The organism is Shewanella hanedai, assembly GCF_007197645.1.
Taxonomy (GTDB): Bacteria; Pseudomonadota; Gammaproteobacteria; order Enterobacterales; family Shewanellaceae; genus Shewanella; species Shewanella hanedai.
Window position 1 is genome coordinate 57,672 of record NZ_VKGK01000021.1, and the last position, 53,361, is coordinate 111,032.

Annotated in this window: 55 protein-coding genes (1 of these 55 cut by a window edge); 22 read left to right on the forward strand and 33 right to left on the reverse strand. The window is 42.7% G+C overall.

The features are described from left to right. The 4 genes from FN961_RS16475 to FN961_RS16490 all read left to right on the forward strand — a co-directional run. A protein-coding gene (locus FN961_RS16475) for a MipA/OmpV family protein (protein ID WP_144041274.1) crosses the window boundary here: on the forward strand, positions 1-239 show its 3' end. 640 nt of this gene lie to the left of the window's left edge; 239 of the gene's 879 nt are visible here — the last part of the coding sequence; the start codon falls outside the window, past its left edge; it ends in the stop codon at positions 237-239. A 5-nt stretch (positions 240-244) separates the two neighbouring features. Continuing rightward, a complete protein-coding gene (locus tag FN961_RS16480; protein WP_144041275.1) occupies positions 245-664 on the forward strand; it encodes a DUF3019 domain-containing protein in 420 nt (139 codons plus the stop codon). Beyond that, positions 664-1,377 carry a response regulator gene (locus tag FN961_RS16485; RefSeq protein WP_144041276.1) on the forward strand — a complete coding sequence of 238 codons (714 nt, stop codon included), beginning with the start codon at positions 664-666 and terminating at the stop codon, positions 1,375-1,377. Before FN961_RS16480 ends, FN961_RS16485 begins: the two co-directional genes overlap by 1 nt. Positions 1,378-1,451: 74 nt before the next feature. Next, positions 1,452-2,714, forward strand: coding sequence for an ATP-binding protein (locus FN961_RS16490; protein ID WP_144041277.1), 1,263 nt, complete (start codon positions 1,452-1,454; stop codon positions 2,712-2,714). A 2-nt stretch (positions 2,715-2,716) separates the two neighbouring features. Here the strand turns inward: FN961_RS16490 and FN961_RS16495 are convergent, their stop codons facing one another. Further along, positions 2,717-3,028, reverse strand: coding sequence for a DUF1289 domain-containing protein (locus FN961_RS16495; protein ID WP_144041278.1), 312 nt, complete (start codon positions 3,026-3,028; stop codon positions 2,717-2,719). Positions 3,029-3,208: 180 nt separating this feature from the next. Between FN961_RS16495 and FN961_RS16500 the strand changes: the two genes are divergently transcribed. Both FN961_RS16500 and FN961_RS16505 read left to right on the forward strand, forming a co-directional pair. Then, positions 3,209-3,745, forward strand: a complete 537-nt coding sequence (locus FN961_RS16500) for a DUF4136 domain-containing protein (RefSeq protein WP_144041279.1) — start codon at positions 3,209-3,211, stop codon at positions 3,743-3,745. Between the two features lie 193 nt (positions 3,746-3,938). Beyond that, positions 3,939-5,201, forward strand: coding sequence for a glycerophosphodiester phosphodiesterase family protein (locus FN961_RS16505; RefSeq protein WP_144041280.1), 1,263 nt, complete (start codon positions 3,939-3,941; stop codon positions 5,199-5,201). Positions 5,202-5,259: 58 nt separating this feature from the next. Here FN961_RS16505 and FN961_RS16510 read toward each other — a convergent pair whose 3' ends face one another. From FN961_RS16510 to FN961_RS16520, 3 genes are read right to left on the reverse strand one after another with little or no spacing between them, the layout of a single operon-like run. Then, complete coding sequence (locus FN961_RS16510; protein WP_144041281.1) at positions 5,260-6,729, reverse strand: AAA family ATPase; 1,470 nt, start codon at positions 6,727-6,729, stop codon at positions 5,260-5,262. A gap of 8 nt (positions 6,730-6,737) precedes the next feature. Continuing rightward, on the reverse strand, positions 6,738-7,874 hold the full coding sequence (locus tag FN961_RS16515; protein ID WP_144041282.1) for an HlyD family secretion protein: 1,137 nt from the start codon (positions 7,872-7,874) through the stop codon (positions 6,738-6,740). Positions 7,875-7,876: 2 nt separating this feature from the next. Continuing rightward, a complete protein-coding gene (locus FN961_RS16520) occupies positions 7,877-8,281 on the reverse strand; it encodes a DUF3302 domain-containing protein (protein ID WP_229814714.1) in 405 nt (134 codons plus the stop codon). Positions 8,282-8,778: 497 nt separating this feature from the next. On the opposite strand from FN961_RS16520, the gene purT reads away from it, so the two are divergent. Further along, complete coding sequence (purT, locus tag FN961_RS16525) at positions 8,779-9,954, forward strand: formate-dependent phosphoribosylglycinamide formyltransferase (protein WP_144041283.1); 1,176 nt, start codon at positions 8,779-8,781, stop codon at positions 9,952-9,954. Between the two features lie 3 nt (positions 9,955-9,957). Here the strand turns inward: purT and FN961_RS16530 are convergent, their stop codons facing one another. The 5 genes from FN961_RS16530 to FN961_RS16550 all read right to left on the reverse strand — a co-directional run bounded on the left by FN961_RS16530 (position 9,958) and on the right by FN961_RS16550 (position 14,301). Further along, entirely contained in the window at positions 9,958-10,920 is a 963-nt protein-coding gene (locus FN961_RS16530) for a D-2-hydroxyacid dehydrogenase (protein ID WP_144041284.1), read from the reverse strand. Between the two features lie 16 nt (positions 10,921-10,936). Further along, positions 10,937-11,587, reverse strand: a complete 651-nt coding sequence (locus FN961_RS16535) for an outer membrane beta-barrel protein (RefSeq protein WP_144041285.1) — start codon at positions 11,585-11,587, stop codon at positions 10,937-10,939. 164 nt (positions 11,588-11,751) lie between these two features. Beyond that, the gene (djlA, locus tag FN961_RS16540) at positions 11,752-12,531 is read right to left on the reverse strand and encodes a co-chaperone DjlA (protein WP_144041286.1); all 780 of its coding nucleotides are present in this window, start codon (positions 12,529-12,531) and stop codon (positions 11,752-11,754) included. Between the two features lie 79 nt (positions 12,532-12,610). Then, positions 12,611-13,300 (reverse strand): N-acetylmuramate alpha-1-phosphate uridylyltransferase MurU, encoded by a 690-nt coding sequence (gene murU / locus FN961_RS16545; protein WP_144041287.1) that lies wholly within the window; start codon positions 13,298-13,300, stop codon positions 12,611-12,613. Next, positions 13,297-14,301 (reverse strand): aminoglycoside phosphotransferase family protein, encoded by a 1,005-nt coding sequence (locus FN961_RS16550; protein ID WP_144041288.1) that lies wholly within the window; start codon positions 14,299-14,301, stop codon positions 13,297-13,299. Before FN961_RS16550 ends, murU begins: the two co-directional genes overlap by 4 nt. Positions 14,302-14,456: 155 nt before the next feature. Between FN961_RS16550 and lptD the strand changes: the two genes are divergently transcribed. From lptD to FN961_RS16585, 7 genes are all read left to right on the forward strand, one after another. Then, on the forward strand, positions 14,457-16,781 hold the full coding sequence (lptD, locus tag FN961_RS16555) for an LPS assembly protein LptD (protein WP_144041289.1): 2,325 nt from the start codon (positions 14,457-14,459) through the stop codon (positions 16,779-16,781). A 176-nt stretch (positions 16,782-16,957) separates the two neighbouring features. Continuing rightward, positions 16,958-18,265: a peptidylprolyl isomerase SurA gene (surA, locus tag FN961_RS16560; RefSeq protein ID WP_144041290.1), complete on the forward strand. Its 1,308-nt coding sequence runs from the start codon at positions 16,958-16,960 to the stop codon at positions 18,263-18,265. Between the two features lie 76 nt (positions 18,266-18,341). After that, positions 18,342-19,328 (forward strand): 4-hydroxythreonine-4-phosphate dehydrogenase PdxA, encoded by a 987-nt coding sequence (pdxA, locus tag FN961_RS16565; RefSeq protein ID WP_144041291.1) that lies wholly within the window; start codon positions 18,342-18,344, stop codon positions 19,326-19,328. Between the two features lie 12 nt (positions 19,329-19,340). After that, positions 19,341-20,144 carry a 16S rRNA (adenine(1518)-N(6)/adenine(1519)-N(6))-dimethyltransferase RsmA gene (gene rsmA, locus FN961_RS16570; protein WP_144041292.1) on the forward strand — a complete coding sequence of 268 codons (804 nt, stop codon included), beginning with the start codon at positions 19,341-19,343 and terminating at the stop codon, positions 20,142-20,144. Between the two features lie 92 nt (positions 20,145-20,236). Beyond that, a complete protein-coding gene (apaG, locus tag FN961_RS16575; protein ID WP_144041293.1) occupies positions 20,237-20,617 on the forward strand; it encodes a Co2+/Mg2+ efflux protein ApaG in 381 nt (126 codons plus the stop codon). Positions 20,618-20,738: 121 nt separating this feature from the next. After that, positions 20,739-21,563, forward strand: a complete 825-nt coding sequence (locus FN961_RS16580; protein WP_144041294.1) for a symmetrical bis(5'-nucleosyl)-tetraphosphatase — start codon at positions 20,739-20,741, stop codon at positions 21,561-21,563. Positions 21,564-21,673: 110 nt separating this feature from the next. Then, positions 21,674-23,701, forward strand: coding sequence for a methyl-accepting chemotaxis protein (locus tag FN961_RS16585; protein ID WP_144041295.1), 2,028 nt, complete (start codon positions 21,674-21,676; stop codon positions 23,699-23,701). Positions 23,702-23,785: 84 nt separating this feature from the next. Here the strand turns inward: FN961_RS16585 and FN961_RS16590 are convergent, their stop codons facing one another. The 7 genes from FN961_RS16590 to rplU form a co-directional block, all read right to left on the reverse strand. Further along, complete coding sequence (locus tag FN961_RS16590) at positions 23,786-24,172, reverse strand: DUF3718 domain-containing protein (protein ID WP_144041327.1); 387 nt, start codon at positions 24,170-24,172, stop codon at positions 23,786-23,788. Positions 24,173-24,276: 104 nt separating this feature from the next. After that, positions 24,277-24,759 carry a type 3 dihydrofolate reductase gene (gene folA, locus FN961_RS16595; RefSeq protein WP_144041296.1) on the reverse strand — a complete coding sequence of 161 codons (483 nt, stop codon included), beginning with the start codon at positions 24,757-24,759 and terminating at the stop codon, positions 24,277-24,279. Between the two features lie 59 nt (positions 24,760-24,818). Then, on the reverse strand, positions 24,819-25,289 hold the full coding sequence (locus FN961_RS16600; protein WP_144041328.1) for a threonine/serine exporter family protein: 471 nt from the start codon (positions 25,287-25,289) through the stop codon (positions 24,819-24,821). After that, on the reverse strand, positions 25,286-26,047 hold the full coding sequence (locus FN961_RS16605) for a threonine/serine exporter family protein (RefSeq protein ID WP_144041297.1): 762 nt from the start codon (positions 26,045-26,047) through the stop codon (positions 25,286-25,288). The genes FN961_RS16600 and FN961_RS16605 overlap by 4 nt, the downstream gene beginning before the upstream one ends. Positions 26,048-26,096: 49 nt before the next feature. Beyond that, a complete protein-coding gene (cgtA, locus tag FN961_RS16610) occupies positions 26,097-27,263 on the reverse strand; it encodes an Obg family GTPase CgtA (protein WP_144041298.1) in 1,167 nt (388 codons plus the stop codon). A gap of 132 nt (positions 27,264-27,395) precedes the next feature. Further along, on the reverse strand, positions 27,396-27,650 hold the full coding sequence (rpmA, locus tag FN961_RS16615; RefSeq protein WP_144041299.1) for a 50S ribosomal protein L27: 255 nt from the start codon (positions 27,648-27,650) through the stop codon (positions 27,396-27,398). A 16-nt stretch (positions 27,651-27,666) separates the two neighbouring features. Beyond that, a complete protein-coding gene (gene rplU, locus FN961_RS16620; protein WP_144041300.1) occupies positions 27,667-27,978 on the reverse strand; it encodes a 50S ribosomal protein L21 in 312 nt (103 codons plus the stop codon). A gap of 273 nt (positions 27,979-28,251) precedes the next feature. Here rplU and ispB point away from each other — a divergent pair, with 273 nt between their 5' ends. Next, positions 28,252-29,223 carry an octaprenyl diphosphate synthase gene (ispB, locus tag FN961_RS16625; protein ID WP_144041301.1) on the forward strand — a complete coding sequence of 324 codons (972 nt, stop codon included), beginning with the start codon at positions 28,252-28,254 and terminating at the stop codon, positions 29,221-29,223. Positions 29,224-29,495: 272 nt separating this feature from the next. Here ispB and mdh read toward each other — a convergent pair whose 3' ends face one another. Continuing rightward, positions 29,496-30,431 carry a malate dehydrogenase gene (gene mdh / locus FN961_RS16630; protein ID WP_144041302.1) on the reverse strand — a complete coding sequence of 312 codons (936 nt, stop codon included), beginning with the start codon at positions 30,429-30,431 and terminating at the stop codon, positions 29,496-29,498. A gap of 334 nt (positions 30,432-30,765) precedes the next feature. Here mdh and argR point away from each other — a divergent pair, with 334 nt between their 5' ends. Further along, on the forward strand, positions 30,766-31,236 hold the full coding sequence (gene argR, locus FN961_RS16635) for a transcriptional regulator ArgR (protein ID WP_144041303.1): 471 nt from the start codon (positions 30,766-30,768) through the stop codon (positions 31,234-31,236). Positions 31,237-31,377: 141 nt separating this feature from the next. On the opposite strand, the gene FN961_RS16640 is transcribed toward argR, so the two are convergent. The 7 genes from FN961_RS16640 to FN961_RS16670 all read right to left on the reverse strand — a co-directional run bounded on the left by FN961_RS16640 (position 31,378) and on the right by FN961_RS16670 (position 38,691). After that, positions 31,378-32,313 (reverse strand): Dyp-type peroxidase, encoded by a 936-nt coding sequence (locus FN961_RS16640; protein ID WP_185972819.1) that lies wholly within the window; start codon positions 32,311-32,313, stop codon positions 31,378-31,380. A gap of 315 nt (positions 32,314-32,628) precedes the next feature. Beyond that, a complete protein-coding gene (locus tag FN961_RS16645; RefSeq protein WP_144041304.1) occupies positions 32,629-33,657 on the reverse strand; it encodes an ABC transporter ATP-binding protein in 1,029 nt (342 codons plus the stop codon). Between the two features lie 45 nt (positions 33,658-33,702). Further along, the gene (locus FN961_RS16650; RefSeq protein ID WP_144041305.1) at positions 33,703-35,334 is read right to left on the reverse strand and encodes an ABC transporter permease; all 1,632 of its coding nucleotides are present in this window, start codon (positions 35,332-35,334) and stop codon (positions 33,703-33,705) included. A 154-nt stretch (positions 35,335-35,488) separates the two neighbouring features. Continuing rightward, positions 35,489-36,496 (reverse strand): Fe(3+) ABC transporter substrate-binding protein, encoded by a 1,008-nt coding sequence (locus tag FN961_RS16655; protein WP_144041306.1) that lies wholly within the window; start codon positions 36,494-36,496, stop codon positions 35,489-35,491. A gap of 136 nt (positions 36,497-36,632) precedes the next feature. Then, positions 36,633-37,229: a glutathione S-transferase gene (locus tag FN961_RS16660; protein WP_144041307.1), complete on the reverse strand. Its 597-nt coding sequence runs from the start codon at positions 37,227-37,229 to the stop codon at positions 36,633-36,635. A gap of 36 nt (positions 37,230-37,265) precedes the next feature. After that, positions 37,266-38,006, reverse strand: coding sequence for a ferredoxin--NADP reductase (locus FN961_RS16665; protein WP_144041308.1), 741 nt, complete (start codon positions 38,004-38,006; stop codon positions 37,266-37,268). Between the two features lie 100 nt (positions 38,007-38,106). Further along, positions 38,107-38,691 (reverse strand): DUF5610 domain-containing protein, encoded by a 585-nt coding sequence (locus FN961_RS16670; RefSeq protein WP_144041309.1) that lies wholly within the window; start codon positions 38,689-38,691, stop codon positions 38,107-38,109. 157 nt (positions 38,692-38,848) lie between these two features. On the opposite strand from FN961_RS16670, the gene FN961_RS16675 reads away from it, so the two are divergent. Next, positions 38,849-39,388, forward strand: a complete 540-nt coding sequence (locus tag FN961_RS16675) for a phosphoglycerate mutase family protein (RefSeq protein WP_144041310.1) — start codon at positions 38,849-38,851, stop codon at positions 39,386-39,388. A gap of 417 nt (positions 39,389-39,805) precedes the next feature. Here the strand turns inward: FN961_RS16675 and FN961_RS16685 are convergent, their stop codons facing one another. Both FN961_RS16685 and FN961_RS16690 read right to left on the reverse strand, forming a co-directional pair. Beyond that, complete coding sequence (locus FN961_RS16685) at positions 39,806-40,069, reverse strand: hypothetical protein (RefSeq protein WP_144041312.1); 264 nt, start codon at positions 40,067-40,069, stop codon at positions 39,806-39,808. A gap of 76 nt (positions 40,070-40,145) precedes the next feature. Further along, entirely contained in the window at positions 40,146-41,921 is a 1,776-nt protein-coding gene (locus FN961_RS16690) for an ABCB family ABC transporter ATP-binding protein/permease (protein ID WP_144041313.1), read from the reverse strand. Between the two features lie 303 nt (positions 41,922-42,224). On the opposite strand from FN961_RS16690, the gene FN961_RS25855 reads away from it, so the two are divergent. Further along, positions 42,225-42,401: a hypothetical protein gene (locus FN961_RS25855; RefSeq protein WP_185972820.1), complete on the forward strand. Its 177-nt coding sequence runs from the start codon at positions 42,225-42,227 to the stop codon at positions 42,399-42,401. Between the two features lie 74 nt (positions 42,402-42,475). Here FN961_RS25855 and aroG read toward each other — a convergent pair whose 3' ends face one another. Beyond that, positions 42,476-43,528: a 3-deoxy-7-phosphoheptulonate synthase AroG gene (gene aroG / locus FN961_RS16695; RefSeq protein ID WP_144041314.1), complete on the reverse strand. Its 1,053-nt coding sequence runs from the start codon at positions 43,526-43,528 to the stop codon at positions 42,476-42,478. A 710-nt stretch (positions 43,529-44,238) separates the two neighbouring features. Here aroG and FN961_RS16700 point away from each other — a divergent pair. Beyond that, on the forward strand, positions 44,239-45,096 hold the full coding sequence (locus FN961_RS16700; RefSeq protein ID WP_144041315.1) for a lipase family protein: 858 nt from the start codon (positions 44,239-44,241) through the stop codon (positions 45,094-45,096). A 10-nt stretch (positions 45,097-45,106) separates the two neighbouring features. After that, entirely contained in the window at positions 45,107-46,402 is a 1,296-nt protein-coding gene (locus FN961_RS16705) for a DUF4785 domain-containing protein (protein ID WP_144041316.1), read from the forward strand. Positions 46,403-46,485: 83 nt separating this feature from the next. Here FN961_RS16705 and FN961_RS16710 read toward each other — a convergent pair whose 3' ends face one another. The 4 genes from FN961_RS16710 to FN961_RS16725 form a co-directional block, all read right to left on the reverse strand. Beyond that, positions 46,486-47,694 carry a tetratricopeptide repeat protein gene (locus tag FN961_RS16710; RefSeq protein ID WP_221936133.1) on the reverse strand — a complete coding sequence of 403 codons (1,209 nt, stop codon included), beginning with the start codon at positions 47,692-47,694 and terminating at the stop codon, positions 46,486-46,488. A gap of 104 nt (positions 47,695-47,798) precedes the next feature. Beyond that, positions 47,799-48,155: a hypothetical protein gene (locus FN961_RS16715; RefSeq protein WP_144041317.1), complete on the reverse strand. Its 357-nt coding sequence runs from the start codon at positions 48,153-48,155 to the stop codon at positions 47,799-47,801. Between the two features lie 211 nt (positions 48,156-48,366). Continuing rightward, positions 48,367-49,617 carry an ammonium transporter gene (locus tag FN961_RS16720; protein WP_144041318.1) on the reverse strand — a complete coding sequence of 417 codons (1,251 nt, stop codon included), beginning with the start codon at positions 49,615-49,617 and terminating at the stop codon, positions 48,367-48,369. 12 nt (positions 49,618-49,629) lie between these two features. Continuing rightward, positions 49,630-49,968, reverse strand: a complete 339-nt coding sequence (locus tag FN961_RS16725; protein WP_144041319.1) for a P-II family nitrogen regulator — start codon at positions 49,966-49,968, stop codon at positions 49,630-49,632. A 263-nt stretch (positions 49,969-50,231) separates the two neighbouring features. On the opposite strand from FN961_RS16725, the gene FN961_RS16730 reads away from it, so the two are divergent. Both FN961_RS16730 and FN961_RS16735 read left to right on the forward strand, forming a co-directional pair. Next, on the forward strand, positions 50,232-50,774 hold the full coding sequence (locus FN961_RS16730) for a hydrolase (RefSeq protein ID WP_144041320.1): 543 nt from the start codon (positions 50,232-50,234) through the stop codon (positions 50,772-50,774). Between the two features lie 8 nt (positions 50,775-50,782). Then, a complete protein-coding gene (locus tag FN961_RS16735) occupies positions 50,783-50,992 on the forward strand; it encodes a hypothetical protein (protein WP_144041321.1) in 210 nt (69 codons plus the stop codon). Positions 50,993-51,531: 539 nt separating this feature from the next. On the opposite strand, the gene FN961_RS16740 is transcribed toward FN961_RS16735, so the two are convergent. Together FN961_RS16740 and FN961_RS16745 are read right to left on the reverse strand one after the other, a co-directional pair. Next, entirely contained in the window at positions 51,532-52,200 is a 669-nt protein-coding gene (locus tag FN961_RS16740; RefSeq protein WP_144041322.1) for a hypothetical protein, read from the reverse strand. 95 nt (positions 52,201-52,295) lie between these two features. Continuing rightward, entirely contained in the window at positions 52,296-52,709 is a 414-nt protein-coding gene (locus tag FN961_RS16745; RefSeq protein ID WP_144041323.1) for a GNAT family N-acetyltransferase, read from the reverse strand. Positions 52,710-53,361: the final 652 nt, after the last annotated feature.

The window sequence follows — 53,361 nt, forward strand, 5'->3', positions numbered from 1 at the left end:
TTGTAGATTACTATTACGGGGTTAGGGAAAGCGAGAGTCCTTATTGGAATCAAGCCTTTAAGAGTAAGTCGGCATTAAATGCAGGAATAGAATTAACCAGTACTTATGTGATGACCCAACATTGGGATCTACTGTTCTTAGCACGATACACACGCATTGCCGATGCAATTGCAGAGAGTCCTCTATTGAACGAAGAATATACGAGTACCCTTTATATCGGTTCAAGTTATAGGTTTTAATACGGGTGCAAATTTCTCAAATAATAGCTAGCGGGTTTCTACTCCTTTCTTTCTCAGTATCGAGTAGTGAACAACTCATCGCTGATGAAACTGAAAAGTTCACCGCAGAGCTCTCTCTTGCTCCCGAATTTTGCATAACCTCAGATGAACAGCTTACTTGTGAGCTTACCGTAAAACTTGAATGGAAAAACCAGATCCCCAAGCCAATCTGTATTTTATCTGACTATGACAACATGGTCAGATGGTGTTCAGAGAGCGCAGAAGTTAATTCGTTTAGCTTAGATATAAGCACAACGGAAGATATTCAATTTGTAATGATAGATAAAGCAACACATGAAACTCTCGCTGGGGTAAAACTAAAAGTCACACCGACTGCAGGACCCAAAGTGAGAAGACGCTACCGTAACCCTTGGAGTTTATTCTAATGACAGCCACTCAATCAACCCATAGAGTCTTATTGGTCGAGGACGATATTCGTCTTGCCAACTTGATTGTGGATTATTTAAAGTCCCATGGAATGCACGTTGAAGTTGAGCGTCGCGGTGACACTGTACTTACCCGTCTGATCAACTATAAACCTGACATCATTTTACTAGACATAATGTTGCCAGGTATGGACGGATTAACGCTATGTGAAAAGTTACCCGACTATTTTGCAGGCCCTATCCTACTCATGAGCGCATTGGGCTCCAATGAAGATCAGATCAAGGGTTTAGAGTTGGGTGCCGATGATTATGTAGTGAAACCTGTTGATCCTGCGCTGCTTATTGCCAGAATCAATAACTTGCTACGTCGTAACGCTAAACCGCCAAAAGCTGAGTCACACTGTTTATCTTTTGGGAGGCTGAGTATCGATCCACACACTCAAGCCATTAGACTTGGCGATCTTGAAGTTGACCTAACCAGCCATGAATTTGAGCTACTTTGGTTACTTGCATCTCAAGCTGGTCAGGTATTGAGTCGTCAATATATCTATCAATACTTGCTCAATATCGATTTTGACGGTAAAGATAGAAAAATCGATGTCAGGATCTCAAGACTGAGAAAGAAATTGGGCGACAATATCGAGACACCGTTTAGAATTAAAACGGTTTGGGGACAGGGCTACTTATTTGCACCTGAAGCCTGGACTAACTAAACCCTATATACCCAAGCGATCTCAAAGTTTTTACATATTGATGTCGCTTGGATGTAGATTTACGGAATGAACGATTGAAACGACTTTTTATCAGCCTGTACCTACTCATCAGTTTAAGCATCTTAGGAATAGGTTGGACACTTGATAATATTTGGCAGAATAATGTCGATGATAATAGTGTCACAGATGCGCCACTTATCATGCTGGCACAGCTTCTCGCTAAGTTGCCAGAGCAAGATCGTATCAATTATTTAGCCCAAGTCGATCATGACCCTGACTACCCCATTGAGCTGGTAGATTCGAGTCAGATAGCCTTATCAGATAAAAGTAACTTAACTGACAATGCTGTGCTTACCACCACTTTGAGTGACCATTTTGAACTTCATTTTATAAAAGTAGATAAACAAATTCTGGTAGGTGGCCCAATCGTCATCGATCCAAGAGCTCGATTACGTAAACTTTTCACCCTCTTTTTCTACCTCTCTTTGGGCTTAATTGCACTTATTTGGGTATGGCCTTTGTCACGGGATCTAAAGACCCTCCGTAATGCGACTCAAGAGTTTGGGCGAGCAAAATGGGACACCCAAATACAACTATCACCGCGCTCACAAGTGATCCCCTTAGCCAATACCTTTAATGAAATGGCTAAGCAGATCCGTACACTAATAGAAAATCAGAAACACTTATCGAATGCGGTATCCCATGAAATTCGCACTCCGTTAGCAAGATTAAAGTTTGCCATGGCGTTGATGCCTCAGTACTGTCAGCCAGACTCAAGCGAGCAGCGTAGAGCAGAGTTTATTGAAGAGATGCAGCTTGATATCAAGGAGATAGAAAACTTGTTAGAGGAGCTGTTAACTTATGCTAGCCTTGAGTCTCAGCGCAAAGAAGTTCATTTGGAACATTGCGATTTAACAGTGCTCTCGCAGCAAACGATTAAACGACTATCATCACCAAGAACACTGCCAATTAAGTACGACCAAGACGCTCAGCCAGTCTTCCTCTTAGGCGACCCATCTTTGATTGAACGATCCATACAAAACCTTGTGACCAATGCACAAAGATTTGCTAATGAGTTAATTGAAGTCGAGATATTGCAGAGTGAAAAACAGATAAGTCTAAGTGTAACTAACGATGGGCCAGAGATCCCACCCGAAGATCAAGCAAAGATATTTGAACCATTCTACCGCAGTAAATCAGTGCAGAATGGTAATAAAGGGCACGGTTTGGGTCTCGCGATTATTAAACGGATCATGGAAAGGCATAATGGAACAGTTGGACTGAAGAGTCATAAAGGCAGAACCAGTTTTATTCTTAGCTGGCCTAAACCTGAATAGAATTATTCAAGAGTAAAATCATCTAACGATAAATCGGGTTCTTCGGGATCCGAAGAGTTGAAATCAAATGACGGGTTAAGCTCTGCCCGTTCTTGGAGCAATTGCGCCTTCCTCGCTTTCAAAATAGCCAACTGGCGACGACGCTTTCTTTGCTTACAAAGGCGAATAACATCATACTTTTTCGCATCTGAAAAATCTAACCAATTAAATCTCTCATCTCGATTACGCAAACACCCTTTGCAATAACCGCGAGCGTCGGTCTGACACACGCCGATACAGGGACTTTGAATTTCAAAAAACTCTAACTGCTCCATAAATCGCCCCCATACTTGTTACTTGTTACTTGTTACTTGTTACTTGTTACTTTAAACATAACTGATTTGCATTCAACTGGCTAAAATATATTCTTTTGCATCATATACCCTAAAATTGCTTGCATCTCTTTCTAGAACAGACCAAATTGGTAATTAAGATAATCAGTTCTGGATACGACAATGAAATCCTTCAACGTAATAAGCGTGCTCCTTTCATCGATGCTTCTAAGTGCCTGCACCAGTACGCCAAAGAGCGATTATGACGTCGATTACGACTTTACTCAGCTGCGCACTTTCCAGCAACAAGCTCCAGCCCAATCTAACGATCCTCTCAGTGCATCAAGGATTCAAATCGCCATAGCCAACACCCTTGAGGAGGAAGGGTTTACTCAAGATAAGAACACAGCAAACTTTCAAGTGACTTTTGGCTACAGAATTGACGACAAGCCTAAAGATTCAGGCCTCTCTATTGGATTAGGCACTGGCACATGGGGCAGTAGTGGCGGTGTGAGTGTCGGCACAAACGTGGGCGTACCCATCGGCAGCAGTACAGCTAAAATACAAACCATACAGATAGATATTATCGATCCCGTCACCAACCGTCTTATTTGGCGTGGTTCCGACAGTTTCAACTTTGATGCCGGTGGAGAACAAAAAGCCGCCGATACTCAAGCAACAGTCAGCAACATCTTATCCCAGTTCCCACCGAAGAAATAACGTAACACTGGCATCTGTATATTTAGTATTCACAAAAGAGGGGGAAACCCTTCTTTAACGTCAATGATATATTTTAGTCATGTTAACGTCACAATTTCTTAGCTAAACAGCCATCTTTTTCTGTTAGATTACTCCGCTAAATATGACCTCATTCAGGTCAACTAGCTGTAATGACTAAACGGAAACTTTGCACATGCACACTAAGCACATAAAACATTATGTCCATCTCACGGCTCTGATCACTGGTATCTTGCTCACAGGTTGTAACGATAGTAATGACAGCAATAACAATGAAATTAAGGTGTCAGCTAAAGTCGGCCCTCGCCCACTATTTTTAGTTAACCAAATGCAGGACAGTGAGCTTAAAACGACACTTGAGCAATGCAGCGATAAGCCCTCCTACCGTACCGATTTTTCTATTGGCCACCGTGGTGCCGCGATGCAGTTTCCTGAGCATACCAAAGAGTCTTATCAAGCAGCGATTGACTCAGGCGCAGGGATAATCGAATGTGACGTCACCTTCACCTCTGACAAAGCGTTAGTTTGTCGTCATTCTCAATGTGACTTGGCCACGACCACCAATATTTTATCCATCCCAGAACTTGCTGCACAATGCTCCGTGCCTTTTACCCCTGCAGATCCTATCAACGGCGTGCAAGCCAATGCTAAATGTTGCACAAGCGACATTACTCTTGCTCAATTTAAAACCCTTAAAGGCAAGATGGACGGCGCGAATTCTGATGCCACTACCGTTGAAGAGTATATGGCAGGAACGGCTAATTGGCGTACCGACCTGTATTCTGGTAATGGCACCTTAATGACTCACGCAGAGAGCATTGAGATGTTTAAAAAAGCGGGGATTAAGATGACTCCTGAGCTTAAATCAGCTGAAGTGCAGATGCCATTCGATGGTTTTAGTCAGCAAGATTATGCTCAAAAAATGATAAGTGAATACCAAGCTGCGGATGTCCCAACATCAGATGTTTTCCCGCAGTCCTTTGAACTTGAAGACATCAAATACTGGATAGCCAATACACCTGAATTTGCTAATCAGGCAGTATTTCTCGATGACAGATACGATGATGCTGGCTTTGACCCACAACATGCTGATACTTGGTCGCCAAGTATGGAAGAACTTAAAAACCAAGGGGTGGAATATATCGCGCCACCACTTTGGGTATTAGTGACCTTAGATGCTGAAAATAAGTTAATCCCTTCTGAATATGCCAAAGCTGCGAAAAGTGCACAATTGAACATTATCGCTTGGACATTGGAACGCTCTGGTTTACTGGTTAACGGAGGCGGCTGGTATTATCAAAGCATTACCGATGTCATTGATAATGAAGGTGATGCTTTCGAACTGTTGGATGTGCTAGCCAAAGATGTAGGCGTTAAAGGGGTTTTCTCTGATTGGCCCGCAACGGTGACCTACTACGCAAACTGCATGGATATTTAACAGTAAAGAACTAAACAGAAACACTAACGGCAAACGCTGTTAGTGTTTCTATAATCTATTATTTATGCGCGTTTACAGTACGGTCAGATGCCCATTCACGTAACGCGCTGAGTTTCTCCCGCATAACCACAGACAGAGGTCTGGTTTTCATCAACTCTGCAATTAACAGCACTTGATTTAGCTCTTGTTCTGACGCTCTAGCGGTATAGATAGCAGAGATGATCGCTTGCTCTATCTCGGCACCAGAGAATCCTTGGCTCGCGCCTGAGAGCTCGGCTAAATTAAACAAGCTAAGATCAAGTTCACGTCGTTTAGCATGGATTAGAAATATCGCCCTGCGGATCTCATCATCAGGCAAGTCCACAAAGAAAATTTCATCCATCCGACCTTTACGCATCAACTCCGGCGGTAGTGCAGAGATATCATTAGCCGTCGCCACCATGAATACCTCTGACTTTCGCTCTGCCATCCAGGTTAAAATAGTGCCTAAAATTCGGGTTGAAACACCATCATCACTGCTGCCACCACTTAAACCTTTCTCAATTTCATCAACCCAGAGCACACAAGGAGACATAAGATCGGCAAGCTCTAAGGCATGACGTAGGTTTTTCTCAGTCTCACCTATGTATTTATTGTACAGCCCCCCCATATCTAGCCTTAACAAAGGCCTTTGCCACATGCCAGCAACAGCTTTGGCCGCTAAGCTCTTACCGCTGCCTTGTACACCTAGGAGCAAGATACCTTTAGGTTGATCTTTAAGGTTTTTAGTACGGCCTGAAGGAGTTCTGTGTTTTAACCACTGTTTTAAATTATGTAAACCCGCCACCTGAGAAAAATCGCTGGTGTCATATTCAAACTGCAACACACCTTCCATGTCCAGCAGTTCAAACTTGCCCTTGTTGACCATGTCTACATCTGAATGTGTGATCGCCCCGTCATCGACAATTGCCTTATGTGCTAATCGGCGCGCATCATCAAAGGTCAACCCTCTCAAGTTTTCTGCCAGTTTGATGACCGCCGAGTCATCGACATCTAACATCACCCCTTCATTTCTGACTTTATCGACCTGCTCATAAATCAAATTTTGCAACTGAGCAGTATTGGGCAGGGATAATCTGAAGTGTGCGCAATAACGTTTGATTTCAGGTGGGATCTCAAATGCATGACTGACTAACACAATCGTATGTTTAAGGGATTCATATTCAAGTGCAATCTCTTTTAACAGACGCACATTCTTAGGCGCATCGGCCACAAAAGGATGAAAATCGCACAAGATGTAGATCCCCTGTTGTTCAGTGGATTTTATCTGTCCCAGAATATCAGCAGGTTCACTATTGAATTTCTGCGTGCCCATAAGCTTATCAACACGGGTTAACCCTTGGGTGATACTCCAGCTGAACAGAGGTTGATAAAGCACACTCGACACCCTCTTAAGGAGTTCGATAACGCGATGTTCTTCATAGGTTTCTATGACGACAATTGGGGTGTTTGATCTTAAAACAGATGTTAAATCTCTAATATCCTGCATTGATAATCCTAATGAAAAAGGTAGTTAAGCCAACCTTGCATTCTCAGCAACACTTTCCGCATGACAGCCACGTGGGAAAAATGATCGGTATAGATTGCAGCTTGTCCGGAAACACCTGCAGGAAAATGCTCCCGTATCGCATGGTCCTCTATCTCAATCAAGACGATTACTCGTCCTCGTTGCATCAAATTACGCGATGAGATCAAGGCGCCGGTAGACTGTATTTCGCCTTCGGCCATTGCTGGCAAGATTGTGGCCACTTTGCCTTTAAATACCTCCCCTGGCGCACCATCTAATATCACTTCTGCTTCATCTCCCTCTTTAAGTCTCAAAAGTGAGTTCTGCCAGAATGCACCAGCAAAATAGCGTTCTTCGTCAGGAATAAAACTCATCAAAGAACGAAGTGGCATTGGAACCGCAACAATACCAGGTCTGAGTGCCATCTGAGTAACCATGCCATCGGCAGGAGCCCTAACAACGGTCATTTCGAGATCAAACAACGCCTTTTCAAGCTGTCCTTGAATTCCAGCAACCTTAGTATTAACCCCGTCAACATTAGACTCAAACACCAACCTAACTCTCAATTCCTCAGCTTGCGCTACGGTCAATTGAGCTTCTGACGCCAAGTAGAGTTGACGTTTATTATCCATTTCAAGTTCAGTAAAAGGCGAGTTACTCCCCGCTTTTTTCTTCCCTTTAGCATAGCGATCATAGGCCGATTCTGCTCGGTCTCTATCCGCTGTCGCTCGCTCAACATTCGCTAATGAAGACTGCCAAGCCGCTTCAAGTTGAGGTACTTCTTGCTCAGCAGAAACAAGTGCCGCACGTTTTTGCTTTACCATAGCCTCAAACGGAGTCGGGTCTAACCTAAACAATACCTCTCCCTTCTTTACGGGCACATTAGGCTTCACTTCAACCGAAGTGACAACGCCGCGCACAGCTGGATTTATTGGGGTTGAAACAAAATACTCCTTAGCATAAGGCGTATAGGGATGGTTATAGTTCATTAACAGAATTAAGGTGCCGACAATAAATATGCCACCTAAAATCGCGGTTGGTACTGTCCACTTAGTTAACGGGATCTTAAACACTTTAAAAATAGCGATACAAATGGCCGTGTAAGTGAGAATAAGTAAAAGATCCATCGTTAACCCTCCGTCTTGTTAGTCTGGTTTCCAATGTCGTCATTCGGCACTATCTCTGGCTTCGCAGGATGTCCTCCCAACTCAATCGATTGTAATCTTAACTCCAGCTTCGACACCGTCTCATTAAGCTGCTTAACCTCATCTTCAAGGGCAAGCTCTCGCTCCACCACGGAGTTAAATCCCCAGCCACGATCTTCACGGTACAAGGTTGCCCAAATCCAGAGAAACGGCCAAATAGCATGCAGAGTAAACAGACTCACCCAACCAGCAACATGAAGTGCATCTTGCTGAGGGTGATTGCGCTTTTTAGCAATTTCATAGGGAATATCATGAATGACGATAACGCCATAGAAGAGAAAAATGGCCACGAAGAAAATAACGCCCAACGCAAAGTAATCTAGAAACACGGTTAGCTCCTTATGCTCTATTTACTCAGCTGATTAGTAAATAGATCCTTGTTTTTATTAGTTAAGACTTAATTACAGCGTGCAAACATTCTCGCAACAAAACCCGACTGATACCAGTAATAATTTATCTTGTGCCTAAAAAATATGAGTAAGATAAACACGTTAATCCAGTCCAAGCGCAAACATGACAGCCATTCACCCATCCAGATGATTCTGTCTTACCGGTAATTGCGAGCCCTTTGCATAAATATCACTCAGAATGAAAGCCGATGACTCTTGTCATTAAGAAAAATGGATAGTGGGAATACAGTTTATCAACATCAATATGAATACTAGTACCGAACAGTGATTGATGATTTTGAACTCTGTCACCTCTGGATATGCCCAATACTGCATTCCCAAGTAGCTTTGGTATAATAGCGAAAAAGAGCATCAATAAGCTCAACAGCCAGATAGTGTGAAACACTATTACCGACAAAAATAAAGGTACCCACAAAATGATAGGCACTCCACACTCCAATGGTGCATTACGCGCTATGTTGCTAGGTTGCGGTGAACTTGGAAAAGAGGTTGCGATAGAGCTTCAGCGCATGGGCGTTGAAGTGATTGGAGTAGATCGCTACCCCAATGCACCAGCCATGCAAGTCGCCCATCGCTTTCATGTTATCAATATGCTCGACGGTGACGCGCTAAAAGCGATTATCAAACAAGAGCAGCCACATCTGGTTATCCCAGAAATTGAAGCCATTGCGACTCAAACTCTGGTAGAGATGGAAGCTGAAGGCGTTAATATCATCCCCACCGCCAAAGCCACCCAGCTCACCATGGACAGAGAAGGCATAAGACGTTTTGCCGCTGAAACCTTAAATCTGCCCACTTCGCCTTATGTTTTCTGTGATACTCAAATCGAATTCGAACAGGCAATAGAAAAGATAGGCATACCTTGTGTGGTTAAACCTGTCATGAGCTCATCCGGTAAAGGACAAAGTGTTATTCGCGAAGCAAGCCAAGTATTAACTGCTTGGCAATATGCGCAAGAGGGCGGCCGAGCAGGTGGAGGACGTGTAATTGTCGAAGGGTTTGTGCCCTTTGATTATGAGATCACCCTGCTAACGATAAATTCAATCAACGGCATACACTTCTGCGATCCTATCGGTCATAGACAAGAAGATGGTGACTACCGAGAATCATGGCAGCCACAAGCCATGTCACCTTCAGTGCTAAAGAGGTCACAGGAGATTGGTCGTAAAGTTGTTGAAGCATTAGGGGGTTACGGTTTATTTGGCGTCGAGTTATTTATTAAAGGAGATGAAGTGTATTTCTCCGAAGTATCGCCCCGTCCTCACGACACAGGAATGGTGACCCTCATCAGTCAAGACTTATCTGAATTTGCGTTGCACGCGAGGGCTATTTTAGGCTTACCTATTGCTAACATAACGCAACATGGCCCCAGCGCATCAGCAGTCATACTCGGTGAAGGTCAGTCTGACAATATTCGTTTTGAAGGTATCAGTAAAGCACTCGAGCAAACGGATACCCAGCTTCGTTTGTTTGGCAAACCTGAAATAGACGGTCGTCGACGTTTAGGTGTTGCACTTGCTCGTGGAAGCTCGATTGACAATGCAATAGAGAAATCATTGCATTGTGCTAGTGTCGTTAAAGTGATTTTGTAGTCACTAGTTAACCCTATTCTTCGCTTTACCATTCAAGAAAGCGGCCACATTTTCAATCGCGATATTCAGTAAATTTTGCCTAGCTTCCCGTGTTGCCCACGAGTTATGTGGGCTAATACTGATATTGACCGCTGTCAGTAACGGATTATCTTTTTCTGGTGGCTCAGTTGACAGCACATCAACTCCAGCTGCGGCAATTTCACCATCAAGTAGCGCCTGACTCAAGGCTGCTTCATCGATCAATCCGCCACGAGCCGTATTAATCAAGATAGACGTTTTACGCATCAAGCTAAGTAACGCTCGGTTGATGATTTTATCCGTTTCCTGCGTTAACGGACAATGCAATGAAAGAATATCTACCTGCGGGAGCATCTCATCAAGCTTGCACCATTTCACCCCAACGGGGAGATCAAGCAGCGGCGTACGCGTATTGACTAATACAGTCATCCCAAACGCCAATGCGATATTCGCCACTTGCTGACCTATCGCGCCATATCCCATCAACCCGAGGGTTTTCCCCTTTAGAGATTGCAAAGGACTGAGAGTGAAACAAAAATCCTCACACTCAGTCCACGCCCCTGCAACAACGGCATGATGATGAACTGCGACCTGCTGTGTATGATGAAGAATATGAGAAAAGACCATCTGAGCGACAGCATCTGGGCCATAACCTGGCACATTGGTCACCACGACGCCATGTTGCTTTGCTGCGACCAAATCAACCACATTGGTGCCAGTTGCAAGTACACCAATGTATTTTAGCTTAGGGAGTTCAGCAAGTGTATTCGCCGAGATAACAGTCTTATTAGTAAAGAGTATTTCAGCATTTTTGGCGCGGCTCAGTAGTTCACTCTCAGCAGTTCGCTCAAAACTAGTAAACTCCCCAGCACTGGCAAAGTCGCTTAATCCACTCCAGTTTAAATCCCCAGGATTAAGTGTATAACCGTCGAGTATCACTATTTTCATGTTATGAATCTTCTCTCTAAAACCGTAGCTTTAAGCCTACGTTAACTTGCCCTTGCCACATAATGTCTGAGCTAATAAACCAGAGACACTCTCCGCCATCACAAAACAAAGTGCTATCACTACTGATGAAAGTGGCATAACCCCTTGCATCGGCGAACATCGAGAAAGATTCGGTCAGTTGATACTCAGCGCCGGCACCAAAGCCCATTGAAAACCGAGTCTCATTTGAGTAATCACCACCAGGTCGCATACTCGTTAAGCCAACACTGGCAGTCACATAGGGTTTTAAATTGCCATTTGGAAAATAAAGCGATCCCCCCAGATGCAGATAATCAAGATCAAGATCGAGATCCGTGATGGGAGTAGGACTAAAATTACCACCACTTCGCAACTCGGTGGCCTGATGACTATAGATGAGATAGATATCGCCGGGATCATTAGTAGTAAAACCCAGCATGACACCATAATGCGCCGACTCAGAGACGTTCAACTCTCCCTCTTCATCTTGGGCGAAGTTACTGAGTCCAGCACTTTTAATGTTGAACTCACTGGCGCCAAAACTGTAACCTCCAAATGGCGCAACAAACACCTCTGCAAACACAGGATTTGAAACCAAAGCGGAAGTAACAATCAATGCTGAAGCTGAAATATAAGCTGCTATCTTCATATCGGTCTCTTTCATGAATGATCAAACATGAGTTATCAAGATTGAGGCAAAATGAGCCTAAATACAGGATAGTAAAATGTATATTTATACTTTACATAATATACATTTTACAAAGAGTTATTCAATAAAAATAGCAGGATAGCAGAAGCGGTGGGCTAGCTAACTTAACGCATGCCGCGATCGGTTTTGACCCTGTCGTAAGCCGCTTGAATATCTTGAGCTTTGGTGTTCGCAAGCTCCATCATCTCAGGAGGCAAACCTTTCGCGACTAACTTGTCAGGGTGATGCTCATTCATTAGTTTACGATAACTGCGCTTCACTTCTTGATCTGATGAAGCTTCTGTTAAACCAAGCAGAGAGTAGGCATCTTCAATACTGGTTTGATTGTTATTGCCACCCTTATGGAAATTAAACTCCGCCTGCCAACGTTTAAGTAACTCATCAAGTTGAGCACGACTGAAACCTAACTCTTGGGCTATTACCAGTAATACCGCATGTTCTTCGGGATCCAGTTTGGCATCAGAAAGTGCTGTTTGTATCTGAATCTCAAGAAACATCTGCAGCAGTTCTTTACGGCCCATAGAGATAAGGCGGAAAGTTTTAAGGCAAGCTTTAACATCAAAGTCACTCTCCTTGCCCTCTTTAAATGCAATCTGCGCCTCTACTCTTGCTTCACCTTTGAGCTGCATCTGATCCATTAACATCGTCGCGATACGAATATCGTTTTCAGTCACATGTCCTGACGCTTTAGCCACATGTCCCATCACGGCAAAGGTTGTCTTAAAGAACAACGTCTGTCGATTAGCCCCTTTCCCTATAATGCCACTAAGCTGGGCACTTTTTTTATCATAGAGGTGACCTAACCAAAGACCAATGACACCACCGACTATTCGACCAAACATAAAACCGATGGCAAAGCCGAAAATCTTACCCCAAATACGCATTAAAAAACCTTAGTCACTTACAAAATATACGATTAAATCCTGATAAAATAGAGCCCGTTATTACAGGGGCCTACCTATATCAACCTAAACCTTGCTGACGCTGCTCCAAACTATCTAAACGCTCTAGAGTCCCAACATCACACCAAAAACCTGAAAAATATTCACCGGAAACAAGTCCTGAATTCACCTTATCTCTTAACAGCGGAGCAAGAAGAAAACCCTTATCTGGTGTATTTTGAAAAAGAGAGGGATGATAAATCCCCATCCCTGAAAACGTCAATGCTTCCTGTTCATCAGAAAGTTTGTTTTGAACGAGCCCACCTATCAAGGGGAAATCCCCATTCGGATGTTGACTGGGATTATCCACTAACCAAAGATGTGCCAATTTGCCCTTAAGAGCGCCATTTGAATCGAAACGAGTAAAATCAGGTAACTCATCAAGAAACACATCGCCATTTATCACTAAAAATGGATTATTACCTAACAATGGCAAAGCCTGTTTAATACCACCACCAGTCTCTAATGCATTGAGCTCATGGCTGTACTGAATGCTCACTCCCCAACGGCTGCCATCACCTAATGCTTCCGTTAGTTTGTGCCCAAGCCAAGCATGATTGATCACAATCTCAGTGATCCCCTGTTTTGCCAGCCGCTCGATGTGATAAACAATCAATGGCTTATTAGCCACACTGACCAAAGGTTTAGGCAATGCATCCGTTAAAGGACGTAACCGCTCTCCTCTACCCGCAGCCAAAATCATCGCCTTCATGAAGTGACCTCAACGGCTGGGATAACCGTAGCCGAAATCCATTCACTAAAGGGCTTAAGCTCTGGGTAATTATCAGAAATATCGCGAATATATTCAAGGGTTAATGGAATATCTGCCATATATGCAGGCTTACCATCACGGTATTTAAGGCGAGCAAAAATGCCAGCTGCTTTTATATGACGCTGTAATCCCATTAAGTCAAACCAACGGGTATAGGTCTCTATTGTGACACCGCTATCAAGTTGGCCCGATGCGTTAATTTGCTCAAAATGCTGCTGCATTAACTGATTAACCACGCCATCAGGCCAGCGAACATAACAATCTCTTAAAAGAGACACCGCATCATAGGTGATAGGCCCAAGTACTGCATCCTGAAAATCGATCACCTGTAGCTGCTCATTTTGCAGCATTATGTTTCGGCTGTGATAATCACGGTGCATACCGACTTTGGGTTGAGCTTCAACATTTTGGATAAGATGAGAAAAGGTCATTTTCAGCATATCTTGGGTTGAATCATCAAGTTCGAGACCAAGATGACGTTTTATCAGCCAATCAGAAAAAATATCTAACTCCAATTGGACAAAAGCTTCATCGTATAAAGGTAAAGAAGTTTCACCATTATCGGTAACTAAACTCACTTTATTTAAGAGCGCTAATGCTTGGCCGTAATAATCGACTACGTTGTCCTCATTCAACACCGATAGTAACTGTACATCGCCTAAGTCACTTAACAGTAAAAAACCTTCTTCAAGATTAATTTCAATAACTTGAGGTACATTCACTCCTTTTGCAGAATAAGCGTTTGCTAACTTAATAAAAGGAAGCACTTTGATCAATTCAGGGGGTGAGTCCATTACGATAAAGCGCTTATCTTGGTGCTCAACACGGAAGTATCGTCTAAAACTCGCATCTCCAGAGATAAGTATTGCTCTAACTTCAGTATTAAAAAGTTGCTTTAGCCATCTATTTAACGCAATAAATCTTAGATCTGACAAGGGCACCTCATGGCTCTTATGTAAAAATTGCTTTATTATAAAGCAAAATGGAATCAGCTAATAAGCTCAATCTTGATATTTAGCTGAGTTGCCTTAAAATCGGCAACATTTATCCTCAATTATTGTTGTCCAGACTAAGAAATCATATTAAACGACTTAAGATGCAGATCCGTTATTTATTGGCACTAAGCCTACTTCCCCAATTAGTCTTGGCTGAAGACTCGACCCAAACTATCGATGCTGGCTTACAGTGTATCGTCGAGCCTCCAGTCCCCCGTCTATCGTCAACAAGCGATGACCAAACGGCACTAGAACAGCAAGAGATCCGAATTATATCTAACCGCTCTGAAGCGGAAATGGGCAAACAAGCTACATTCAATGGCAATGTATTATTCAGCCAAGGTCAGCGCCATATTGCAGCCGATGAAGCGATATTAGATCAAAAGAATGAGCGTTTAGATGCCAATGGCAATCTCATATTTCAAGATCAGATGATCACCATTACAGCTGACTCGCTCATTGCTGAAATGCGCAGCAATAGTGCATCCCTTTGGGGCGCACAGTATTGGATGCACGGTCAACAAATTCATGGTGACGCAGAAAAACTCGAGATCACTTCCGATAATAATCTGCACCTGACTAAGACAAATTTTACTACCTGTCCTCCAGGTGACACCTCTTGGTTACTCGAAGCTGAAACGATCAAGATCGATAGCACTGAAGAGTGGGGAGAGCTCTGGGATGCCAAGTTAAAAATTGGTGGCGTTCCTGTATTCTATATCCCCTATATGACGATACCGGTATCTGAAAAACGTAAATCCGGCTTCCTGTTCCCTGAATTAAGCACCAGTACCACCAACGGTGTCGAAATAGCGACGCCATATTATTGGAATATTTCTCCAGAATATGACCTTACATTAACCCCTCATTACATGTCATCACGAGGGCTATTCCTAAAGAGTGATTTCCGCTATCTCGCAGGAGAGTCGCAACAAGGCCAACTCAACTTAGAGTACATCGGCAGCGATAAAATGCTGACTGACTCGCCTGATCGTTACCTTTACCATTGGGAACATAAAGGTGCCATCAATGAAAACTGGCGAGTGATGGCTAACTTCACCAACGTATCAGACAACAACTATTTCAACGATCTAAACTCGGATGTGCAACGCGCAACTGATAATCAGATATCGCGCATCGGTGAGATTAGCTACTTCGAACAAAATTGGGATGTCACCGCACGAGTACAGAATATTAAAGTGTTAGGCGGAGATGAAAAGCCTTATCAGGTGATGCCACAGATAGGCCTTAACTATCGCGCCCCAGATTTTTGGAATGGCTTAGATTTTGGATTGACCAGTGAAGCGAGTAACTTTCAACATGAAGACAGTAGCTTCACAACGGCAACGCGTCTGAATTTTGAACCCAGTATTTCTTATCCAATTCATGGCCCTGCAGGCTCGCTAACCAGTGAAGTCAAGTTACTCCAAACCTACTATTGGCAAGACGTTAATGAATCCAATGGTAATGATGAATTAGCCAGCTTTGTTAACCGAACCTTGCCACAAATACGTGTCCATGGTCAGGTCAACTTCGAACGTTTTACTGACTATTTTAATGAAAATTATCGCCAAACATTAGAACCACAATTTCAATACTTATATGTTGGCTATGAAGACCAAGACGACATTGGTATTTATGATACCGCGATGATACAAGATGATTACTTTGGTCTTTTCCGTGACCGACGCTTTTCAGGTATCGATAGAATCGCCGATGCCAACCAACTCACTCTCGGCTTAACGACTCGCTTATTTGACGAACATAATGTGGAAGCATTTAAGTTTAGCTTGGGACAAATTTACTACTTTGAAGACAGTAAAGTGGGGATTAGTGATCCCTTAGTACCAAGTAGCAGGTTAACCCAAGAGAACACCTCTAACTCAGTGCTTGCTGCTGAATTAAGCACTAAGTTGTATAAAGACTGGTATGTCAGTGGCGCTATTCAGTATGATACTAAGCAGAGTGAGAACAAAAAGAGCGAGATGACACTCGACTTTAGGCCTGGTGCCAATAAATTACTTCAGTTTAGTTATCGATATGTACCGGATCTCTTGAACTCAAATACCAATGAATCCGTTAATATCTCTCAAGCAGGTATGCGCGGAGCTTGGCCAATTAGCGACAGCTGGTATGTAGTAGGTAACTGGTATTATGATCTTAACGAAAGCCGAAGTGTAGAGACCTACACTGGTTTTCAGTATGAATCATGTTGCTGGGCAGTCCGCTTAAGTTACCATTATCGAATTAAAACTAATTATGATGATAACTTTAATCCGGTGCTGGATAATCGTGAACTATTTGAAAGCGGATTTTACCTAAACTTCGTCATAAAAGGACTCGGTGGCTCAGGCCCATTAGGCGTATCAGATATGCTGAACGATGGTCTATTTAACTATCGTAAACCGCTTTATCTGAAAAACTAGTAACGCCAAACCTAACGGGTAAACTAAGCAGCGACTGGGAATTGACTCCCGATAAGATTAAATAAGTTTATTTTAGATGAACCATGAGCGGGTCTTAGAGTCCAATCATGATAATAGAATCAAGTCAGCATCATTTGGTGCTGCACCTGACATCAATATGCCAAGGATTTTTGTGGATGAAACCGTGTAAACATTTGATTTTTGCTTTTCTTGCTCTGGCGATGAGCCATACAGTACAAGCCCAAAGTGCCCCCCTCGATCGGGTATCAGTACAGATTAACGAAGGTATCCTGCTAGAGAGTGAAATCACTGGCATGCTTAAAACGGTTAAAGCAAATGCCACAGCGGCAGGCCAAGATCTACCTTCAGACAGTGCACTTAGAACACAAGTAATTGAACGTTTGATCATGACGCGATTACAGATGCAGATGGCCGATAGAATAGGACTGCATATTGGTGACCTACAGCTAGATCAAACTATCGGCAATATCGCTAAAGAACAAAAATTAACCGTTGAGCAGATGCAAGTTAAAATCGCTCAAGAAGGCATGAGCTGGAATCAATACCGTGAGCAGTTACGTGAAGAGATCACCTTAGGTGAAATACAACGTATTCAGGTTCAACGTCGTATTCAGGTGTCTCCTCAAGAAATCAATAACTTAGTTAAAATGATTGAAGAGAAGGGTCTAGAACAAGTTGAATTCCAAATTGGACATATTCTGATTGAAGTACCAAATAACCCTAACAGCGAACAACTTGAAAAAGCGAGTAAGCGCGCTGAAACCGTGCTTAAACGCGTAAAAGATGGCGATGACTTCCGTCGTACTGCAATTGCAGCATCTTCAGGCCCTAAAGCCCTAGAAGGTGGTGTTTGGGACTACATGAACATCAACGAGATGCCAACCTTATTCGCTGAAGTGTTGGGTAATGCTAAGCCTGGTGATGTGATTGGTCCCATTAGAAGTGGAGCAGGTTTTCACATCATTAAGGTATTAGATGCTCGAGGTCTAGAAACCAAAGAAGTGGATGAAGTCCGTTCAAGACATATCTTAGTCAAGCCTTCGCCAATTCTGTCAGAAGAACGCGCTAAAGCCATGCTTGAAAAGTTTGCGGTTCAGATCCGTTCTGGTGACGCCGATTTCGCAGCACTGGCTCATCAATACTCTGAAGATCCTGGTTCAGCGGCAAAAGGTGGTGAGTTAGGCTGGGCTGACCCAAGTGTCTATGTTCCTGCGTTCTCTCAAACATTAAATGCACTTGAGATAAATGAAATCAGCGAGCCCTTTCGTTCAAGTCATGGTTGGCATATAGTGCAGCTTGAAGAGCGCCGTAAGACAGATGCTACGGACAAATTTAATACCAATAGAGCACATCAGCTCATCTTCCGTCGTAAGTTTAATGAAGAGTTACAAAACTGGCTTGATGAGATGAGAGCTGAAGCGTATATCGAAGTCTTCGAACCTGAGAAGAATCGAGGCGAATAGTAATAGCTAAATCTGTTACTATTGCCCTCAAGAATTAATTGGATGTTAAAACCTATTTTAATCGAGGCTAAATATATTGACGACTAAACGAATAGCCATCACCCCAGGCGAACCAGCCGGGATTGGTCCAGATTTAGTTATCCAACTAGCTCAGCAGGCTTGGCCTGCTGAGCTAGTTGTTTGTGCGGATCCTGAACTGTTAACCTCTCGGGCCAAAATGCTCGGGCTTCCGCTACAGCTTAAGCCTTACCAACCGAGTCTTGCGCCAAAAGCCCAAGAAGCTGGTACCTTAACTTTGGCACCATTTGCGCTCAATGCTGAGGCTAAATGCGGCCAACTGAATGAGCAAAATAGTGCCTATGTAGTGCAGACTCTGAGCTATGCCGGCGAGAAGAACATGAACGGTGAGTTTGATGCCGTGGTTACCGGTCCAGTTCATAAAGGCATCATCAATCAAGCCGGTATCTCCTTTAGTGGTCATACTGAGTTTTTTGCACATCAAGCCAATTGCCAAGATGTTGTAATGATGCTGGCAGCACCGAACTTGCAAGTCGCTTTAGTCACCACTCATATTCCATTGGCCTATGTGTCAAAAGCGATTACGCGTGATCGACTGCGTCAAATTATTAAAATATTGCATACTGATTTAGTGAATAAGTTTGCCATTAAACAACCCAAAATATATGTATGCGGACTCAATCCTCATGCAGGCGAAGATGGGCATCTAGGGCGCGAAGAGATAGATGTTATCATTCCAGCCTTAGAGGAAATGCGAACCGAAGGCATTAGCCTAGTCGGCCCGTTACCAGCAGACACGATCTTTCAAAGTAAGTACTTAGATGACGCCGATGTCATACTTGCTATGTATCATGATCAAGGTTTGCCAGTCCTTAAATCGCAAGGTTTCGGTAGCTCGGTGAATATAACCTTAGGGCTACCTTACATTCGTACTTCGGTAGATCACGGTACTGCACTTGAACTCGCCGGAACAGGTCAAGCAGACATAGGTAGCTTTGTCTGTGCACTAAATAAAGCCATAGATTTGGCAGCAAAAACTGAGTAGTTGAAATAAGTAATGAGCAATAAAGTACATTTAGGCCACACGGCCAGAAAGCGTTTCGGACAAAACTTTTTGACCGATCACAATATTATCAATCGCATTGTTGGCGCTATCTCTCCAGATAACGATCATGTCATGGTTGAAATTGGTCCGGGCCTAGCGGCATTAACCGAGCCTGTAGCCAGTGGTATCGACAAACTGACAGTGGTTGAACTGGATAAAGATCTAGTAGCGCGTTTGCGTGAACACCCAACATTAAAAGATAAGTTGGATATTCACCAAGGAGATGCGCTTAAGTTTGATTTCAGCCAGCTTGTAGAAGAAGGCCGTCAGATGAAGGTGTTTGGTAATTTGCCATACAACATCTCTACGCCACTCATGTTCCATCTATTCGACTTCGCAGAACAGATTGAGAACATGCACTTCATGCTGCAAAAAGAGGTCGTTCTTAGGCTTTCTGCCAGCCCAGGAACAAAAGCCTATGGTCGTTTGACCGTCATGGCGCAGTATCATTGTCAGGTTATGCCTGTACTTGAAGTACCGCCAGGAAGCTTTACACCTGCACCTAAAGTTGACTCAGCTGTCGTTCGTCTCGTGCCATTTAAAGTGAAGCCTTGGCCATGTAAAGATGTCGATCAACTAAGACATCTAACGACCACGGCATTTAATATGCGCCGTAAAACCTTGCGTAATAATCTTAAACATATTATCTCTGATGACGAATTTGCAGAGTTAGGCATCGACGCGACGCTCAGACCTGAGCAGATCACAGTCCAGCAGTATGTTGCAATGGCAAATCTTGTCATTGATAAGCAATAAATACGCTTACTTCATTTTAACTCTGTGTTAAATTCTAAAATGATTTACAAAATCTAGGAGGGCTTGCCCTCCTTTTTGTTATAAGGAAATCCATGACAGAACTTGAAGCCTCAATAAAAATCGAAGTTAAAACAGAGTATATCGAAGATCAATCCTCACCCAATGATGAAAGATATCTGTTTAGGTACACAATCACCATCATCAACTTAGGTAAAGATCCCGTGACGTTAAAAACCCGCCACTGGTCTATCACCGATGCAAATCAACATCTCAGCGTAGTTCAAGGCGCTGGTGTAGTTGGTGAAACCCCCACAATTGAAGCTGATACCGCCTACCAATATACCAGTGGTACAGTGCTCGAAACTCCCTTAGGTGTCATGGAAGGCAGTTATGGAATGGTCACTGAGGATGGAACCGCTTTTAACGCGACAATACCGCCTTTTAGACTCTCTGTTCCTGGGTTACTTCACTAAAAACAGCGATCAAACATTTTCAGTTCTTCATACTGAAGCCATTTTCTAAGATTGAAACTTATTTCCTTTCCCGCGCCTCCCCAGTACAATTAGAGTATTGATTGATAAGGATAAAGAAGAGATGGCAAACTATTTTGTCGGCGATATTCAAGGGTGTTATGACGAACTCATGCAGCTGTTGTCTAAAGTCGATTTTAACCCATCACGGGATCAACTATGGGCAGTTGGCGATTTAGTTGCGAGAGGGCCCGGCTCTCTACCCACATTGAAGTACTTCCAGCAACTCGATGGCGCTGCAAATGTGTCTCTGGGGAACCATGATCTGCACTTAATGGCTGTTCACGCCAAGGTTAAAAGAGCAAATCCAAAGGACAAACTAGAGGCTTTACTTGATTCATCAGAGATTAACTCCTTAATAGGTTGGCTACGCCATCAACCGCTTCATCAGGAATTGCCTGAGCACAAGATTATAATGAGCCACGCAGGTGTTCCACCTCAATGGGATCTGAATACGTTAAGAGCAGAAAGCCTGCGTGTCACTCAAGCCCTCCAATCTGCCGATTATGTTGAAAACCTACTCACGAAAATGTACACCTCGGGTTCAAACCAGTGGCATCTTGAAATGGGCGAATTAGAAAAGAGAATTTACTGTATCAATGCATTAACAAGAATGCGTTTTTTACACAGTGATGGACGGCTCGATTTTGAATGTAAGGTCTCCCCTGCCGAATGTAAAGATCCAGACTTGACTCCCTGGTTCGCTCTTGAGGGGAAAGTTAACCAAAGCCATACTTTGGTCTTTGGACATTGGGCAGCAGTGATGGGCGAAGTGAGCTCTACAAGAATAAAAGCATTAGATACAGGATGTTGTTGGGGAGAGTACCTAACACTATGGCATCTAGAGAAGGATGAAAAAATTACCCAAAATAAGTTAAAAAAGAGTTAAACTAACTCGAATGTTAGCCGATACGTTAACAGTTGTTAGTCAATATTCAAGTAACTGAACTAATCATTCATTACTAGGGAATAATAATAAAATTTATAATGGAGCACCCTATGAAATTGAATGTCGCCACAAGAGTTATTGGCGGGTTTAGTGTAGTAACCTTACTCTTAATCACTTTGGGAGGCGCCTCTTTACTGACAAACAGTGAGCTCAAAACTAGCACTCAGATATTACAAGAACTCAGCTTACCTGCTATAGAATCTACCAGTCACTTAATTAAAGATCTTTCGATTCAGGAAAAGCAGGTATTACTCGCTTACTATTCAACTCAATCGACTAAAATCCCCGCCTTGAAGTCCAAATTTGCCGAGCATAACCAATCTTTCAACTCTGAGCTCAATAACATTTCAAGACTTGTGGCATCGCAACAAGAAGCTGACTTTACCAGTATTATTGCGACACTAAGAACTAACTATCAGGATTTTGCTGCTGAAAGCAATAAAATGATGATCACGCGAGAAAACTCGCTGGTTACACAAGAGAAATTAGTCTCCAAATTAGAGCGTTTAGAAGAAGCCGCTGATGATACAGCCTCACTCCTGCTAGACCTTATGGATCTGGAGACCAGTGAAGATTTAACCGATCAAGAGATAGCTGCCACTGCTGGCAATATTGATAATAGTCTCAGCAGTATCGTCAGCACTAACTATGACCTCATAAACAGCACGTCACACTCTCAATTTGACACCATATCTAAAGAACTCGATTACTTGATCAATGAAGCTAAGAGTAAACTGGAATATGTTACCCGTCACTGGGATGGTGTTGTTGATACAACACTAATGGCCGATATTAATACTGAAGCGAATAAAGTCTTTACCATGTTAAGTGGAAGTGGCTCTATGCAAGCGATGAAAGGACGTCAGCTTAACTTTGAATCATCGGCAGAACAGTTACTTAGCAAGGTTAACAGAGATGTTGATAATGTTAACGGCAGCATGGATGAACTGATTAAAAAAGTAGAAACTGTTTCTGCACAAATCAGTAATAAAGCAATTGAAGGCATTGATTCAGCGAGTTTTAATACCATCATTCTTATTGTCATTGTTATTTTTGTGTCGATTGGCGTTAGCTCTGCGGTTACTATTCCGCTGAAACGCTCATTAAATAAGATCAACACAGCGCTTAATATTTTAGCCTCTGGCAATTTGACTCATAAACTAGACGACTCGGGTCATGATGAATTTGCCGAGCTATCTCGTAACTGCAACCGCCTAGTTGATAGCCTTAGAGAATTAATACAAGGCATTTTAGACCGCTCGAATCAACTTGCAGCTGCAGCAGAAGAAACGTCAGCTATCACAACTCAAACAACCGCCAGCATTCAAGAACAAAAGAGCCAAGTCGATCAAGTCGCTACTGCAACGACTCAATTAACGTCAAGTGCCCAGCAAGTCACCAGCAGCGCCGATGAAGCGCTACTACAAATTAAGCAGGCCGACGATGAAGCACAGCATATGCGCACCATTGCTGATGAGAATAAGCATACTATTCAGGCGCTAGCTGATGAAGTAGCCAAAGCAGGCATAGTGATTAACAAGGTGCATACTGATAGTGCTTCCATAGGCTCAATTCTTGACACTATTCGTGGCATTGCAGAACAGACTAACCTACTCGCATTAAATGCCGCAATTGAAGCTGCACGAGCTGGTGAACAAGGCCGTGGATTTGCCGTCGTCGCCGATGAAGTCCGAAACCTAGCCTCGAGAACTCAAGACTCTACCCAAGAAATTCAACAGATGATCCAAGTCCTGCAGGCAGGAACGCAAGAAGCGGTATCAGTGATGGAGTTAGGCCGTAGTCAGGCCAGTTCTTGTGTCGATAAAACCGAACAAGCCAATATTGCTCTCACAAGTATCAGTGAGGCTGTTCATAAAGCCCATGATTCTGGTACTCATATTGCCCATGCAGCTCAAGAGCAAAGTTTAGTGAGTCAGCAGGTATCTGAAATGCTAGAACACATCGCATCGATTTCTGAAGAGACTGCTTCTGGAGCTGATCAAACAGCACAGTCTAGCCATCAGGTAGCGATGCTGGCTGAAGAACTTCAAGCATCAGTAGGTGAGTTTAAAGTTTAATATAAAGCGACTTCTATCAATAAAAACTAAAAAAATACCGGACAATTGTCCGGTATTTTTTAATACAAATAACGTTGTACAAGCTTATCCGCCAGCTAAACGCTCTTTAATCGCAATGTTAATTGCACTCGCGCTATGGCCTTTTGCTTCAGCCCAAGCATTAATACTAATGCCATCGGCCTCACTAGCTTGAAGGTCAGAGACTGACAAGCGTTTTGCTACAAAGGTTCCTACTTTGTCAGAGCCACTTTTAATGGCTGTCCGCAACAAACTATCACCATTGCAAGAGATACCAGAATAGATGTTCCGCAACTTAACACGGTTCTCTTTTAGTTTCTTTCGTAATCTATTCTTATCGTCAGCTTGAACATAGTTGCAGATATTAGCTGCAAGTTGATCATTGGCATGGGCAGGAAGCGTATAGCTTGATGCTGCAATAATAGCAGCTATCGATATAGGCAACAGGCGCATCATGTACTCCTTTAATATTTTTATTAATCTATTATGTTTTTTCGCGGAGTACCTGTAGGGTGTCAGCCGCACTCACTACCCAAAATCATAGCAAGCACTGTAACTTAACATTTTTTTACCAATTCCATAAAGCGATAACCCAAATCTTTATCATTTACAGCACTTTCCTGAACATTTATAAGCCAAGTGCCATCATCCCACTCAGGGAAGAAGGTGTCCCCTTCAACCTCGAGGTCAATCTCAGTCAAATACAGCTTGTCAGCAATGCCTATGGTCATAGCGTAGAGTTGCCCACCACCAATCACTACTAGCTCATCGACATCACCAGCTGCTTTTTTGGCTGCTTCAAAAGAGTTCACACAGGTTGTCCCTTCAATAACTAACCCTTCTTGACGACTAATCACAATGTTATGACGTCCTGGAAGTGGTCTACCAATAGAATCGAAAGTCTTACGGCCCATCACAATAGGCTTACCTAATGTCATCGCTTTAAAGTGACGAAGATCTTCAGGAAGATGCCATGGCATCTGGTTACCTTTTCCTATGACGCGATTATTAGCCATCGCGGCTATTAGGGCTATTTGCATGTTATCTCCTGGGAATTATTATTGATTTACTTAGAGGCTAAAGCTTTCATTCTGAGAGGTTATATCACAGGTCTGGATCTAAAATAGAGTAAGCTCGGCATCGCAAGCCCTACCGACAACGCTCCCAATATAAAGACGGTCTTTAAACCATTACTGATAACGGCAGAAGTGAGCTCAGCGCTGATTTCAGACTGTGCAGTTAACTGAACTAACGCGATAACCGTATTAAAAGCGTAGGTTCCAGGGATCATGGGAATGATCGCTGCTACCGCGTACATTAACGGCGGTGCCAGATGACGCTTTGCAAAACCGATCGTCACTAAACCAACCAGCGCAGCTGCAATAAAGGTTGCCCACTCTATTGGCAAATTAAAATGTAATAGTAGCGTTCTACAACTATGACCCAAAGCGCCAGCAATAGCACAGTAAGGCAAAAAACGCTTAGGCACATTGAACACCATCGCAAAGCCTACTGCAGGTATGGCTGAAAAAAATGCATCATTAAGTAATTTTAAAATGAGTTCCATTATAGGAGAAGCCCACCTAGCTGCATTGAGATTGTTATCCCGATAACGGATGAGACTGTCAGCAAAGTCGCATGACCCCAACGAGAAATCCCGACACTCAGATGACCTTTCACCATATCCGAAATAGCGTTGATCATTGGAAAGCCTGGCACCAACATCAATACACTCGCCGCCATAGGCAATTTAGGTGTATCGGTTAAATCAAAATGATACCCAATTTGCGCTATTAACGTCGTCACGAAAGCAGTAACAGCAAAATTAAGTAATAGATTAAAATGGTGTTTAGCAATGGATAATCTGACAAACATGCCGATTGAGGAGGCGATGAAGGTAATAAAACAAGCTGCGACATCACCACCAAACAGATGGCAGAAACTTGCACAGGATAAACCTATCATGGGCACTAAATAACGTTTTGGATAGGTTTTAGGTTCGATACGAGAAACTCGCTTTCTCACCTCTCTGATGCCATACAAGCCCTTCTCTGTGAGTAAGCATATCCGCTGAAGCTCACAAATAATGGTCATATTGATGCCATGTTCACGGATCCTACGAGTGGTCGTGATACAACGCCCATGAACTAAGCTGGTTAACACGAGGGAGTTTGAGGAGATGGAAATTTCAACGCTAGCTAAGCCTAAAGCATGGCCAAGGCGCTGGCTTATCTCTTCGACAAGCTCAGATTCAGCGCCATAGGCCAACAATAGTTGAGCCACTCGGACAACTTGCCGAGTTATATCATTTTGAGTATCTGCGTACACACTAATCTCAAAAAAATCATCTCAATCGTGGTAGATAAGAGGATCAGTATTATCTTTGGTAGATAACCTTCACGTCATAATCATCATCGTCGAAGTCATCATCGTCGTCATCTGCAACGTAGTTTTCATTCAATGATTCGTTAGCATTCTCATGGTAATTATCCCACTTGAATTCGACTTCAGCTTCTTTATCAATCTCTTCCTCTGGTGGAAGTGCATCAATAAAGTCGATTAACTTAAGGCTTAATGCCTCAGTACCTTCACGGTTATAGGCTGAAATAGTGTAAACATCACCTTCCCACTCTAGCTCTTTAACAACACGTGCAACGCGCTCTTTAAGTTCATCTTCAAGCATTAGGTCTGTCTTGTTTATCACTAACCAACGCGGCTTACCCGCTAATTTTGGTGAGTGCTTCTCAAGTTCAGCAACAATAGCACGTGCAGATTCAACCGGATCTGATCCATCAATAGGATCAATATCTAAAATATGCAGAAGTACACGGCAACGTTCAAGATGCTTCAAGAACTGTACACCTAGACCAGCACCATCTGCCGCACCTTCAATTAGACCTGGGATATCAGCAATCACAAAGCTTTGACCGTGTCTCGGGTTAACTACACCAAGATTAGGCACTAACGTTGTGAACGGATAATCAGCAACTTTAGGTCTAGCGCGAGAAACAGCACGAATGAAGGTCGATTTACCCGCATTTGGCATACCTAAAAGACCCACGTCAGCAAGCAACATAAGCTCAAGTTTTAAGCTACGTACTTCGCCTGGTGTACCTAAAGTCTTTTGTCTTGGCGCACGGTTAGTACTGCTTTTAAAGCGAGTATTACCCAGTCCGTGGAAACCACCTTTTGCGACTAACATTCTTTGGCCATGATAAGTCAAATCACCAAGAGACTCTTGAGTTTCTTCGTCAATAGCACGGGTACCAACAGGCACGGTAAGCACTAAGTCTTCACCACCATGTCCAGTACAATCACGACCGCGGCCATTCTTTCCACGTTCAGCAAGATGAAAACGCTCAAATTGGAAATCAATTAGCGTGTTGTAACTTTCATCAGCTTGCAGATATACACTGCCACCATCACCACCGTCGCCGCCATCTGGGCCGCCATCGGGTACATATTTCTCACGTCTAAAACTGACGCAACCACTACCACCATCACCAGCTTCAACTCTGATCACAGCTTCATCGACAAACTTCATACCTACTCCGGGCACCACAGAATAAAAGAATTATACTTCTTTGTGATTCATGTAGCCAAAAATTTCTACCATAAACAATAAAGCCCCACCAAAGGCGGGGCTTTAACAAGCAATCTTAGCGTTAGCTAATGATTAGCCTTCGATGCTAATAAACTTACGGTTATTAGGACCTTTAACTTCGAACTTAACTTTTCCGTCAGTCAAAGCGAATAGAGTATGGTCACGACCAATCCCTACGTTTACACCAGCGTGGAATTTAGTACCACGTTGACGAACAATGATGTTACCAGCAAGAACTGATTCGCCACCAAAGCGCTTTACACCAAGACGTTTACTTTCTGAATCGCGGCCGTTACGAGTAGAACCGCCAGCTTTTTTATGTGCCATGAGTTAGAACTCCTAATTAAGCGTTGATAGCTGTAATTTTAACTTCGGTAAACCACTGACGGTGGCCCATTTTTTTGTCGTGATGCTTACGACGACGGAACTTAACAATAGTTACTTTGTCAGCACGACCGTGACTAACTACAGTAGCAACAACTTTACTACCTGCAACTAAAGGTGCACCAACATGAACAGTCTCACCGTCAGCAACCAAAAGAACTTGGTCAAACTCAACAGTTTCGCCTGTAGCGACTTCTAATTTTTCTAGACGAACAGTATGGCCTTCAGCAACACGATGTTGCTTTCCACCACTTTGAAAAACAGCGTACATAGCTATTTCACTCCGATTTTTTTCTATCACCCGGCTCATTTGATGAGGCAGGGGTGTATAAAAGCTTTAATGACAATGGTCGCGGAGTTTACGCTAAGAATTCTAAGCTGACAAGCCCTAATTCAATAAGAATAAAAAAAGACCGGAATTACTCTCAGTATCGGCTTCTAGTGATGCCTTAGCGCTTATTTTTAGGTAGAATCCCAACATTATAACATTTAAGCCATAAGTGGGGCGCCTATATAGGACTCCCCCACCAACCAGAGCCTTTCTATGGATTTGAACGCCATTCGTCAGTTAGCCGATAACGATATGAACAACGTTAATAAGCTAATATACAAACAACTAGAATCTGATGTTGCCCTGATAAACCAATTGGGCTTTTACATTATTAATGGTGGCGGCAAGCGTATGCGCCCCCTTCTATCAATTTTAGCAGCACGTGCCGTTGACTATAAAGGTGAGGATCACCTGAAGCTTGCCGCTATTATAGAGTTTATCCACACCGCATCACTCTTACATGATGATGTTGTCGATGAATCTCTTTTACGCCGTGGCAGAGAAACCGCAAACGCCCTTTTTGGAAATAGTGCAAGTGTTCTGGTTGGTGATTTCCTTTACACCCGCTCATTTCAAATGATGACCGAATTAGGCAGCATGGAGATCCTTGAGGTGCTTGCCGATGCAACTAATGTATTAGCCGAAGGCGAAGTCTTACAGTTAATGAACTGTAATGACCCAAATACGACTGAAGAGAGCTACATGCGGGTGATCTACTGCAAAACGGCCAAGCTTTTTGAAGCGGCAACCCGTTTAGCAGGCGTTCTTGCCGATAGTCCTAGTGATATCCAAGAAGCGTTAGCCTGTTATGGGAAATACCTAGGAACGGCGTTCCAACTAACTGATGATTTACTTGATTATACGGCTGACACTGAAGAGCTAGGTAAGAACATCGGTGACGACCTTGCTGAAGGTAAACCCACGCTACCACTTATTTATGCGATGTCTCATGGCACTGATGAGCAGAAGCAGTTGATCCGTACCGCGATTGAAAAAGGGGACGGTACAGATAGTATTGAACCTATATTAGCAGCACTCGGTAATTGTGGTGCACTTGAATATACTTACAAACGTGCTCAGGAAGAGTCAGCTAAAGCCATAGAGGCACTTTCTATACTTCCTGATACCGACTACAAGCAAGCTCTTATATCGCTGGCTAAAATAGCTGTAGCTCGTAACCATTAGTTTTATATAGATTGCCAAACATAAATCCCCTCAATCGCTTTGACGTACAGGATGTAGGGAATGCCAAGAAATGTAGGGAACATTTCAGGTGCCCTGCGATCGGGGGTAAGTACTCTGAGATGATAGAAATGCACAGAGATGAAGGAACATCTCCTGCCATGTACAAACCCCCTCAGTCGCTATCCATGCGATCGGGGATAAGTACATCCATGTACAAAAAAGGAGCCTATTGGCTCCTTTTTAATTATCAAATTTCAATCAGATAATCATTATTACTTAACGAATTCGACACCAAGCTTAATATCAGCTTTTAGAGTATCTAGCATCGCGTCACGCGCATTTGCTTCGAACTCACTCACGTCGCCATAAGCCAGTACTTTTTCTACACCTTTCTTACCAAGCAAGATTGGTTGAGCGAAGAATTCAGCGTGCTCGCTGCCGCCATCAACATAGGCACATTCAACAACGTTTTCTTCACCTTGAAGACCACGAACAAGCGCAAGACCAAAGCGACAAGCTGCTTGGCCCATAGAAAGTGTTGCACTGCCGCCACCGGCTTTAGCTTCAACAACTTCTGTACCTGCATTTTGAATACGAGTCGTGAGTGCTGCAACTTCTTCATCAGTAAAGCTTACGCCTTCAATTTGAGAAAGAAGTGGAAGAATAGTCACACCACTGTGTCCGCCGATAACGTTAACAGTCACGTCAGCAACGTTTAGACCTTTGGCTTCAGCAACGAATGTCTCAGAACGGATAACATCAAGTGTGGTAATACCGAACAAACGATTCTTATCATATACACCCGCAGCTTTAAGTACTTCAGCAGCGATTGCCACTGTCGTGTTAACTGGGTTTGTAATAATACCGATTAGCGCGTTTGGACAAGTTGCAGCACACTTTTCAACTAAGTTTCTAACGATTCCGGCATTAATGTTAAATAGATCTGAGCGATCCATTCCTGGTTTACGAGCTACACCAGCTGAGATCAAAACAACATCTGCACCTTCAAGGGCTGGTGAAGGATCTTGACCAGCAAAACCTTTTACTTCAACAGCTGTAGGGATATGGCTAAGGTCAACAGCAACACCAGGTGTTACAGGAGCGATATCATATAGTGAGAGTTTAGAATCGGCAGGCAATTGCGTTTTTAGTAGTAAGGCAAGAGCTTGCCCAATACCACCAGCAGCACCAAGTACAGCAACTTTCATAGTTATCTCCGTCATTTCTTAGATGTTTTGTGATACGAATCCATTTTCCAGATGCGGCAACATTACTGTAATCACAGAAAAAATTCAATTATCCCTTAGTCGTGGTTAGGTTTTTATTATCTTTGTGATTAATAAATAGTCTAAAGCCGATACATTACAAGCTTGAAATCAAATTTTTCACCTTAAAACATCGAAAACTAATATCAACTATTCCCATGACAGCTGCCTTTCTAAGTATAAGATGCATTATTATTCACGAAAGCCGAGTATTTGTTGACAAAAACGGCTACAATATTCAAAATAATTACGTTTTTTGAATATAGAATAAAAAATTATGCAGGCAAACAAATCTCAAGACGAACTTGTAAAGACATTTAAATCCATTTTGAAAGAAGAACGCTTTGGTTCTCAGAGTGAAATAGTTCTCGCCCTTCAAGCTGAAGGTTATAACAATATTAACCAGTCTAAAGTCTCAAGAATGCTAAGTAAGTTTGGGGCTGTTCGCACCCGAAATGCTAAGCAAGAGATGGTTTACTGCCTTCCGGCAGAACTTGGCGTACCTACTGCAGGTAGTCCACTCAAGAATCTAGTCTTAGATGTCGATCATAACCAAGCAATGATTGTAGTAAGAACCAGTCCCGGAGCCGCCCAACTTATCGCCCGTCTACTTGACTCGATAGGTAAACCTGAAGGCATACTCGGTACGATAGCCGGTGATGATACTATTTTCATCACACCATCAAATATCCAAGAGATAGCTAAAACCTTAGCAACCGTTAAATCTTTATTTAACTTTTCCAGCTAACCCCCATCAATTTAATGCAGGCTTTTAAAGAGAATCGATAGACCTCATCGACACTCTATTCCTTCACTGAAGGAGCAAGCATACAACACAAACGCACCTTTTAAGAGGTGCGTTTGTGTATGAGAAAAACAAAGTATTGAGTTAGTTTGCCGCTTTTTCCATAAAGTCTAACGAAGGGGCGAAGAAAGATGAACCTGTTAATGCTTGGGTAAAATGAAGCAGGTGATCATGATTTCCCTCTTCATCGCCGTGCACCATACTATGAAGCATCTGTTCAAAGTTTTCTGAATTTCGACAATTCGAAATAAACATAAGCCCCTGCTCTTTAACTGAGCCATAAGGCATACTTTGCCTCAAAATCTCCATCGAGTTACCTTGAGCATCTTTAAGGTTTACTCGCTTGATATGACTGGTTAAGGGCTTGTCAGCTGATGCGTACTCAATATTATCATGCTTAGTTCGCCCGATAATATCTTCTTGTTTCTTCTGAGGTAATCGATGCCATTTACTCAGATTGTGAGCAAATTTTTGCACATGCACGTAGCTACCAGACTTAAACACGATATCTTCATCGCCCACTAATGCCACTTGTTGTCTGTTGCGACCTTTAGGGTTTTCAGTGCCATCGACAAAGCCAGTTAAATCTCGATTATCCATAAAGCGAAAGCCTCGCTCTTCATCGACTAATTCAACTAAACCTTCAAACATTTGACATACCTCGTTGGCAACCAAATGCAATATATCTAAACGGTCACAACGAATATGGGCAAAAAGATCATACTCTAAAGCTGGCGCATCACGGTTATCAGCACTCCGGGCTGGAAAAGGTTTCAGCTCAGCAGGACGACTAGCTGAATACAAGCTATCCCAATAGTTGGCACCAACGGCAATAAACCCATTAAGCGCACTATCAGCATATTGATCGCTGAGCTCATGAATATATTGAGCCACATTAGCTAAACAAGGTCGTAGTTGAGATTCAATACCATCATTAGCATTAAACATTAAATACACACTGTGTAAGTTACCTTCAGCACACACGCCTAACTGTTCACGAGGCATAAACTGATCACCCATCTCTTAACCACCTTTTTAACATTAATTCATTATCGGCAGTATTATCAACAATTTTAGATTTTAATGATATTAACTAACGCACAGTTAATGTCATTTAAATTCATACCTTTGGTATAAAACATAAAGTTAGCACCACACTTACACAAGCTAACTAAAATTGCTTAACTTTCTAAGGAATATCTGCAGAAATAAAACTTAGCTATGATATAAATGACGCCTAAAAGCGTTGTGTTCCACAGAAAGAACACCGATTACATCGATAACTTCTGTAGAACGGCACTCTCTAAGACTAGAGGTAATTGTTGAGTTTAGTTATCAAAATATAACTAAGGAGTGAGCAGATGTTGTGAGCGAGACTCGCTGACCGGGAATAAACTGGCCGTTCAAGCTGTTAATTTGATAACTTGATTGAGCAATTTTGACTTGATAATGGCAAACACTGCCTAAGAAACGTCGATCGATAATGACCCCCTCACCTGCTTCATCGGCTGTGATCTCGAGCTGTTGTGGCCTTAACATCACCTCCCCTTGGTAACCGACAGTAAAAGGTAACCTTGATGTACTATTCAACATCCCCAAAGGCGTCTCAACACTAGAACACGTACTCACGACTGCAGGAAGGTAGTTACACTGACCTAAGAAATCTGCGACATACTTATCGATAGGTGAAGCATATAACGCCTCTGCGGTACCGTATTGCACTATCTGCCCCTCTTTAAACAGTGCGAGCTTATCAGCAAAAACAAACGCTTCATCTTTACTATGAGTCACAAAAACGGCACTGACATTACTCTCTTTTAAGATAGTGCGGATCTCCAGCATCATCTCACCACGAACCTTTGCATCGATATTTGAAAAGGGTTCATCAAGCAACAAAAGTTCAGGTTCATAGGCTAGAGCACGTGCAATAGACACTCGCTGTTGCTGACCACCAGAAAGCTCATGGGGGAAACGCCCACCTAACCCCTCAAGCTTAACTAAAGACAGCATCTCATTAAGGCGCTGTTTACGTATATCTTTAGCCACGCTTTTAACCCCGAAGAGTATATTGTCAGCTACATTCAGGTGAGGAAATAGCGCGTAATCCTGAAATATCATCCCCACGCCACGCTGCTCGCTTGGAACAAACACTTCTGGCCCTGAAAGCACTCTGTTATTGATACTGATCTCACCCTGGCTGAGCAATTGTAATCCAGCTATTGCCCTCAAAAGAGTGGTTTTCCCACAGCCACTCGGCCCCAATAACGCAGCAATCTCACCTTTATTAAGAGTGAGGTCTAGCCCTTTGAGAACCTGTAATCCATGATAATCACTATGAACACCTTTGATACTTAACGTTGACATACAGACCTGCTCCGGGATACATAAACCATCAAACTCAACTCCAAACTATCCTTGATGCTCCAGCGAGCGATTAAGGAAAATAAGCGGAACCAGACCAACTAAGACTATGACTATCGCAGCCAAAGCTCCATGTTCTAGCTGTTCATCGGACACAAACTGAAATACATATGTTGCCAGATTTTCAAACCCCACAGGACGCAAGAGTAACGCCGCAGGTAGCTCTTTCATACACTCGATAAACACCAGTAACATGCCCGCAAATATGCCTTTTTTTAACAGAGGTAAATGCACTCGCCAAAGCAGCGCACCTGGCTTCAATCCCATGGTCATTGCCGCCATGTCCAACGAAGGAGAGATACGTTTATAACTGTTTTCCACACTGCCGATAGCGATAGCAGAAAAGCGAATTGTAAATGCAAAAATAAGCACGAAAACACTGCCCGTAAATATCAATCCAGGACCTAGTTGCCCCATATATTCATAAAGATCGTTAACCGCAAAATCAAGATAAGTCAGCGGTACCAAGATACCTATCGCCAGCACGGTGCCTGGCAGCGCATAACCAGTAGAAGATAAACGCGAAGGGAGAAGATCTGTTTTTCTGGGGCTCACACGGCTGATAAACATCAGCACAATACCGAGTAATGCCGCGATAATACTCACGATAACCGAAATATAGAAGCTGTTAAAACTATACTCCCAGAACTCAGCATGCCAGCTTTCATCAAAGTAATGCCATGCATAGTTGAGTAAGATAATAAACGGCAGTACAAAAGCGGCAAATAATAAAAGAGAGCAATAGCCAGTTGCCAAGAAAGCTTTCACTCCCTTAAGAGAGTACAAAACACTCTGTTTTTCTCCGCTTTGTTTTTGAAAAAGTTGTTGTTTTCTACGAGCAAATCGCTCAAAACCTATCATCGAGAAAACCACAAGTAACATGATTGCAGATAACTTAGCTGCCGCCGACAAACTGCCGTACCCCAACCAAGTATCGTAAACCGCTGTGGTCAATGTCGGCACAGCAAAGTAACTGACCGTCGCAAAGTCAGCGACGGTTTCCATTGCAACTAAAGAAACGCCAACAGCCAGTGCTGGCCTTGCCATCGGCAGGCTCAAACGCCAAAAGCTCTGCCATGGCCCACACCCCATGACTCGCGAGGCATGTTGCAAACTCGCAGACTGCTCCATAAACGCGGTTCGCGCTAACAAATAGATATAGGGAAACAGAACCAGAGCCAACATTATAGAAGCTCCGCCTAAGCTCCGAACCTCGGGAAAATAGTAATCTTGCGGGGTTAACCAACCAAAGAAACGGCGCAGAGCCCCCTGAACTGGCCCTGCATAATCAAGTAGATCGGTATAGACATAAGCCACGACATAAGCAGGCATCGCCAGTGGTAACAACAGTGCCCATTGAAATATGCCACGCCCCGGAAAGTGGCATTTTGCCACTAACCACGCGGCGGGCGTTGCGATGAATATCGCCCCCAGACACACCCAAAACATCAACAGTAAGGTATTGCTGATATAGGTAGGTAACACGGTGTCAAGAAGGTGTCCGAAAACAGATTCAGCAGGAAGAGCGGCTTGAATAAGAATAGCCACAAGTGGAAGCGTGATCACCGAGGCAATAAGATAGCCAATCAGGGACCAACGTCTAGATAAACCTAAAATCATCAACTTTTCCACGAGTGTTTGTCGCAGTATTATCCACTACAAACCTAAATTTAAACTTAAATAAGAACGATTAAGATAAAGGCTTCCTGCAAAGGAAGCCTCTTAGACCATATGAGAGTATTCACCTTCTCACTGAGAAGATGCAAGGATATCGTTATAGATCAAATTTCACTTCATCGAGCATCTTAACGGCTGCATGATGAAATTCAGCAAGCTTATAAATAGGCAAGTTATCTGCTTTGAACTCTCCCCATGAAGCGACTAAAGCAGAGGGTTCTACGGCTTCATTGACTGGGTATTCCATATTCACTTCGGCATAAACTTGTTGTGCTTTATTGCCAGAAAGATACTCCATCAATTTAAGTGCATTCTCTTTATTGCGAGAATGTTTAGCCAAGGCCATACCTGAAACATTGATATGTGAACCGACGTTATCTTGATTTGGAAAGTTAATCTCGACCGCTTCAGCCCAAGGTACTTGCTTAGGATCTTGCAGCATTTTCCCTAAATAGTAACTATTGCCGATAGCGATATCACACAACCCCTCTTTAACCGCTTTCACTTGGCCACGATCGTTCCCTTGAGGCTTACGCGCTAAGTTTGCTTTTAAACCCGTTAACCAAGCCTTAGTTTCAGCCTCGCCATGGTGAGCAATCATCGAAGCAATTAAAGAGATGTTGTAAGGGTGTTTACCACTACGAGTACAAATCTTTCCTTTGAACTTAGGATCGGCTAAATCTTCATAGTTTATATTTAATTTACCAAGTCGATCTTTTGAAGAGTAGATATTGCGCACCCGCATGGTAAGGGCATACCAATTATCATCAGGAGAGCGATATTGAGCTGGAATATTTTTCTTGAGTAGGTCACTGGATGCCGGCACAACAAGGTTTTTATCAACCAACTCCATTAATCGGTAAAAATCTGAAGTGAGCACGATATCTGCAGGAGAAAGCCTCCCCTCTCTCATCATTCTTTCAGCAATCCCTTTTTTTGAAAAAACCACATCAACGTCTATGCCAGTTTCTTTAGTGAAATCATTCAAAATAGGGTCAATAAGAAAGGCTTGTCTGTAGGAATAGACCGTTAACTTTTCAGCCGCGTTCGCCACTGATGCAAAACACACTAACCCTAAGACTGCCAGACTTGTTATTATTTTCATCAAATTACCCTATACATCATACCAAAGCCAACACGACAATGATAATAGTTATCAATTGCAGTTAGGGTAATAAATCTATAACCAATGAGCAAGTATTCTATTCATAAAATGGCTGTTTACACTTATCCACAACACCCTATGTTGGCCTTGTATTCTTCATCATTGATAGATGTTCGAAACCGGATAACCAAGCACCGATAGCAGGTACAACATTCCTCCAATGCAGATCAGGGTGCCTAAAGTCTAGGTACTCAATCAAGCAAGCTAACCCTATTTGTTGAATCGTTAACTGAGGGCTCACCATCACCCCAGACTGCTCAACCTCTTTTAATCCTCTGAGTAGAGCCTGTTCAAATCGCGCAGTCCAAAACACTGATCGCTTGCCCTCTAACTCTCTCATCTGCTCTTGTCTTAACGCGACGGCAGAATCCAACAAGCCATTGATAAGAGAAAGCTGGCACTCATTTGTCCAGTTATACCCATTTTCACCGAATAACCGATTAGCACCAAACTCATGATCTAAGTAACGTAAAATCACTTCACTGTCATAAAGTGGTGAACCATCATTAAGCTGTAAACAGGGAACTTTACCTAAGGGATTAATGTCGAGCAGCGCTTCGTCATTATCCATAGGATTAACAATACACTCCTCAATGCCATCAAGTTCAAGGTGACGGATCAACACCCGGACACATCGAGAATAGGGAGATGCATCAGAATACAGTAATCTCATATTATCAATCTCTTTAAGCTGTAAGTATCAGGAAAACTACCAATATTTCTCTATTGTTATCTGACCGGGTGCTCGACGAAGGTTCTTAGCTAGCCCTTTTTCTAACAAGATATTATTAGCATCTTTGATCATTTCAGGATTACCACAAAGCATAACCTGAGCATTTTCGGCCGTGATTTCTAGACCTAAACGCCGCTCTATTTCACCCGATGCTAAAGCCGTCGATATTCTGACTTCCAAAGCATTAGGGTAAGATTCGCGTGTTACAGAAAAGAGTAGCTTAAATTGGTTCGGATAGCGTTTTTCAAGCTGAAGAAGTTTTTCTTTATAAGCGAGATCTTTGGCCTCTCTCACTCCGTAAACTAATACAACATTTTCAAATCTTTCCCAGGGTTCTGGTGTTTCAAGTATGGAGATAAATGGACCAACTGCAGTGCCTGTGGCCAGTAGCCAAAGGTCTTTTCCTTGAGGTGGAACTTCTTCCAGTGTCATAAAGCCAGCCGCTTTACCCGATACCTCGATACGATCACCGATCTTGAGCTGCTGTAAATTTGGCGAGAGTAAGCCATCCAAAACCGAAATAGCCAGCACCTCGACATAATCAGAATTAGGCGCATTGACAACAGAGTATGCTCTGCCAATCCTTTTATCGTTAATCACTTGGCTTAACTTAATAAACTGGCCCGCAATGTAAGGCTCAATATCAACTTTTATTTTTAAAGAGAATAGGTTGTCACACCAATCGGTTCGTTCAATCACTTCACCTTCAACCCACATTTATCGCTCCAATACCTAAAGTTTCCTAACAGATATTTAGCATAAATGGTGGGGTAATACCAATTAGCTTCTAGCTAAATAATACCAATCAGTATAAAGATTAAGAAGCCTCACTATCGTCAGAACTAAAACTGTCTTTAAACGCCAGCAATCCCTCTTGAATGAGTGAATAGGTTTGCTCAACACCACTGGCAATATCTCCCTCTAGCACCTCTAAACCAGTCAAAATCTCTTTGGCTTCATCAAATCCTTGATCAATAGCACCACCAATAATCTCCATAAATGAAGAGAGCTGTTCGTCAAAACTCATGCTTGAGTTTTGATCTTGATATAAGCTAAAAAAGTTTGTCGCAAAGCTCACTATGCGATCAGCTGTCGCATCAGGAGAAGTATCAACCCCATTGTCATAAGCCGTCTGAAGCGCATTGTCACCCATAGTGGGGGCAAGCTCTTCATTAATCGCTTCGATAGCCGCACGGTAAAGTAAGATCATAGGCTCATTACCTGAGCTTAAACTGACCTCCTGTTGCGCAGAGATGATGGCGGAATTCATCAACTGTTTACTGCTTGCATACGCTGTTTTGTTGCTCGCCACTTCCGATACCGACTTTCCATTACTTTCAGTGGTCTGGGTCTGACTTTTCGCTACTTGGGATACGTCTGCGCCATGGTTCTTAATTTCCATAACTGCCTCTCAATTAATACCTATTCACAACCATTATCGGCTGCTTTTTATACAACTTTAGTTTTTATTAATTTATCGTGCACTTTATTTGAATAGTGCTGTTTAATTTGTTAATAATTCGCTATCTTGCAATATTCGCAAAGGGGATGTGACCGGTATGATTAAAAAGCTTTTATTTCCCATTATGTTAGGCCTATTTTTTTCGGCCACGCTTCAAGCAGCTGAAGCTGAAATACAGGGTGCAGACTCAAACAGTAAAATCCTTATATTCGTCAGGCATGCAGAAAAGCAATTAGATCAGGGTAAAGATCCCTCATTAACACCTGCCGGACAACGTCGAGCGACTCAGCTGGCTATCGCTCTTAAAGATATGCCGTTTACTGCGTTATATGCCACGCCCTTTAAACGCACCAAAGAAACCCTTGAACCTATAAGTAAAAACAAAGAGATAACAGTACAAGTGGTCGATGTAAAAGGGGGGATGTCCGAGCATATAAGCAGGAGCGTTGAAAAGATTAAGGCTGAAAAGGGAAACGTTCTCGTTGTTGGCCACTCCAATACAATCCCTTTATTAATCAAGGCTATTGGAGGGATGGAGATAGACGCTATAGCCGAAAACGACTATGATAACCTTTACCTTCTCACTCTTCCAGCCAAAGGAAGTGTCGGTTTAATACACACAAAATATGGTCAATAAAAAGTGGGATTTATGACGATTAAATACCGTGGAGTGAGTATTTGTATCACTAATTAGGTATAATCGTTCAACGATGATGATTTGCACATAATTGATACTGGCGTTTTTTAGCCACTTGCTTCAGAATCCGCCACAGCGACAACCGAAACACCGAACATGCTTAAAGGAGTCCTAATTGAGTTCAGAATATATAAACCAAAGTCCGTCGAGTAAACAAGCGTCATTGAGTTGCCAAAGCTGTGAGCGCTTTACCATTATCGAGGGTGAGACTATTTGTTTTCTTCAAGGCAAGATCATCAGATTACAACCAATACCAACAGAACTCAAAACGATAAGCTTGACATGCAATGGCTGGAAAAACAGATAACAACTGGCACTATTCTATACGTAACGCAAAAATTCAATCTAGATCAACGACTAGGCTCGCATCATTCCTGCATAATCATATTCCGAAGACTTTGTTTCACGAATAATACCGTCCAGAGATACACTCGGCTTGTATTCTGCTAGGCTCAAACCACGAGTGGTAACCAGCATTCCAGCAGAAAGCTCCTGATAAATATTGGTCAATTCACTTTGCGCAAGACCACGTTTCTTCAAGATAGCCATGATCGCCAACCAGTCAGTCTCTATCTTACTGTTTTGGCCCTCTATGTTGACTTGCAAAGGAATATTCTTCATTGTCATTATCTCGTCAAAGTGATTATATTTTATTGGTCATAATTATACCGCATTTAAGCTGAACCTGTACTGAACTCTATTTTTGGTTTTGAATATTCCACAATTTTGAATATAGCCCTCCCTCATTGATAAGATCAGAATGCTTACCCGTTTCTACAATCTCTCCCTGACTCAGCACAATGATTTGATCAGCATCGACCACGGTTGATAACCGATGAGCAATAACCAGGCTGGTGTGTCCTTTAGCGACCTCTTTAAGTGCAGTCAGAATCGCTTGTTCTGAATGACTATCAAGTGATGAAGTAGCCTCATCGAAAACCAACAATGCCGACCCTTTCAAAATAGCCCTAGCAATCGCCACCCTTTGCTTCTCACCACCAGACAATTTCAACCCACGCTCTCCGACCTTGGTTTGCCAGCCTTCGGGTAGTGATTCAACAAAATGAGAAAGATGCGCCATCTTAATCACTGCCGCGACATCATCATCACTGGCATCAGGTCTGCCATAACGAATGTTCTCTAATAAAGAATCATTAAACAGTACGGTATCTTGAGGCACGATAGCGATGGACTGCCTAAGAGCATTTTGCGTTAATGAATCAATCTTGATGCCATCTAAACAAATACTACCACTGTCGACATCATAAAAACGAAACAGCAATTTAACGATAGTTGACTTACCCGCACCACTATCACCGACTATTGCCACCTTCTGCCCAGGTAAAATAGAAAAATTGATGTTTTTTAAAATTTGACGTGAATCGTAACTAAAACTCACGTTTTCAAAAGTGAGCCCACCAGAAACAAGCGGTAACTCCTTTGCATCAGGCTTATCTTTAACCAGCGGTTGCCTGTCTAGTAAACCAAACATTCTCTCAATATTTGCTAAAGCTCCGCGTATCTCTCTATAAACAAAACCTAAAAAGTTCAGAGGGATAAATAGCTGCATCATAAAAGCATTAATCAGTACAAAGTCACCGATGGTCATTGAGCCTGACACCACATGAGACCCCGCTAACGCTAACATCATCGTCATCGCAGTCGAAATAATCACAGCCTGACCAGCATTAAGCGCAAAGAGAGATAAACGGTTTTTACGTTTCGCATGCTCCCAGTCTTCTAGCGCCATGTCATAACGTTGTGCTTCATAGTCCTCATTGTTGAAATATTTAACGGTTTCATAGTTAAGTAAGCTATCTATCGCACGTGAGCTTGAGTCTGAGTCAGCTTTAGCAGCCTCCCGAACATAACCGGTACGCCACTCTGTTGCGAAGACAGAAAATGCCACATAGCTCACTACAGCGCCAAGTGTAATGGCCGCAAAAGCAATCCCGTAGTTGTAAAACAAAATCCCAATCACCAGTGCTATCTCTAATATCGTTGGCACAATATTAAACACCATAAATCTCATCAGGAAATTGACCCCACTGGTGCCTCTTTCAATATCTCGGGAAAGCCCCCCTGTTCTTCGCTCAAGATGGAATTCGAGATCTAATTGATGCAAGTGCTGAAAAACCGACAAACCCAAACGTCGAATAGCCCGTTCAGTCACCCGCCCAAACAAGGTGTCTCTCACCTCTGAAATCAGTGTGTTTAACAGGCGCAAAGCGCCATAAGCCACAACCAGAGATATGGGAACAGAGATCAACTGCTCTGGTGAGGCTTGGGTTAATGTATCGACTAAGGATTTAAGCACAAAAGGCAGAGATACACTGGCAATCTTAGCAATCACTAGACAGATTAACGCCAACGCTACCCGCTTCTTATACTCGAAAAGATAGGGCCATAATAACTTCAACACTTGCCAATTTAATTTATCAACAGGACCATCGAAATAGAGAGAGGGGCGCATTTAAATTCCATTTAGTCATTTTTCAAACGGGGAAAACAAGACGGTTTCATAACAGTATATTCAATTTTACTTCCGCATGTTTTGTTTTTACGTCACTTAAAAGTAGTACTTTTGACTGACTTTTTATTATAATAGTTAAACTAAAGTCCTGTAAGGTGACATTTATTTTTTAATCTAGGTCAAATGAGAGTAATTCCTGTTATGCAAATGAAAAGAATTTGATATTATTTTTACCCGAAAGCTCAGGGCCGCTCAAGGTATGAGGCAGCGACACTCATACTAAGCGATTTAAAGGAAACATACATGCTGGACTCATCTAAAGACCAATATCCTCCCTTGCCACTAATACAAACTTGGGTATGGATGATGACACAATCGGGTGATGCCGATATCCAAAGAAAAGGCCAAAATAATCTTATTGCTTCTTTTGGAAGTCTCGCTAAAGCAAACGAATATTTGGTTAAAAAGAATCAAGATTAACTGCCATTTTATCAATAAAAAAGGAGGCTGATGCCTCCTTTTTTATGCACTAAATATTAGTGACTAACATATTCTCAGTCGCGGCGAGTTTTGACACTCTGATTAAGCGTTTCAAGTAATGACTCTGTATCTTCCCAACCAATACAAGCATCGGTAATACTTTGGCCATAACAAAGGGGCTCATCTTGAATATAATCTTGGCGGCCTTCAACAAGATTGCTTTCAATCATGACGCCAAAAATACTCATATCGCCCTGACCTACTTGAGTGGCAATATCTTCGCCAACCAACATCTGGCGCTTAAACTGTTTCGAACTATTAGCATGACTAAAATCAACCATGATATTAAGCGGTAAGTTCGCCTTGTCGAGTTGCTGCTTTACTTCACTGACATGTTCAGCACTATAGTTAGGTTCTTTACCACCACGCAGAATAATATGGCAGTCTTCGTTACCTTTCGTTTCGACAATGGCTGAATGACCGAACTTGGTGACAGAGAGGAAATGGTGTGGCGCACTTGCCGCACCAATCGCATCGATTGCCACTTTAATCGTCCCATCAGTCCCATTTTTAAATCCGACTGGAGATGACAAGCCTGACGCTAGCTCACGGTGAACCTGTGACTCAGTTGTTCTCGCCCCTATCGCTCCCCAACACATAAGATCTGCCACATACTGAGGGGTAATCATATCAAGAAACTCACCCGCTGTAGGCATCCCAATATCATTGAGATCCAACAATAACTTACGTGCAGTTCGCAGTCCGTCATTGAGTTTGAAACTGTTGTCCATATCAGGATCGTTAATCAAACCTTTCCAACCAACAGTGGTACGCGGCTTTTCAAAATACACTCGCATAACAATTTCAAGCTGATCTTTATATTGCTCTCTCAGTTTAACTAACTGCTTGCCGTACTCTAACGCAGCTACTGGATCGTGAATTGAGCAGGGACCGACAACAACCAATAGACGGTCATCTTTTTTTCTAAGAATGTGATGGATATTTTCACGCGCATTAAAAACAGTTTGCGATGCGTTCTCTGTCGCCGGAAATCGTTCCAAGATCGCAATTGGAGGCAATAATTCTTTGATCTTATTAATTCGTACATCATCATTTTTGTAATACATGGTAATCAACTACTCCGGCTAACGTTTAAATACATTTCTCTCAACAGCGCTACTAAGTTCAATTTATCCAGTATTTATCGACAATGCAATCAAGATATAACAAATAAACAAACAAATAGATTTATTCGATAAAAATCATAACCTTGATTAACAAAAAAACAAATATCGAATTCCGTTCACTGGGTAATGCCGCAAATATATTCTACTAACATTCATTAAATTACGCCTTTTGATAACCATTTCAGCTTAAACATACATATATTAGATTTTATAAAATAAGCCACGATGAAACCTGCTAACAAGTGAGCTTAGCCTTAACTTTTCTCCTGAGTCCCCTTAAGAAATAATGAATCAATAAACCACTGCCTAACCAAAATACCACCCTAGACTAAAACTCCAATTAATCACTATTAAAAAGTTTTATATAAAGAAAAAGTAAAAACTATCAGACTATAACGTTAGAAAGACTGATTTCCTGTCTATTGGCAGCAACAATGTTCAAACAACCTTTATGTCGATTTATCTCTACAGCTATAGCTGTATCTAGGCTTGAAAAATATTTAAAACAAAATAACCAGATCTACGATTTAACTGGTACTCACGTACTGCCAATATAACTTGATAGCGCAAAACCTTATGGCTAAGTTGAGCAAGGAGGTCTGACGTCCGACCTCTTACCCTAACTAACAAGATAATAAAGAGAATAGCCAATGAAACATAACTACAAGTTACTACTCTTGGGTCTGTTTACTGTCAGCCCATTCGCCCAAAGCGCTACTGGAGTCGCCTTCATACATGGAACAGGTGATCAAAGTAATGCGTTAAATGATTATTGGAATCAGAACTTTGTAAACACAATTAGGCAAGGTATTTCCAATCCCAACAACTATCTAGTGGTCAATTGCGATTTCGATCAATACATGTGGGACAATGCAGCCTCTGGTTGCCTTGCTGGTCAACTCACACAGTTTATTGATAGTAAGAATATCGATTCACTCACCCTCATTACCCACTCCAATGGCGGCAACGTTGTTAGATGGATACTGTCGAACCCAACCTGGGACAGTCGATACCCCGCCATTATCAATGCTGTAGATCAGGTCGTTGCTATCGCTCCCTCAAGTGGCGGAACTCCCTTAGCTGATGCCGTAAACCAAGGTTCAGTGTTCGAAACAACCTTAGGCTGGTTACTCGGCTATGGCAGTGATGCGGTAAAGCAACAGCAGGTCAGTTGGATGAATTATTACAACAGCACTTGGCTTAATGGCACTCAAGGCAGGCCGTCACTCAACACCACTTTTGAAGCTGTAGTGGGTTCTGATGTCGACTCAGCGATATGGGATGGGGATAGTTACTGCGCGGGTTATCAATATCAAGTCGCATTAGAAACCACTCAGAACTGGCTTGATGATTGTTCAGATGGCTTTTTAGAATGCAGTTCCCAAAGTGCTGCTGGCACAGTGTGGTTTACCGATAAACAACGCACCCGAGGCAGCGAACCGTTAAGTCACCAACAGAGTCGACGTGACTGCTTTAATCTTCACACCATTATTCGCGATCATATATAGGAGACCACAGATGAATAAATTAACTCATTTAGCCACAATGATAACCATGGCAAGTATGCTGGTCGCCTGTCAGGATAATTCAGAAACAGAGAATAAAGAACCGGAAGCAGCCAAAAGTCAGACAAAAAGCTTCACCCTTGCAGCACCTCAAGTGAATGACTTCAGCGTCACTGACATTGATTCCCCCACGTCAGCCCCCATAAACACTAGCCGTGAAACGGTTAACTTTGTGACTAAAATCCCCGCTGACTTTACGATAACGTCACCCAGCGTCTCACACTCAATAAAGAGTGATGAATACTGGACTAAGGTATCGGGAGCCGAGCTAAACAGTGGCGTCGCGTTAACCATAAGCCAAGCATCAAGTGTTATTCGTATCTCTCCAAGAGCCGACACGAGTTCTGGCACGCTAGTCCACAGTAAAGCCATCTCACCAGAAAATATTCAACTGCTCAAAGACAGTGATAAGACAAATAGCACTCAGACTAAGTCCTACATAAAATCGCTGGCAGATCCACAGGCGTTAGCCACCGCAGGACTGACTGATGACTCAAGCGCCCTTCTGCTTTCAGCCGATGCTAAAGCGGGACAATATCGTTTGCGTGTGAGCGAAAAACTCCAGCCCAGCGCCAGCTATATGGTTAACGTGAAAGAGAAGAACTCACCTTACCAATTAACATTAACCAGTAGGAACAATCTTGCATCGACTCAAGCATCCATTCCATTTGAACTTGAGTTGACCAATAGCAAAACAAAACTAAAGCCAACTGCGAGTCTAAAGCATGCCAATGGTAGCTTTCAGGCTCTCAAGGTTGTGCAAGTTAATGGCCAATGGCAAGCCAAACTGCCCGAAGTCAACGCGATGCCTGACAACAATTTGGGGCTCAGTGAAATTCAACTCCAAGTTAGCACTCAGGTTGCAGGCAAAGCCGTGGTGAGAACGGTTAAAAAGGCATTTAAACAGTTTGTGCCTTCGGCCAAAATTAAGCCTACGATCACCAGCAAATGGCAAAATGGGCTTCCAGAGTCACTCACTGTTGCCCTCGACATGGATAAAGCTGGACGCTTCTCAGTGGCAAGTTACCTGACAGGTGTTGATGAGCAAGGCAAAGACAAACCTATCCTTAAGACCGAATCCGCAAGTTGGTTAACGCCGGATTCAACCGAAATCACCTTGAAATTAGATACTGATTTGATCGCTAAATCAGGTCTCAAGGCACCCTATAAACTGCAAGGTCTAACCCTTAAAGATCAGGGACAGATGGCAAGACTCAGTTACCAAGCACACGGCCTGACACTGAATTAATACCAATCACCATTACACCTAGCCATAAATAAAAAATGCTCCTTAATCTTAAGGAGCATTTTTAATCGCAATGTAAGTTGAAACTAGTGACTCTTCATCGCATGGAGTTTTGATTGATAGCGTAATTTACTGCCCTCATCGTGAGTCAACGCCAATGCTTTGAGCATATTAGCCTCAGCCCTACGCTCATCACCGGTTTTCCAATAGGCTTTGGACAGACCAAAATAGAACTCATGACGATAATCCGCCTTTGCAACCGCACGTTTATACCAGAGCAACGCATCTTGGTACTCTTTATCTAAATACGCTTGCTGAGCAATACCATAGTAGTAATAGGGATTATCAATTCGCTCTAACTCTAACTGCTTATGAATCACTGCCCACTCATCCAGTCTGTCTTGTGCACCCAACATAACGGCATAGTTATAGAGGGCGGTCATGTCTTTGTTATTCATCTCCAGTGCGAGTTTATAAAGGGCTTCTGCTTCATTGTTAAGCCCTTTATAGCGATACAAGACTGCCAAGGTATTTAATGCAGGTACATAATTGGGCATCTCAAGTAGGCCTAACTTTAAAAAGCCGTAGGCTTTATCATAATCCCCCACCACTAACGATTCTGCGGCCACATTGTTGTAGAACATCGCGATGACGGTTTGTTTATTAATTTTTCTCTTAGCATAACCACGCACAGCTCTCTCAGGCAAAAAATCGACTTGTATCGCTCTTTTTAAAAGCTGCACGCTGCTGCCATTATTTGGAGGCAGTAACTTGAGGTTTATGTGGCCGTTGACCAGATAAAATCCCCCCTGTTTATCCCAAACCGGCGGCACATCAATCTCCTGAAACTCAACAACAACATCAAGCTCCTTGGCCAAGGTGGCAGTCAATAATACCAAGGACAAGCAGTTCCCTGCCCTCTCGCCAAAGGTTTCGCTGGCAACTAGAGTCACATTGTCACGGTATTCAAAAGCCCCCTCCTCGGCATTGATGTACTTAGCCAACCACTCATTCGCCAGCAAATGTTTTGAACGGCTCAATTTAGATCGTTGCAGTTCCGATTTAAGCTCTTTGACTGCCTCATCAGGCAGAGAGAAAAGATCTTCGGGCACAGGAAGGTGTTCCACCATTGAGAAGTGTTCATCATGAAAATATTGTTCAATATGGCTAACACCCGTGACGTCTGGAGTCGAGGTGCATGCTTGAAGAAACAGACTGAGCAGACAAAAGGTTGAGAGAGTCGCTTTCGAGATAATAGGTTTCGAGAGAATAGATTTCGAGAGAGTAACGTTCATGATCACCAACTTTAATCCAGCAAGAGGTTATGATCAGTTTACATTAACGAACAAAAAATGCGCAGATCGAATGCATTACAAAAGATTAACAAAGCAAACTTAGGTTATTCGACCTTGTCCTTGTGAATAGGCGTTTGCTTTATGTCATCGACCTGAATATATAACTTTTTATTTTGATAGTGATAAGGTCGATAAAAAGCCCCACCACATCGGTAATAGGTATAGGGACGGGCAAAAGGGATACAAGACGCTGGTAATGCCTGCAATATCTGGATCTGCTGTTGCATCCTGAGTGCCTCTTTCCACTCATTTTCAAGCAGAACCTGATCACGCACAGCAAACGCATCGAAGGGTTCACTGGATTTACGCACCACAACCTGACCAGCATTAACTGATGAATGCAGTAGCATTGTGACAGTTAACAGCATCAGCTTACGTTTAAGTGCATCTCTAAATATCATCAACCTCTCCTGACTCTATTCAATTCTCAATACATACTAAACGATCTTATCCCATTCTTGGCATTATTATCACCGAAGCCAGTTTTTCACTTTGCCCCCGAATCAAGCAGACACAGAAAAAACAAATGCCAGTGGGATAACCCTACTGGCATTGAAACAAGCAATAATCACACTTTAACGTTTAGCAAAAAAACCAAACGCTAAATCAGCTTTAACGTGAACCTTTAATCGATACGAACTCAGGGTAAGCATCTATTCCGCAATCCGATGCATCCATCCCCTTATATTCATCCTCTTCAGTAACACGGATCCCCATGGTGACTTTCAACACATACCAGACCACAAAAGAGGTACTAAACACCCATGCAAAGATAACCCCAGCACCATAGAGTTGACCTACTACTGTTGCATCAGCGTTAGAAAGAGGCACCAACATCAGACCAAAAAATCCAGCCACACCGTGAACAGAGATAGCGCCGACAGGATCATCGATTTTAATTCGGTCTAACGCCACAATAGAGAAAATAACCAAACCACCCGCTGCAAGACCTATCACACCAGCCATGGCCAAAGAAGGTGAAAGCGGATCAGCAGTTATCGCAACCAGTCCGGCTAACGCACCGTTCAAAATCATCGTCAAATCAGCTTTGCCCCACACCATCTTACAGACGATTAGTGATGACACAGCGCCAAAAGCCGCGGCCGAATTGGTATTAAGGAAGATTTTAGCCACAGCCGTTGCATTATCAGCATCAGAAATCAGTAACTGAGATCCACCGTTAAACCCAAACCAGCCCATCCAGAGAATAAACATGCCTAAGGTCGCCATGGGTAAATTTGAACCAGGAATTGGATTTACCTGCCCATTAGCACCATATTTACCTTGCCTAGCCCCAAGTAATAACACGCCCGCAATCGCTGCTGCAGCGCCAGCCATATGCACGATGCCACTACCGGCAAAATCAACAAATCCCGCTTCAGAAAGGAATCCGCCGCCCCAAGTCCAATAGCCTTCAACCGGATAGATAAAGCCTGTCATCACCACTGCAAAAACCAAGAATGACCACAACTTCATCCGCTCAGCAACTGCGCCAGAAACAATAGACATGGCAGTTGCAACAAATACCACTTGGAAAAAGAAATCTGATTCAAGCGCGTGATCAGCATCAGCAGCTTGACTGCCGATTAACGTGCCAAGTGACGGTAACCAGCCACCCTCGCCATTATCAACGTACATGATGTTGTAACCCACGATCAGAAACATCACGCATGAGATCGAATAAAGACACACGTTTTTAGTTAAAATTTCTGTGGTGTTTTTCGATCTAACCAGTCCAGCCTCTAACATCGCGAAACCAGCAGCCATCCACATTACCAGCGCACCAGAGATTAAAAAATAAAATGTATCCAATGCAAACCTTAATTCAGATACCGTCACACCTAATTCCACTAAATCTTCCATTACATCCTCCCCTTAAAGTGCTTCGTTATCTGACTCGCCCGTACGAATACGAATAGCCTGTTCGAGATCAGTCACAAATATTTTCCCATCTCCAATTTTCCCAGTACGCGCAGCACTGACAATGGACTCAATGAGCAGTTCGAGATTTTCAGACTTAGTCGCAATCTCAAGTTTCACTTTGGGAAGGAAATCCACTTGGTATTCAGCACCACGATAAAGTTCAGTGTGTCCTTTTTGACGCCCAAACCCTTTCACCTCAGTCACCGTCATGCCCTCAATTCCCACTCCTGCGATGGCTTCTCGAACATCGTCTAATTTAAACGGCTTAATAATCGCGCTGACTAATTTCATCCAGATCTCCAAATTAATAATTATTCTTCTGTTTCATTTATTAATTCAATCATTAGGCCAACTTAACAAACTCATAACTTTTAATGGGTTAGGATATTAATTACAAATACGACGCTCATAACCCGCACCAACTAAGTGCAGTTATGGGTGACTCGCACAGAAATAGCGCGCCATCTTAAAATTCTTAGACCAAATGCCTATTGGAAAGGAGATGTTTAACAGTAGAATGAAGTAACCCCCCTCGTTAAAGGTGAGCCATAGAGATGTTGAAACCACAAGAGTGTGTGCTGGTCGTCGTGGATGTTCAGGGTAAACTAGCCCAAATCATGGACCGTAGCGATGCACTGCATCAAACCTTAGTGAACCTCATCAAAGGCACTGCCCTATTTGATATCCCAACCCTCTGGTTAGAACAGCTCCCCGACAAACTCGGCCCAACCAGCCCTGCAATCCATGAAGCGTTAATCAAGTCTTGTCACCCCATAGCGAAACAGCACTTCAGCGGCTGGCATGCTGAGAAGTTTAAAGGACAGTTGAAGGAATTAAACCGCAAACAAGTACTGCTAGTCGGGATAGAAGCACATGTATGCGTCTACCAAACCTGTCGTGATCTGTTAGACAATGGATTCGACATTCATCTCGTTGTCGATGCCATCTCCTCGCGCACTGCGGCAAACAAGCAGCTCGGCATAGAGATGATGCAATCTAAAGGCGCTCAGATAACTAATATGGAATCACTATTGTTTGAGCTTCAACATGAAGCAGTAGGAGAGAGATTTAAGCAGTTACTTAAGCTCATCAAGTGATTTGATACTTGTCGGATAACAAGTTTACTGACTTGCCTGATAGCAAGTTTCAAATATCTTTTTGGATTGGTTCATTGGGCTGGATTGGTATTTGGTTATTACTTGATAAACATCGCTTCATTGCTGTTTATTGCTTGCAGCAGGTGCCGTGCAGGGACGCACCAATGTCGCAGTGGCAGGATGCCAAAGAGCGACCTGATGTGCAGATACTTCAGTGAGACGGTGAATAGAAACTTTAAGTTTCTGAGCTTATGAACGAGAGACAAGGATGTCGAACTGGCCTTTAGATAGGATATCATTCAAGTACAATCCCTGTAGTCTCTACGATGACATCTGATGTGAATGGATTCACAAATGCCGTGGTGACATGGATGGCATAGAACGGCCATGTCATCGAAGCTCACTGCCGCATCTACACCTGAGTGTTTATCTCTTCGATTTAAGCTCTTCTAGTAGCCAGCTCATTTTTTGGACAAAAGTCATTTGGAGCTCAAGCTCTAAAATTTACTGTTCACATTATCATTAGTAATTACTACATTAAGAAAACGGTATTATATTCACTGATAGATGGATCGCAGTTCATTCTCGAAACAAAAAGCTAACCAGAAAGCTTAGTTAGGCGTTCTAAATGAACCGCCCTCGGCTCTGGCATCCTGCTTTGCCCTACCTCCTAAATCCATTTAGTCGTGTGCGGAGCCGCATGCAAGGTGGTATGGGAGTTGGAGGCTAGACATCTCCGGCTACTCGATTATATAACTTACACAACTAGCATACTTTCATTTCTGGCTTTGATAGCATAACTAAGAGTCACACTAAGGTTATGTATATTTGCAGTCAATATATCATTTTGATCACAAAATTCTTTTTCGATAACAAGGCAGTCGGTCTCGTTACTTAGTTTTCTAAGTGCTTTTTTATTTAAGTACTCTAGGTGTGAGTCAATTAAATGCCATTTTTCATGAAGGTCTTCTGTTAAAGCAAATGAAGCTTTATTTACTTTTCCATCAGTAAAAGGGAAAAGTGAAGCGTTCAAGTTACCAAAGTCAGTCTTCAACTTACCCAAATTAAAAAAATGTGGTTTAAAACGTTCATAGCTCTGTTTATTCTGGGATAGTGCCTGCAGTTCTCGTACCATAGGTGTGACTAAATCCCACAATTCAGCATAGTTCTTAAACTCCTTTTCAAACTGAATTTTGCTTACATGAACCTTAGATTCATTAACGGCATTCAGCTCCGCAATCTTCATTTCTAACCCATGTTTTAGTTGTGCTTGTTCTCGTTGAAGTATTCTAATAGACCATAGCTTCCCTAGCCATGCACTTAAACTGATGATAACGACACTTGCCCCAACGGTAACAACATTTCCTGAATCATATTCAAATCTCACCTCTGTGATATAACGCCTGCATAGCACATTTACTACCATGCAATTATGCTTAAAATTGACGTCTTAAAACGATAGACACCCGACAACCTGAGATGCCGAGTGTAGTAAATCGTATTGATGCGATTGTTATATTTTTATATGAAATATAATGGGTTATCGTAGACTTTGGGCGGTTTCACTGAATCATCCAAATACAGACGGAGATGAACGCGAGATCCAAGGCTTAGATACTTTTCAAATCCGAGAGATTCATAGACAGTTACGAGATTGTCCACAGTTAGCCCGCTATCCGCATCTGGTTCTGCGGTGATTTCTACGCAAGCTTTAGGACATTCTACCGCAATACGTTTGAGTGTCTCATTGAGCAACTTTTTAGCAAATCCTTTCCTGCGAAATTCAGGTAATATATCTAAACGCTCGATAGAATAGACATTTGTATGTTCAGAGTTTTGTCTCCACATGCAATTACAGTCTTCACTGTAGTTTTCAAAATACTCATAAAAAAAACCGTCATGCTCTTTATGCATAATGTTGGATAACTGTTCCATGATACTCCTTATGGATAAACAGTCGGCTAGTTAAATTTACCAAACCTTTTATTTAGGCCTTACTAAAGTAAAGCCATTGATTTATAAGCACTCTACCTGAGTGATACTAAATAAACGAGCACGAAAAATTGCAAAGTGAACATTGATATTGATGTCTTATCGAAAGTAATCAGTAACAGTCATTTATCGATTAGTAAAGATAGGTCTACTTACTTGTTACTTAATCTGTGTTGCTTATTGCCTGAAGCTGATTTTGGGGCATTTCCGTGTTAGTGACTTACTCAGACAAGTCAAAATCGAAGAGATAAATTATCAGGTGTAGGTGCAGCTACGAGTTTTGGCAGCATGGAAGCTGCCGTAAAGCCCACAGGGATGTGCTAGTGGCGTCTCGTAGAAGTATCTGCACATTCCCCCGCTGGAGGCGATAGGCAACCATGAAGGTACGAGCTTCAAGCACACCTGCAAATACCAAACTAGCCAGAAGCTAAATAAGAAAATGTAATCAGCCTTCATTTGAAGGCTAGCCAATTTTGGTCGGATAAGCGGCACCTGTTACCAAGTGCCGCTCTCCTAAGAACCGTACGTGCAACTTTCACTGCATACGGCTCAAGCCTCCACTAAGGCGTACTATGTTACCCGGTAACCATACGGG

Excerpts from the sequence above, each read along its gene's own strand:
- FN961_RS16505 (WP_144041280.1), top strand. The coding sequence starts at position 3,939 with ATGCACACTAAGCACATAAAACATTATGTCCATCTCACGGCTCTGATC.
- FN961_RS16590 (WP_144041327.1), bottom strand. The coding sequence starts at position 24,172 with ATGCGCCTGTTGCCTATATCGATAGCTGCTATTATTGCAGCATCAAGC.
- FN961_RS16530 (WP_144041284.1), bottom strand. The coding sequence starts at position 10,920 with ATGAAAATAGTGATACTCGACGGTTATACACTTAATCCTGGGGATTTA.
- FN961_RS16580 (WP_144041294.1), top strand. The coding sequence starts at position 20,739 with ATGGCAAACTATTTTGTCGGCGATATTCAAGGGTGTTATGACGAACTC.
- FN961_RS16715 (WP_144041317.1), bottom strand. The coding sequence starts at position 48,155 with ATGATATTTAGAGATGCACTTAAACGTAAGCTGATGCTGTTAACTGTC.
- FN961_RS16730 (WP_144041320.1), top strand. The coding sequence starts at position 50,232 with ATGTTGAAACCACAAGAGTGTGTGCTGGTCGTCGTGGATGTTCAGGGT.
- FN961_RS16665 (WP_144041308.1), bottom strand. The coding sequence starts at position 38,006 with ATGTGGGTTGAAGGTGAAGTGATTGAACGAACCGATTGGTGTGACAAC.
- FN961_RS16740 (WP_144041322.1), bottom strand. The coding sequence starts at position 52,200 with ATGGTAGTAAATGTGCTATGCAGGCGTTATATCACAGAGGTGAGATTT.
- rpmA (WP_144041299.1), bottom strand. The coding sequence starts at position 27,650 with ATGGCACATAAAAAAGCTGGCGGTTCTACTCGTAACGGCCGCGATTCA.
- purT (WP_144041283.1), top strand. The coding sequence starts at position 8,779 with ATGATAGGCACTCCACACTCCAATGGTGCATTACGCGCTATGTTGCTA.
- lptD (WP_144041289.1), top strand. The coding sequence starts at position 14,457 with ATGCAGATCCGTTATTTATTGGCACTAAGCCTACTTCCCCAATTAGTC.
- FN961_RS16640 (WP_185972819.1), bottom strand. The coding sequence starts at position 32,313 with ATGGGTGATCAGTTTATGCCTCGTGAACAGTTAGGCGTGTGTGCTGAA.
- FN961_RS16745 (WP_144041323.1), bottom strand. The coding sequence starts at position 52,709 with ATGGAACAGTTATCCAACATTATGCATAAAGAGCATGACGGTTTTTTT.
- argR (WP_144041303.1), top strand. The coding sequence starts at position 30,766 with ATGCAGGCAAACAAATCTCAAGACGAACTTGTAAAGACATTTAAATCC.
- FN961_RS16495 (WP_144041278.1), bottom strand. The coding sequence starts at position 3,028 with ATGGAGCAGTTAGAGTTTTTTGAAATTCAAAGTCCCTGTATCGGCGTG.
- FN961_RS16650 (WP_144041305.1), bottom strand. The coding sequence starts at position 35,334 with ATGATTTTAGGTTTATCTAGACGTTGGTCCCTGATTGGCTATCTTATT.
- FN961_RS16655 (WP_144041306.1), bottom strand. The coding sequence starts at position 36,496 with ATGAAAATAATAACAAGTCTGGCAGTCTTAGGGTTAGTGTGTTTTGCA.
- FN961_RS16535 (WP_144041285.1), bottom strand. The coding sequence starts at position 11,587 with ATGAAGATAGCAGCTTATATTTCAGCTTCAGCATTGATTGTTACTTCC.
- surA (WP_144041290.1), top strand. The coding sequence starts at position 16,958 with ATGAAACCGTGTAAACATTTGATTTTTGCTTTTCTTGCTCTGGCGATG.
- FN961_RS25855 (WP_185972820.1), top strand. The coding sequence starts at position 42,225 with ATGCTGGACTCATCTAAAGACCAATATCCTCCCTTGCCACTAATACAA.
- FN961_RS16710 (WP_221936133.1), bottom strand. The coding sequence starts at position 47,694 with ATGAACGTTACTCTCTCGAAATCTATTCTCTCGAAACCTATTATCTCG.
- rsmA (WP_144041292.1), top strand. The coding sequence starts at position 19,341 with ATGAGCAATAAAGTACATTTAGGCCACACGGCCAGAAAGCGTTTCGGA.
- FN961_RS16690 (WP_144041313.1), bottom strand. The coding sequence starts at position 41,921 with ATGCGCCCCTCTCTCTATTTCGATGGTCCTGTTGATAAATTAAATTGG.
- FN961_RS16660 (WP_144041307.1), bottom strand. The coding sequence starts at position 37,229 with ATGAGATTACTGTATTCTGATGCATCTCCCTATTCTCGATGTGTCCGG.
- FN961_RS16725 (WP_144041319.1), bottom strand. The coding sequence starts at position 49,968 with ATGAAATTAGTCAGCGCGATTATTAAGCCGTTTAAATTAGACGATGTT.
- FN961_RS16700 (WP_144041315.1), top strand. The coding sequence starts at position 44,239 with ATGAAACATAACTACAAGTTACTACTCTTGGGTCTGTTTACTGTCAGC.
- apaG (WP_144041293.1), top strand. The coding sequence starts at position 20,237 with ATGACAGAACTTGAAGCCTCAATAAAAATCGAAGTTAAAACAGAGTAT.
- FN961_RS16685 (WP_144041312.1), bottom strand. The coding sequence starts at position 40,069 with ATGAAGAATATTCCTTTGCAAGTCAACATAGAGGGCCAAAACAGTAAG.
- FN961_RS16645 (WP_144041304.1), bottom strand. The coding sequence starts at position 33,657 with ATGTCAACGTTAAGTATCAAAGGTGTTCATAGTGATTATCATGGATTA.
- rplU (WP_144041300.1), bottom strand. The coding sequence starts at position 27,978 with ATGTACGCTGTTTTTCAAAGTGGTGGAAAGCAACATCGTGTTGCTGAA.
- FN961_RS16510 (WP_144041281.1), bottom strand. The coding sequence starts at position 6,729 with ATGCAGGATATTAGAGATTTAACATCTGTTTTAAGATCAAACACCCCA.
- mdh (WP_144041302.1), bottom strand. The coding sequence starts at position 30,431 with ATGAAAGTTGCTGTACTTGGTGCTGCTGGTGGTATTGGGCAAGCTCTT.
- murU (WP_144041287.1), bottom strand. The coding sequence starts at position 13,300 with ATGAAGGCGATGATTTTGGCTGCGGGTAGAGGAGAGCGGTTACGTCCT.
- folA (WP_144041296.1), bottom strand. The coding sequence starts at position 24,759 with ATGCAAATAGCCCTAATAGCCGCGATGGCTAATAATCGCGTCATAGGA.
- ispB (WP_144041301.1), top strand. The coding sequence starts at position 28,252 with ATGGATTTGAACGCCATTCGTCAGTTAGCCGATAACGATATGAACAAC.
- cgtA (WP_144041298.1), bottom strand. The coding sequence starts at position 27,263 with ATGAAGTTTGTCGATGAAGCTGTGATCAGAGTTGAAGCTGGTGATGGT.
- FN961_RS16670 (WP_144041309.1), bottom strand. The coding sequence starts at position 38,691 with ATGGAAATTAAGAACCATGGCGCAGACGTATCCCAAGTAGCGAAAAGT.
- FN961_RS16500 (WP_144041279.1), top strand. The coding sequence starts at position 3,209 with ATGAAATCCTTCAACGTAATAAGCGTGCTCCTTTCATCGATGCTTCTA.
- FN961_RS16720 (WP_144041318.1), bottom strand. The coding sequence starts at position 49,617 with ATGGAAGATTTAGTGGAATTAGGTGTGACGGTATCTGAATTAAGGTTT.
- FN961_RS16675 (WP_144041310.1), top strand. The coding sequence starts at position 38,849 with ATGATTAAAAAGCTTTTATTTCCCATTATGTTAGGCCTATTTTTTTCG.
- FN961_RS16585 (WP_144041295.1), top strand. The coding sequence starts at position 21,674 with ATGAAATTGAATGTCGCCACAAGAGTTATTGGCGGGTTTAGTGTAGTA.
- FN961_RS16515 (WP_144041282.1), bottom strand. The coding sequence starts at position 7,874 with ATGGATCTTTTACTTATTCTCACTTACACGGCCATTTGTATCGCTATT.
- aroG (WP_144041314.1), bottom strand. The coding sequence starts at position 43,528 with ATGTATTACAAAAATGATGATGTACGAATTAATAAGATCAAAGAATTA.
- FN961_RS16705 (WP_144041316.1), top strand. The coding sequence starts at position 45,107 with ATGAATAAATTAACTCATTTAGCCACAATGATAACCATGGCAAGTATG.
- FN961_RS16485 (WP_144041276.1), top strand. The coding sequence starts at position 664 with ATGACAGCCACTCAATCAACCCATAGAGTCTTATTGGTCGAGGACGAT.
- djlA (WP_144041286.1), bottom strand. The coding sequence starts at position 12,531 with ATGCGTATTTGGGGTAAGATTTTCGGCTTTGCCATCGGTTTTATGTTT.